Source organism: Roseovarius dicentrarchi, assembly GCF_003316635.1.
GTDB lineage: Bacteria > Pseudomonadota > Alphaproteobacteria > Rhodobacterales > Rhodobacteraceae > Roseovarius > Roseovarius dicentrarchi.
The window spans coordinates 1-56827 of the sequence record NZ_QNQP01000015.1 but is presented as its reverse complement, the minus strand read 5'-3'; the positions used below and the strand labels follow the sequence as shown (position 1 = coordinate 56827).

Sequence of the window (56827 nt, the reverse complement as noted above, 5' to 3'; positions counted from 1 at the left end):
CGCCTGTGCCCGTGTGCCGGAAGACCTGAAGGCCGATATCCGTTTTGCGCAGGCCAATATCAAGCGCTTTGCCGAGGCGCAGAAGGCGACGATGGGCGAATGCGAGATCGAGGTGATACCCGGCCTCATTGCCAGGCAAAAGCAGATCCCCGTCTCCAGCGCGGGCTGCTATGTGCCGGGCGGGCGTTACAGCCATATCGCCAGCGCGCTGATGACCATCACCACGGCCAAGGTCGCGGGCGTGCCGCATATCACTGCCGTGTCGCCCACAAGGCCGGGTATCGGCATCCCCGATGCCATCGTTTTTGCGATGGATCTGTGCGGCGCTGACCTGATCCTCAACCTTGGCGGCGTGCAGGGGATCGCCGCCATGGCCAAGGGGCTTTTTGGCGGCAAACCCGCCGATATCCTAGTCGGCCCCGGCAACAGCTATGTCGCAGAGGCCAAGCGGATGCTGTTCGGCGAGGTCGGCATCGACATGTTCGCCGGTCCGACCGATAGCCTCGTCATCGCCGATCGTACCGCCTCGGTTGAGACTGTCGCGTGGGATCTGGTCAGCCAGGCTGAACATGGCACCGACAGCCCCGTCTGGCTGGTCAGCACCGACCGGGCGCTGGCGACGGGCGTGATCGCCCGCGCACCCGCCATTATCGACAGCCTGCCGGAACCGAACAGGTCCGCCGCCCGCACCGCATGGGCGGACCGCGCCGAGGTGATCCTGTGCGCCACCCGCGAAGAGGCCGCCGAAGTGTCGGACCGCTACGCGCCCGAGCATCTGCAAGTGCAGGCCGAAAATCTGGATTGGTGGCTGGACCGCCTCACGGCCTATGGCTCGCTGTTTCTGGGCAAGCAGACCACCGTTGCCTTTGGCGACAAGACGTCCGGCCCCAACCATGTGCTGCCAACCAGCGGCGCGGCGCGCTATACCGGGGGGCTGTCGGTGCATAAATTCACCAAAACCGTGACATGGCAGCGCTGCAACGCCGCCGCCTCGCACGAGCTGGCCTTGCGCACGGCGCGGATCAGCCGGGTCGAGGGGATGGAAGGCCATGCGCGGGCCGCCGAATTACGGCTGCTGCCTCAACCCGCCTGACCCGCACCGCTCTGCCGATCCACCGCATCGCCCCGCCGCAGAGGGGCGGATGAAACTTGCCGACCCACCTCACTTCGGGAGCCACGCCATCGTCACCCTCATGAAATCCCGGATCGAGCCCTATTTCGGGGGGCTGCTGCTGGCCACGGTCATCGCGGGCTCTGCCACCTTCATGTCCGAGCATTACGGCGCGCCCGTGATGCTGTTTGCCCTGCTGATCGGCATCGCGTTTCACTTCCTGTCAGAACACGAGAGCTGCGTCGCGGGAATCGACTTTGCGGCAAAAACCTTGCTGCGCTTTGGTGTCGGGCTGCTGGGGCTGCGCCTTGGCTTCGCTGAGGTGACCAGCCTCGGGATCGCACCCGTCGCGGCAATCGTCGCGTTCGTGCTGGCAACGCTCGCCTGCGGCGCGGCGATGTCGTATCTCTTTGGCCGTCGCCTGGCCTTTGGCATGCTGGCCGGCGGATCCGTTGCGATCTGCGGTGCGTCTGCGGCGCTGGCGATTGCCTCGGTTCTGCCGCCGCACAAGGACCGCGAGCAGGACACGCTTTTCGTGGTGATCGCCGTCACGGCCCTGTCGACCATCGCGATGGTGACATACCCGATCCTGTTTCAATCGCTCGGGCTCAGCGCCGTCCAGAGCGGTTTTCTGGTCGGCGCGACGATCCACGATGTCGCGCAGGTCGTCGGCGCCGGCTACTCGATCAGCGACGAGGCCGGCGTGATCGCCACCTATGTCAAGATCCTGCGCGTTGCGCTGCTGCCCGTGGTCGTGCTGGTCGTCATGTTCAGTTTCCGCGGCGCGCAGCAACAACGCGTCAGCGTGCCATGGTTTCTGGTGATGTTTGCAATCTGTGCCATCGTGGCGAATCTGGGGGTCGTGCCGACAGCCCCGATGGCGCTGCTAAGCGAGGTATCGCGCTGGTGCCTTGTCATCGCGATCTCCGCCCTTGGCGTGAAAACCAGCCTTGGCCGGATCGTCAAAGTCAAGGCAAGCTATAGTATCATATTGATTGTCGAAACGCTTTTCCTGCTGACGATAGCACTGATTTACACACTGTATACAGCAACTTAGACCTATCATTCAGGTATTCCTGAACGAGTCGGTGGAGTTGTCCACACGTAGGTGGATTTGCCAGCCTTCGCCGACAACCCTGCAAACCCGGCGACATGCTCTTCAATGATTGGCCCGGATTGCTGCGGAAGGAACGCGCTTCTGTGCTGTCGCAAGGTGATCTTCGCCAGACATAACGAGCGCGCCGACGTCCAGATTGTCGTGCCAAAGCGCGCATCTGTCCCAAAAAAGCAGGGCAACAGACACCTCCGGCATCCACGTCTGGATCAGACAGGATCTGTCGCTGAAGGCAAAGACCTGAAACGCCGATACAGACTGTCTACCGCGATCCGCTTTGTCGGCCTCCCGCGTGATCCGGCAACGTCTGATCTAAAAACACTCCGCGATTTTCCGCACCTATAAACAGGATTAAATGACATGCGCGAACGGCAAAGACATGCGGCGTGTCAAAATTGGAAAAGTGGCGCGGTTGACGGGACTCGAACCCGCGACCCCCGGCGTGACAGGCCGGTACTCTAACCGACTGAGCTACAACCGCGCATGAGGGATGGATTAGTTGAGGTGGCCGTGGGCGTCAATGATGAAATGCACCGATTTCAGGCCGCCTGCCAAATTCTTGTACTGGAAATGACATGCGAAAGAGTGGCCCGGTCTGGGGCACTCTTTTGCGCGGTATCATGGAGAAAATGCAGTGATGGCGCGGTTGACGGGACTCGAACCCGCGACCCCCGGCGTGACAGGCCGGTACTCTAACCAACTGAGCTACAACCGCCCACTGCGCGCCTTCGGGGCTGTTGCCCGCCTAGCGTTGCATGTCTTTAGTCGGCCAGATCAGGGGCGTCAAGCGTGAGTTCGCGCAAAATGCATCAATCGGACGCGGCGCGTGACGGGTCCAGCGTGTGGCCCATCTGGTGCATCCATTCGCGCACCCCCGCACGCACGGCGTCATAGACCGCCCGGCCCGCCACCTCGCCCAGTTCGGTGTGCATTCCGGCGTATGCAACATCGCCCGCACGCGCGGCCACGGCAATGCAATCGGTGCCGGTGCCTGTGGCGCGGCCCATGGGCAGATCGAATCCCCCCTCCATCACCGCCGCCGTGCGCGCGGAGGCCGCGATGCTGAGCGCCTCGATCAGTGCGGCATCGGTCAGGCCGGCGCCCGCCCCAGTATCCAGATTCAGCGCGATGTTGATCGTGCCCCAATCCTGCCCTGTGCGGTCCATGCGCCTTCCGATCCGCTCGGCATTCGAGAGCCCGACAGTGGCGACGGCTGTGGCGCGTACACTGCCTGCCGCCGCGCGCGCCATGTGGTGGTAACAAATGTCGCGCGATGTCAGGAATGTCACCGCGTCCAGCGCGCCGCGCGCGGCAAGCTGTCCGTGCAACCACGCGCCCACGTCCAGATCCTGCGGCAGATCCGCGTTGCGCACCCCGCGCCACAAAATGCGCCGCGCCGTGACCAATCCGGGGCGGTTGATGGCCCAGCTCAGCACGCGCATGTCGCCGCCCAGGTCAAATTCCAGCCACGGCGCATCAAATGTCAGGCAGCTTTCGGCGCCGCTCACCGCGCCGCCTCGATCCGGCGGCGGGCCTCGGCCATCTGGGCAACGGCGCGCAGCACAAAGGGCGTGCCGCACACCCAATCGTGATCGCTGATCGCGGCGCGCGCCGCCTGCCTGCTGAGCTGCCGCACAACAGGATGATCCATGATTTCCTCGGCGCGCGATCCACCGGGATAGCGCCGCGCGGTAATCACCAGATCCGGCTGAAGCATCGCCAGCACCTCAAGCGGCAGCTTGCCCCAGCCATATCCCGCCTCAGCCGGTGCATTGCGCAGCCCGGCAGCGGACAGGATTTCGCCCGACAGCGACGCGTTGCCCGATGTATACCCATTGGCCGAATAAAGCGCCGCACGCGGCGCCTCCGGGCCGGGCGGGCCAGTCTGCCCATCGCGCAGCCGGGCCAGATCCGCATCGAACCGGGCAATCATCGCATCGGCCGCCGCCTCGCGCCCGAGTGCGGCGCCCATCTGCGCGATGCGCGCGCGCACGTCGTCAAACGAATTTGCGATGCCGAACTGAATCACCTCGATCCCCAGCTTGCGCAGCAGCGCAACCGTGTCGCGGCTGGTATATTCGCCGGCAACGACCAGACCCGGCGCCATGGCATGCACCTCTTCGGCGCGCCCGGTATTGATGTGATACTGCCCCGCCTGCCCGGCCATAGCCGACACGCGCGTATCCAGCGCGATGCGGCTGACGGACAGTAATTGCTCTGGCGCGGCCAGCAGCATCGCCAACTGATCGGTACACAGGTTGATCGACACCACACGCTGCGGCGCGGCGGCGACCGGCACAGCGGGCAGCAATATTGCGGCGCACAGCGCCGCGCCTGCCGCACCTGTTTTCAGGCGCCTGACGACAGCGCGAACAGGTCTTGCAAAGGCGGGGGCGTGATCATCTGGCACGGTGATACCTACGGGCGGTGATGCGTTTTGCCTGCACCGGGGCACGCGGCGCGGGTTCAATTTCTTGACGATCCTATACCTTGCCCAATCGCGTCGAAATGTCCACGCCCGGTACGCGCGCAGCCATCCGGTTCGACGCGTCACGCGCTGGAAGGGTCATTCCCGTCCGGCAGCGCCTCATCGCCCGGCCCGGAGGGGGTGTTGGGATGGGGCTTTGTATCCTGGACCAGATTGGTGGCGTCTGTACTCCACCGGCACGCGATTGCCTGATAGTTCTCGAACAGGACAGCGTGATATTCCCACGCGCGCGTGCCATCGTCCCACTTCCAACGCTCTCGCTGGATAAAGCCGGCGGCGGCGTTCCAGTCGCGCACGAAGGGGCCGCGCATCCAGGATTTATAGATTTGCTCATCCAGTATCTTCTTGGAAATACCGATCGCTATCAGCTCGTAATGGTTCAGATAATTCAGGACGGCCTGACGCTCGTCCTTGTCCTTCGTTTCCTTTGGATCATGCAGCTTGGCAAAGCTGTCCTGGCGGCGATGATAGCTGAACGCCGCGTGCAGATTCTGATAATGCGGCGTCGATTCGACCTTTTCGATCATGTCCAGCGTTGCGCACTGCCGGGCCGATGATCGCGCGGTTTTCACGCCGAAAAACGCCACGACAACCGAAATTGCAATCACCGCAGGCCCGACAAGGGCGGTCCACTGAAAACCGGAAGCGACGCAAACCACCAAGGTCTGCGTCGCTTCTGCGGCTATTACATCTGAACAGGAGACTTAATCCCGGGCACCTTCTCTAGGTAGCATGTTCGCTCTCCTCCTGATGGTCATATCATTGAAGGGACTGTTCCGCAGAACATTGCCACTGTTAACGTCGCTATAACGGGCAAGCGCACCCTTTGTTTCATACAAAGTGTTAACATCACCTCAATTTATCAACCCAAAGAGGCAACTGACGCACGAATATCTTCGATACACTACCATAATGGTCAATATTATCGACAGATATCTGCGATTCCGGCGGCATCACGCCACGTATCAGCCACCAAGATCAAAAACCGAGACTTCGTGGCCGTCGAATATGCAGACGAATGGTGGGTGATGAGGGACTCGAACCCCCGACATTTTCGGTGTAAACGAAACGCTCTACCAACTGAGCTAATCACCCGCTGGCCACCCTCTAGCGTCATGCGTGGCCTCTGGCAAGGGTGGTTTACGCGGCGCGCGGCAAAATTCGGCGCCGCGCGGGTTATGCCCCAGAAGCGTCGATCCCGCGTGCATCACCGGCAGTCAGCCGCGTCTCGCGGCCTTGGCTCAGATGGTAGATGCAGCCTTGGGCATTCTCTTGCATGCCCATTTCCTCCGGGCTCAGCCCCTTGACCAGGCCGCGCAGAACCTGCCCCCAAAGGCCATGGCCAACAACGATGGCAGGCGCATCAAGGCTGTTTGCGAAATCCTCAACGCGGGCGATCAACTGCTCAAGCGTTTCGCCATCCGGCGCGGATGTGTAAGTCAGCAGATCCGTCTTGCGCTGCGGCAAATCGGCCTTCAGCTGCCCCTCCCACGCGCCGGCGGCGACTTCGGACAGGCGCGCGTCGATCGTGATGGGCTGCCCCGGCAGCGCAATTTCGGCCGTCTGCCGCGCGCGGCCCAGAGGGGAGACATGGATGCCACCACCGCCTGCCGCGATTTCGTTCAAAACGCCAGCGGCATTCCCCGCCTGCATCCGGGCCTGCCGCTGCCCAAGCGCCGTCAGGGGCGAATCAAGATGCCCCTGAATGCGGCCCTGCGCGTTCCATTCTGTCTGTCCGTGCCGCAAAAACCAGATATCCGGCCACCCGGATCGCGCAGATGCAGTCATGTCAGACGCCCCTCATTTCGCAAAAACTTCAAGAGCATCGGAATTACAAAGGAAAAATGGTGGGTGATAAGAGATTTGAACTCCTGACATCTTCGATGTGAACGAAGCGCTCTACCACTGAGCTAATCACCCCTGAGGCGGTTTTTAGCGTCACTCGGCGACGTCTGCAACCGCTTCTTTGTCCCAAATATCGCCGGGATCCTTGTGGCCCGGCGCGCCGGCCGTGGCGCCGTCCCCTGCCCCGGTTTTCTGGCGGATGCTGGCGACGATTACGCGCGCCTTGCCGGTTTCCTTTTTGCGTTTCTGGGTGAGCTTGCCCAGCGGCTGCAGGTTCAGGTCGCGCCCCTCGGCCAGAGTGTCGCCCAGAACGGCCAGCATCGCCTCGATCACGGGTTTGGCATGTTTTTTCTGAACGCCCGACCGCTCGACCACCTTGGCGATCAGTTGCTGCCTTTTCATCGGCGCGTCGGCGTCTTCGGTCACGTCGACCTTGGGCGCGCGGACGGGTTTGCCGACCTGCGGTTGCTTGGGCATCGCCTGCGGGGCTGCCATTTTCGGGCGCACGGCGGCGGGGGTTATCGGGGCCTCTGTGCTGGGGCTGGGGCTGGCTGGTTTTTGCCCCTTGGATTTCGCCTTGTTGCCCGCTTTTTTATGGTTCGCCATGGTGGCGGCCTCCTGATTGTTTCTTGTTTGGTAACAGATTACCTGCACGGCATGGATTGTGCCAGTGATCTGTAATGCGCAGCACAGCCGTCTCAGCGTCCCTTGAACAACCCGCCGAGGATGCCGCGCACGATGCGCCGTCCGGTGGTGCCCTTCATTTCGCGCAGGACCGCATCCCCGAAGGCGCGGCCCAACTCGCTGCCCATGCTGCCCCGCTGCGGCTGCGCGGTGGAGCGGTCGACGCGCGCGCCGGTATAGCGGCGCCCGGCGTTGAATTCGCGCTGCGCGGCGGATTGATCCTCGGCGATCTGCTCGGCCTTGGCGGCGTCCTGTGCGGCGCTTTCGGCGCGGGCCTTGAGGATTTCATAGGCTGATTTGCGGTCGATCAACGTCTCGTACTTGCCCGCCACGGGCGAGGCTTGCATTGCGGCGTGGCGTCCTGCGTCATCAATGGGGCCAAGTCTGGACGATGGCGGGCGGATCAGGGTCCGCTCGACAATGCCCGGCACACCCTTGTCCTGAAGCATGGAAGTGACCGCCTCGCCCACGCCGACATCGCGGATGGCGTCGACGGTCGAGAACCGCGCGTTCGGGCGGTAGGTTTCGGCCGCCCGGCTCAGCGCCTTGCGGTCGCGCGCGGTAAAGGCGCGCAGCGCATGCTGCACCCGATTGCCCAGCTGGCCAAGGATATCCTCGGGCACATCGTCGGGGTTCTGGGTGATGAAATAAACGCCGACCCCCTTGGAGCGGATCAGGCGCGCGACCTGCTCCACCTTGTCGACCAGCGCCTTGGGCGCGTCGTCGAACAGCAGATGCGCCTCGTCAAAGAAGAACACCAGCTTCGGTTTGTCCGGATCGCCCACCTCGGGCAGCGTCTCGAACAGGTCCGACAACAGCCAGAGAAGGAAGGTCGCATAAAGCCGCGGCGATCCCATCAGCTTGTCCGCGGCCAGAATGTTGATCTGCCCGCGCCCGTCCGCGCCGACATGCATCAGATCGGCCAGATCCAGCGCCGGCTCGCCGAACAGCTGCGTGCCGCCCTGATTTTCCAGCACCATCAACTGCCGCTGGATCGCCCCGACCGAGGCTGTGGAAACGTTGCCATAGCGCAGCGACAGCGCGGCGCGGTTTTCGCCCACCCAGACCAGCAGCGCCTGCAAATCCTTCAGATCCAGTAGCGGCATCCCCTCTTCGTCCGCGACGCGAAAGGCGATGTTCATGATCCCCTCCTGCGCCGCGCTCAGATCCATCAGCCGGCTCAGCAGCAGCGGGCCCATATCGGCCAGCGTGGTGCGGACCGGATGCCCCTGCTGGCCAAACAGATCCCAGAATGTGACCGGAAACGCGCTATATCGGTAATCGGTCAGGCCGATCGTGGCGGCGCGGCTGCTGAACGCCTCGTGCAGTTTGAAATCCGCGCTGCCTGCGGCGGCAAGGCCGGACAGATCGCCCTTCACGTCCGACAGGAACACCGGCACACCGGCGGCCGAGAATCCTTCGGCCAGGATTTGCAGCGTCACCGTCTTGCCCGTGCCGGTCGCGCCCGCGATCAGGCCATGCCGGTTGGCATACTTCAATGGCAGTGTTTGTGCCTGCGAATAGTCCGGTCCGCCGCCGCCGATAAAGATGCCGTTGCTCAAAATTTCGCCTCCCGCTGGCGCCCACTGTTATTTACGTCCGGCGCGACCATACATTCTTAACTTCTGCGTGACAGTATCAAATCCATTCCGATGCTCGTGTGTCCTTGGCATTGGGGTGATTTCCTCCCTGTCAGACTGGCCGCGCCTTCGGGTGCGGTCTTTTTTTGTGGCGGGAACAAGGTTCATTTTGACTGTTGACGGGGATTTGATGCTGACGTAGCGTCGGCAGCAATTATTAAGTCGGCCAAGTCCGGCAGGGAGAAATGAGAGGGGGCCGCATGGCCCCTTTTCTACGTCCTGCGGTTGGTCTGTGGCCACATCCGCGCCGCGCGGAAATTCGCCATCGGGCGCGGCGGGCGACGCGATTTGACCCTGACAGGCGCGGCGGGCCATGTTAGATCGCGATGTAACTTACACTGACGACGGGGAAATCATGCAAAATTCACTTTCCATTCTGTCCTTTGCTGCCGCGCTTGGCCTGGCCGGCGCCGCATTTGCACAAGATACCGGCGCGGCCGATTCAGCCCCGGCAGAGGAGCCGGCTGCCGGCGCCGCCACTGACGCACCCGCAGACGCGCCTGCGGCGGATACTGCCACGGCAGACACGGCAGACGCGCCCGCCGCAGATGCACCGGCTGAAAACGGCAACGCCTTTTCGACCGGAACGGAGGTGGCCGATGCGGAACCTGCCGTCTACATCAAGGAAAAGTTCGGCGATTGGAATCTGCGCTGCTTCCGCAATGACGACGGCGAGGATCCTTGCCAGCTGTACCAACTGCTGCGTGAAAAAGGCGGCAACCCGGTTGCTGAATTCAGCATTTTCCGCATCGAAGGTCAGGCGCCCGCCGTTGCCGGCGCCACTGCGATCGTTCCGCTGGTCACGCTGCTGACCGAAGAGCTGAAGCTGTCCGTCGATGGCGGCACCGCCAAAAGCTATCCCTACCGCGTCTGCACCGAAGCAGGCTGTGTGGCGCAGATCGGTCTGACGCAGCAGGACGTCGACGTGTTCAAGAAGGGCGCGAAGGCGCAGATGGTACTGGTCCCCGCACAGGCCCCCGACCAGAAAGTGGTAATCGACGTTTCGCTGAGCGGCTTCACCGCCGGGTTTGAAGCCGTGGGTAAATTCGTCGAATAAACACCGCATCACGCATGTAATGATGAGGGGGCGGGCCGACTGGGCCTGCCCCCTTTCACGTCGCGGCGATGGGTCTGTCTGATATGGCGCGCATCGCCGCCTACTCCGCCCGGCGCAGCGCCAGGACGGCATTCAGACCGCCAAAGGCAAACGCATTGCTCAGCGCGACGTCAACATGGGTCTCGCGCGCCGCGTTCGGCACCACGTCCAGCGCGCATTCGGGATCCGGCTCGTCATAATTGATCGTGGGGGCGACGATCCCGTCGCGCACCGCCATGATGCAGGCCAGCAGTTCGACCGCGCCGGTGCCGCCGATCAGATGGCCGTGCATCGACTTGGTCGAGGACATCATCAGCCGGTCGGCATGGCGCCCGAATACATCGGCCACGGCGGCACATTCCGTTTTGTCATTGGCAGCGGTGCCGGTGCCATGCGCATTGATATAGCCCACATCCTCGGGGTTCAGCCCCGCATCGCGCAGCGCGCCGGATATGGTGCGGGCCGCGCCATCCTTGGACGGCATGACAATGTCGCAGGCGTCCGACGTCATCGCGGCGCCAACCACCTCTGCCAAAATTTCGGCCCCGCGCGCACGGGCACGCTCGTACTCTTCAAAGACGAAAACGCCGGCGCCCTCGCCCTGCACCATGCCGTTTCTGTTGGCGCTGAACGGGCGGCAGGTATCCTTGGACATGACGCGCAGCCCCTCCCACGCCTTGACCCCGCCAAAGCACAGCATGGACTCCGATCCGCCGGTCAGCATCACGGGCGACTGGCCGCAGCGCACCATCTGAAACGCCTGCGCCATCGCGTGGTTCGAGGACGCGCAGGCGGTCGAAACGGTGTAGGACGGCCCATGCAGCCCCCACGTCATCGACACATGACTGGCCGCGGCATTGTTCATCAACTTCGGCACGACAAAGGGATGAACGCGGTTCTTGCCCTCCTCGTAGACGCTGCGGTAATTTTCATCCAGCGTGGTCATGCCGCCGCCGGAATTGCCCAGAATGACACCCGCCCGCAGGGCCAGCGCATCGTCAAACGCGATGCCTGACTGCGCCACCGCCTGCCGCGCGGCGATCAAAGTGAACTGGGTAAACCTGTCATAAAGCGCCAGTTGCTGACGGGTAAAGGCCGCCTCGGGATCATATCCCTTGACCTGCCCGCCAATGCGGATCGACAGGCGGTCGACATCGCGAAACTCCAGCGGGCCGATGCCGCAGCGCCCCTCGCGCATCGCCTCAAGCGTGGTGGCAACATCCGTGCCAAGCGCATTGATCGTGCCCGCGCCGGTGATGACGACGCGTTTCACGATTGCTCGGCGATCAGCCGCTGTACGCTGGCCACGATGGCCCCAACGGTGGAGATGTCGAAATCACCCGCCGAAGGCTCGTTCGCATTGAAGGGGACGGTGATATCAAACGCCTCCTCAATCGCGAATATGCTTTCGACAAGGCCCAGCGAATCCACGCCCAGATCCTCCAGGCTGCTGTCCAGCGTCACGTCGGACGGCTCCAGCATGGCCTGCTCGGCGATGATGGCAATCACGCGGTCGGATATGCTCATGACGGGTCTCCTTGGGCCGGTTGAACCAGTGCCGGGCGTTCCGGATGCTGCCCGAAACCTGCGCCAGACCGATGCACGGGGCCGGTGCAGGCAGTGCGCTGCGCTCCGGCTGGATATGAAAACGCTTTAGTCACTCTGGCCGACCTTGAAAACAGCTTTCTTCAGGGCTGCGACATCAAGGGCCATCCGGCCCAGACGGCGCATATGTTTGTACATGTCGATATGGCTGTCCATCTTCATCGCCGGATAGCCCAGAATGACGCGCCCGGCCGGCACATTGCTCAGGATCTTGGTGCCGCCGCCGGCGATCACGTTATCCCCGACGAACAGGTTGTCCCCAACACCGACCTGCCCCGCCAGCACCACGTTGTTGCCGATGCGCGACGATCCGGCAATGCCGACCAGTCCGCACAGCAGCGTATCGGTGCCGACCACCACGTTATGGGCCACCATCACCAGCGTGTCGATCTTGGTCCGGTCGCCGATCACCGTATCGCGCACCGTGCCGCGGTCGATCGCGGCATTGGCGCCCACTTCGACATCATCGCCCAGCCGGACAGAGCCAAGGCTGTGAATCCGCACGTAAGATTGCGCCGCCGCGCCGCCCTGATCGCCCAGCGTCTCGCGGACGGATTCAACGCCTGACTTTTCTGGCGTGACAAAGCTGAACCCGTCGCCGCCCAGCACCGCGCCCGGATTCAGAATGACCCGCGCGCCGATCCGCACCCGCGCCGCAATGCGCACGCCCTCGCGGATCAGGCCATTTTCGCCAATCACGGCGTCGGCCCCGATAAACGCCTGCGGGCCAATCCTGCATCCGGCGCCGATCTGCGCGCGCGGTCCGATCACCGCCAGCGGCCCCACATGCACGCCCGCACCCAGAACGGCGCTGTCGTCTATCACGGCGGAGGGGTGAATGCCGTCGCCCCAGCCTTCGCCAAGATCCATCATCGCGGTCAGCCCCGACATGGCATAGCGCGGGCGCGGCGCGATGATCGCGGCCTCCAGCTCCAGCGCCTGCCAGTCGGCGCCCTCCCACAGCAGGGCCGCGCGGGCGCGCCCTTGCGGCAGAGCGGCGGCATATTCAGGCTTGGTCGCCAGCGCCAGTTGGTCCGCCGCTGCATCCGCCGGCTCGGCCAGTGCGGACACACGGATATCGGTCGCACCAAAGGCAGGCGCCCCCAGTGCCGTCGCAATCTGCTCAATCGTATAGGACATGGCTACCCCCTTCTGACGGGGCGATATCTAGCCCTGTTGCGCGGGCAGTGAAACCCCTGCCTTTTGCAATGCCTCCCAGACCTTGGCATCGCGGCCATAGACATCCTCGCGGTACTGCACCGGACCCTTGGCCGGAACGGTGGCTGTGCGGTAGATGATATGCACCGGCACCTTTTGCTCCAGCGTGACGCGGGTCTGCTGGCCCGTATCCAGAATACGGTGAAAGTATGCCTTGGGGTCTGCGGCCTGCGGCGACAGGATTTCATACGCGAAATCAAAGGGTTTTTGCAGGCGGATACAGCCATGGCTGAACGCGCGCACGTTGCGGTCGAACAGGCTTTTTGAGGGCGTATCATGCAGATAGATGTTGTATTTGTTCGGGAACATGAACTTGACCAGCCCCAGCGCGTTGCGCGGCGACGGCGGCTGTTTCAGATCGAACGGGAATGTGCGCGCGCTATAGGCGTTAAAGTTGACGTTGGCGCGATTCACCTGCTGGCCGCGTGAATTATACAATCGCAGATGGCCCGCCGCACCACGGTTGCGCTGCATCTGCGGCAGATATTCGCTGACGGTGATCGAGCGCGGGACGTTCCAGACCGGGTTGATCTCCAGATATTCCATCTCGTCCGAGAATTCGGGGCTTTGATGGGTTCTGATATTCTTGCCGATGACCGCGCGCGTCTCGAACGTCAGGCTGTCATCATCCATGATACGGGCGCTGAAATCCGTCAGGTTGACCAGAACATGCCGCGCCCCGCGCGGACCGCTCAGCCAGCGCTCGCGCTCCATCGCGACCAGGATCATCGGAAGCCGCCGCGCGATAGGGGTGTTTATCGCCGCCATGGTGGCGCCGCCTGCGGTTCCGTCCGGCACCAGACCATGCGCCTGCTGAAACAGTTGCACCGCCTGCTGCATGGCGATGTCATAGCTGGCGGACGCTGTCCGCTCCAGATATCCCATGCGCATCAGGCGGTTGCGCAGCGCGACAACAGCAGGGCCGGTCTGGCCCGGTGCCAGCGACGCAGCGGGCACCGCAGGCCCCCAGCCGCCGGTTTCCAGCATCGCCTCCAGCCGGTTTTTCTCGCGCATCAGGCGGGCGTATTCACCCGATTTGGGCGCCAGTCCGCGAAAGAACCCCTGCGGATTGGCGGCGGCAAAGCTGCTCAGCAGATCCTCGGCCGACCTGACGGGAACGCTGCGCACCATGCCGCTGTCAATCTGGGCCGGGGTCAGCATGCCGGTCTGCATATCCTGCGCCAGGCGCAAGAAAACGCGCGACATCGCCACCTCAACCGCGCCCAGATCGCGCGGGGTGCGCGCATCTCGCATCATCCGCATCAATCCGTCGGCATCATAACGCGACGCGGGCAACCCATGCGCCCCTGCCGCATCAATCGCCTGCAACAGCGCCTGCCTGCGCGCCCTGTCCGCCTCGCCCGTGCCGGTCCACAGGGCGGCATAGCCACCCGCGCGGTAATGCGCCGCCAGATCCTCATCCTGTGCGGCCCCTTCGGCCACCGCCTGTTTGAACGCCGTCACCCCTGCCACGGCCCCTTGCGGCGCGCCCAGCAGCAGAATCGCAACGGCCGCCGGAAGCAGCATCCGACCCGCCCCGCCAAGCGTAGCGCGGATATGTTGACCGGACGTTAAAGTAGCAGCAAAATTCATCGGATCCCCCAGTAACCTGATCGCGCAGCGCGCAGCACGGCCCAGCATAGCGTCATTTCAGCCAGACAACCCAGCACAAAGCCTGTTGTCCATTCAATTTTATGCAGGCCGGCACCGGCGCGATCCTGCTGCGGCGGATGTGCATCAGGTCTTTGCAAAAATATCACAATCAGGGCGACCTGCGCGGATTCACGCCGAAATGACTTGATCAGTCCAGTTTTTGGGAACCCGTATCTTGGTTAGCTTTTTTTAATATGTCATAGCTACACCTGCATCCGGGGATGAGACCAAACGCCCGCCAAACGCGGGATGAAATTGAAGCGACGGACAGGCAAAAAACCTATGACCCAATCCAAATCGGCAAGCCTGTCGCGGCGTGCGCTGCTCGGCGCATTCGCGGCAACCGCAGTCGTAGCGGCCCCTTCATACGCCAACGCCTTTGGCCTATTGCGCGGCGCTGGCGATATACGCCGCCTGCGCATGATTTCACCCAGAACGGGTGAAAAAATGGACACGATCTACTGGATCGAAGGCGAATATATCGCTGAAGCGGTTCAGGAAATTTCGACATTCATGCGCGACTGGCGCAGCAATGACATCAAAAGCATCGACACCCGCACCGTCGATATCATGACGGCCGCGCATAACCTGATGGGCACGACAGAGCCTTATACGCTGCTGTCCGGCTATCGGTCACCAAAGACCAACGCGATGCTGCGCAGCCGGTCGTCCGGGGTGGCGAAACATTCGCTGCACCTGAACGGACAGGCCGCCGATCTGCGGCTGGGCTCCCGCTCTGTCGGGCAGATGAGCAAGGCCGCGATCGCCTGCCGTGCAGGCGGTGTGGGCCGGTATTCCCGCTCGAACTTCGTGCATATGGATTGCGGCGCTGTTCGCAGCTGGGGCGGCTGAATTCAGACCAGATGCTGCGCCTGCACGCCACTGACGGCGGCAGGCGCGCCTGAACTATTCCGAGGTGGTCCAATATCCGTTGGCCGCGGCAACAGTGGCGAAATGGGTTGCAACCACCGCGCTGACAGCGATCAGGGAATCGGCGTTTTCCGCATAATCGGGCCGCAGGCGGTCACGCACATCCGCATCGCCCTGAGTTATCTTGATCGTCATACGCGCCAGTTTGATCGCAAGGTCATAGCCTTCAGTCGGGTTCGCCGTTTTCAGACTGGGAAGCCAGTTTTCCATCTTTATCTCTCCTGTCACTGAATTTCATCACACGCGGCTGCGGCGCGGGGGCGATATGCGCCTGTTCCGTTTCGCAGCGCGTGAGGGCCGATAGTATATTGTGCATTTAGAATGCCTATTATGGCAAATGATGCAAGCCCGATCACGCAGTCCCGTATGCGTACCCATCCCATCCGTCACCAATCAGGCGAGTATGGTTGTGCCAAAACTACTTGGCCGTTATTGTCCTAGCGCAAAGACCTGTGCGCTGACATCGGGTTTACGGATATGATGACAACCGCGTTCGCACATTTCTGTCGCTTGATTATCGCCCTGTGCCTTGTCTGGTACAGCCCGGCTGCCATGGCTGGATCCGGCAACGCAGGCAGCGCGCAGATGATGGAAATCTGTGCAAATGGTGCGATCCAGACGATTCGCGTCGACGGCAATGGCGCGCCGTCAGCCCCCGATCTTGAGTGCTGCGATTGTACGGGCTGCGCATTGGTCGCGGCCGATGTACCGAACCCGCCGGAGACGGCGCAGTTGCGGCATACCCACATCCTCGCGCTCGACGCCACGCCGAGCGTGACATCCCTCACCCGGACTTCAAACATTCGCCCGATGCCGCGCGCACCCCCGGTGCTGCGCAATTCCGCTTTGAACATCTACGATATGATCCCCGCGGATCATTCCGTCCCAGGTCAAGGCATGCATCAAGACGGGCGACCTCTTACAAAGGACGCCGCCGCATGACGACCCTGCGCACCCTCCTCGCAAAAATGGCACTGATCGGTCTGATGTCCTGTTTCGGACTTCCGGCGATGGCGCAATCCGTCCTGTCGACCCTGATCGACGACGTTGACGTGACCCAGTTGGTCGAAGGCGCCGATGCATTTGGCGCTGTGCATCAGGACATGCCGGCGGTGCAGGTCTTGAAAGATGGCCAGCAGATTGGCTGGGCGTTCATTACCTCCGACTATGTTTCGACCACCGGCTATTCGGGCAAGCCCATCCACACCATGGTTGCCGTCGATGATGGCGCGCAGGTCATCGGGGTAGAGCTGGTCAAACACTCTGAACCCATTGTTCTGATTGGCATCCCCGACTCCAAGATCAAGGCGCTCGTCGCCGGGTATCGCGGCCTTGATCTGGTGGCCGAAGCCGCATCAGGCGGCACCTCGCACGATTTGGAGATCATTTCGGGCACCACCGTCACGATCATGGTGATCGACGATTCGATCATCCGCGCCGGTCTGAAAGTCGCGCGCGAGCTGGGTCTGGGCGGTCTGGCGGTCGAGGAAAAGGGCACCGGCCCGCAATTTGAGATTGATCCCGATGCGACGGCGGCAGACGACTGGATGACGCTGGAGGGCGACGGCACCCTGCGCCGCCTGTTGCTGGATGTCGGGCAGGTCAACGCGGCGTTTGCGGCCATGGAAGACCCGCGCGCCGCCCGGCGCGCGCTGACCGAGGCGCCGGAAACCACGTTTATCGAAATGCAGGCCGCGCTGGTATCGCATCCCGGTATCGCGCCTGCGATACTGGGCGAGGCCGAGGCAGCCAATCTGGCCGCCTGGCTGGACGCGGGCGATCACGCGGTCGCCATTTTCGGCCGGGGCCTTTATTCCTTCAAGGGGTCGGGGTATGTGCGCGGCGGCATCTTTGACCGTATCGTATTGATTCAGGATGATATTTCCGTGCGCTTCCGCGACCGGATGCACAAGCGGATCAACACCATCGCCGCCGACGGCGCGCCGGTTTTCGCCGAATCCGACATGTTCAAGATCCCCGCCGATAGTGGCTTTGATCCATCGCAGCCGTTCCGCATTCAGCTGCTGGTGCAGCGCGATGTTGCGGCGATCGAAAAGGTCTTTACCACCTTCGATCTGGGTTATGAGCTGCCCCGGCAATACCTGCGCTCGGTCGCGCCGCCGCCCGCTGCCGAAGTGCCGGAAGGCGTTGCGGAGGTGACCACGCAAACCGAGCGCGACGCGCATCAGGCGCTGTGGAAACGGATCTGGGCCGGCAAGACAACCGAGATCATCGTGCTGGGCGCGCTGCTGACCATCCTGACCGGCGTGTTTTTCTTCCAATCCTTCGCCACACGGAACGAGCGCGCGTTTTTCTGGTTCCGCATCGCATTCTTGTCGGTCGTGCTGGTCTATCTGGGCTGGTACGCCAACGCGCAGCTGTCCGTGGTCAACCTGATGGCGCTCTTTGGCTCGCTGGTGTCCGGCTTTAGCTGGCAGGCGTTCTTGCTGGACCCGATGACCTTCATCCTGTGGTTCGCGGTGGCCGCCGCGCTGCTGTTCTGGGGGCGGGGCGCCTATTGCGGCTGGCTGTGCCCGTTCGGCGCGCTGCAAGAGCTGCTGAACCGCATCGCCAAGGCGCTGCGCATCCCGCAATGGACCTTGCCCTGGGGCCTGAACGAGCGTTTGTGGCCGATCAAATACATGATCTTCCTCGGCCTCTTTGGCGTGTCGCTGACCAGCATCGAACAGGCCGAACGTCTGGCCGAGGTGGAGCCGTTCAAAACCGCGATCATCCTGAATTTCGTGCGCGCATGGCCCTTTGTCGCCTATGCTGTCGCGCTGCTGGTCGCGGGCCTGTTTGTCGAGCGGTTCTTCTGCCGCTACCTCTGCCCGCTGGGCGCGGCGCTGGCCATTCCGGCGCGGATGCGCATGTTTGACTGGCTCAAGCGCTATCACGAGTGCGGCAACCCGTGCCAGACCTGCGCCCACCAGTGCCCGGTGCAGGCAATCCACCCGACCGGGGAAATCAACCCGAACGAGTGCATCAACTGCCTGCATTGCCAAGTTCTGTACCAGTCGGAAACCACCTGCCCCGTCGTTATCAAGAAGCTGAAACGCCGCGAGAAAACCGGCGCTGTTCCCAATCTGGGAACCAAGCCCGGCCGCGACATTTCGGGGCACCCGAACCAACCCAAAACCCAACCTGCAACATAAAGGAACATATTATGTCCGAGGGGAAAAAACTGCCAATTTCGCGCCGGAGCCTTCTGGGCGCGACAGCCGGGGGCGCCGCGCTTGCCGGTGCGCTGGGAACCCGCGCGATGCTGACCGGCGGTGCCGTTGTCGGCGCGGCCACACTGGCCGGCACAACCAGCGCCCGCGCCGCTGCCGGCGCCGAAGTGGCACCCGGCCAGCTGGACGAATATTATGGCTTCTGGTCCTCGGGCCAGAGCGGCGAAATGCGCATCCTGGGCATCCCGTCCATGCGCGAGCTGATGCGCATTCCGGTGTTCAACACCTGCTCGGCCACCGGCTGGGGCATCACCAACGAATCCAAGAAGATCCTGACCGAGGGCCTGCTGCCCAAGACCAAGGAATATCTGGCCGCCAACGGCCACGAATTCCCGCCCAATGGCGACCTGCACCACCCGCACATGTCCTTCACCGAGGGCAAATACGACGGCCGCTATCTGTTCATGAACGACAAGGCCAACACCCGCGTTGCCCGCGTGCGCTGCGACGTGATGAAGTGCGACAAGATCATCGAGATCCCGAACGCCAAGGCGATCCACGGCCTGCGTCCGCAGCGCTGGCCCCGGACTGACTATATCTTCTGCAACGGCGAAGACGAAGTGCCGATGGTCAATGACGGCAAGATCCTGGACGAGCCGGAAAAGTACGTGAACTTCTACACTGCCGTAAATGCCGACGAGATGACCGTTGCATGGCAGGTGATGGTCACCGGCAACCTGGATAACACCGATTGCGACTATGAGGGCAAATACGCCTTCTCGACCTCGTACAACTCGGAAATGGGCATGAACCTGGCCGACATGACCGAGGCGGACATGGACCACGTCGTGGTCTTCAACATCAAGGAAATCGAAAAGGGCATCGAGGCCGGCGATTATCAGGAGCTGAACGGCGTCAAGGTTCTGGATGGCCGCAAGGGTCAGAACAAGAAATACACCCGCTACATCCCGATCCCGAACAACCCGCACGGCTGCAACATGGCCCCGGACAAGATCCACCTGTGCATCGCGGGCAAACTGTCGCCCACCGTGTCGGTGATCGACGTGCGCAAACTGGACGCCGTGTTCAACGAAGACGCCGACCCGCGCAGCGTTGTCGTGGCCGAGCCTCAGCTGGGTCTTGGACCGCTTCACACCTGCTTTGACGGCAAGGGCCGCGCCTATACCACGCTGTTCCTGGACAGCCAGGTTGTGGTCTGGGACATCGAAAAGGCGATCCAGCTGTACAATGGCGAGGATGTCGATCCGATCGTGACCAAATCGGACGTGCATTACCAGCCCGGCCACAACTCGACCGTCATGGGCGAGACGCTGGAGGCGAGCGACAAGTACTATCTGACCATGAACAAGTTCTCCAAGGACCGGTTCCTGAACGTCGGACCGCTCAAGCCCGAGAACGAGCAGCTGTTCGCCATCGACGGCGACACCCTGACGCTGATCCACGACGGCCCGACCTTTGCCGAGCCGCATGACGCGATCATGGTGGACCCCAGCAAGGTGAACCCGAAATCGGTCTGGGATCGCAACGATCCGATGTGGTCCGATGTCCGCGAGCAGGCGGAAAAGGACGGCGTCGACCTGGACGAATGGGCCGAGGAGATCATCCGCGACGGCAACAAGGTGCGTGTCTACATGACCAGCATCGCGCCCTCTTTCTCGCTGGAGAAGTTCACGGTGCAGCAGGGCGACGAGGTGACGATCATTGTCACCAACCTTGATGACATCGACGATCTGACCCACGGCTTTACCATGGGCAACCATGGCGTTGCGATGGAACTGGCACCGCAGGCCACCGCCTCGGTCACGTTCATCGCGGCGCAGCCGGGCGTGCATTGGTACTACTGCCAGTGGTTCTGCCACGCGCTCCACATGGAGATGCGCGGCCGGATGCTGGTCGAACCGAAGTCGGCCTGAGCCATGCTGCGTTCCCTGACCCTGGCGTTGCCGATGCTGATCGCCCTGCCCCTTTGGGCAGCCGATATACCTGTGCAGCCAGGGCCGGGGAGCCTTGCCAATGCCATCGCCGGGGCCAGCCCCGGCGATGTGCTGATCCTGTCACCCGGCCGTCACGAGGGCGCCGTAGTCATCGACCGTCCGCTGACTGTCACCGGCAGCGCGGATGCGATCATCGACGGCATGGGCAACGGCACAACCGTCACGATTGATGCCGCCGATGTCACTGTGTCCAATCTGACAATCACCGGATCGGGCATGAACAGCGCCGATCTGGATGCCGGCGTCAAGATCCTGAAAAAGGCCGACCGCGCCATCATCGAGGGCAACCGCGTGCTGGGCAATCTGCACGGCATCGACGTGCATGGCGGCCACGACGCCCAAGTGCGCGGCAACACGATCGAGGGCACCCGCCAAAGGCGCCTGAATGATCGTGGCAACGGGATTTATGTCTGGAATTCGCCCGGTACACTGGTCGAGGGCAACACTGTCCGCTGGGGCCGCGACGGGATATTCTCGAACGCCTCGCGCACCGGCACCTACCGAAACAACCTGTTCCGCGACCTGCGTTTTGCGGTGCATTACATGTACACCAACGATTCCGAAGTGTCGGGCAACGTGTCCATCGGCAACCATCTGGGCTATGCCATCATGTTCTCGAACAAGGCAATCGTAAAGGATAACCTGAGCCTTTCGGACCTTAGCCACGGCGTCATGCTGAACTATGCCAACAATGCCGATGTGTCCGGCAACGTGGTGCGCGGCGGGCCGGATCGCTGCACGTTCATCTACAACGCGCACAAGAATCTGATCTATGACAACCATTTCGAGGGCTGCAATATCGGCATCCACTTCACCGCCGGGTCCGAGCGTAACGTGCTGACAGGCAACGCCTTTGTCGACAACCGCACGCAGGTGAAATATGTCGGCACCCGCGACATCGAATGGAGCTTTGAGGGCCGCGGCAATTACTGGTCCGACCACCCCGGTTTCGATCTGGGCGGTGACGGCATCGCCGACAGTGTTTTCCGCCCCAACGATCTGATGGACCATATCCTGTGGTCCCAGCCCGCCGCTTCCCTGCTGACAGGCGCGCCCGCCGTGCAACTGATCCGCTGGGCGCAATCCAGTTTTCCCGCGACGCTGCCGGGCGGGGTGGTCGACAGCCACCCGCTGATGCGGGCGCCCGCATTTGACGTATCCCCCGAATACACCCAGATGGAGGCGGACGCCGTCGCCAACCGGGATGAAAGTGACAGCTATGACTTCGACGTTAACGATCTCGCAACTCACTAAGGCGTTCGGCGGCACCAAGGCGCTGACCGACGTCTCGCTGGCCGTTCAGGCGGGCGAGCGTGTGGCGCTGCTCGGCCATAATGGCGCGGGCAAATCAACGCTGATGAAAATCATCCTGGGCCTGATTGCGCCCGATTCAGGCCAGATTTCCGTCTGCGGCGCCGCGCCCGGTCATGCCAGCGCGCGCGCCAAGGTGGCGTATCTGCCCGAAAACGCCACTTTCCACCCGGCCCTGACCGGGCTGGAGCAGATCACGCATTACATGCGCCTGCGCGGCGAGGATACGTCCGGCGCGATGGAGCTTCTGGGCCGTGTCGGGCTGGCCTTTGCGGCCAAGCGGCGGATCGGCACCTATTCCAAGGGAATGCGCCAGCGTGTCGGGCTGGCGCAGGCGCTGATCGGGCGCCCCAGCCTTCTGGTGCTGGACGAGCCGACCAGCGGGCTGGACCCGGTGTCGCGCCGCGATTTTTACGAGCTGCTTGACGCGCTGGCCGCCGAGGGCGCGTCGATCCTTCTGTCCAGCCACGCCCTGACCGAGGTCGAGGCGCGCACCGACCGGCTGCTGATCCTGTCGGGCGGCAAGATGGTCGCCGAAGGCACGCTAAGCGACCTGCGGCGCGAGGCTGCCCTGCCCGTCGCGATGCACGTCACCGCGCATAATGGCTATGCGTCCGACATCGCCAAGGCGCTGCCCGGCGCGATAGATGTTCACGGCGCCCTGCACCTGACCTGCACCCAGGACGAAAAGCTGGCGACGCTTGGCCGGATCACGGCGCTGGAGGGCAAGGTCGCGGATCTGGAGGTGATTCCGCCCAGCCTTGAGGATATCTATAGCCATTTCAGCCGGAGGGACGGCCAATGATCGCCCGCATCCTTGCCACCGCCACGACGGAAATCCACATTGCCCGGCGCAACCGCTGGGTGCTGATCGCGGTGCTGCTGATGGTGGTCTTCTCGCTGGTGCTGTCGGCGGCCGGATCGGCGCCCACCGGCGCGCTGGGGGCCGACCGGCTGTCGGTGGTGGTTGCTTCGCTCACGTCACTGTCGGTCTATCTGGTGCCGCTGGTGGCGCTGCTGATGTCGTTCGATGCCGTCGCTGGCGAGGTGGAGCGCGGCACGCTGCCCCTATTGCTGACCTACCCCGTCGCCCGCTGGGAAATTCTGGCGGGCAAGCTGGTGGCCCACACTGCCATCCTGATCGTCGCCATTGTCGCGGGCTACGGCGCGGCGGCGGCTGTGACCATTGCCGCCGATCCGGCGGCGCTGTCGGGGCTTGGGGCGCTGTGGCGGCTGACATGGACCTCGGTGCTGCTGGGGGCCACCTTCCTCGGGATCGGCTATGCGCTGTCGTCCATGGCGCGGCGGGTGTCGGGTGCGGCGGGGCTGGCGATCGGGCTGTGGCTGGGTCTGGTCGTGCTGTATGATCTGGGCCTGCTGGCCGCAGTGGTGGCCGATGATGGTGGCACCTTCACCACCAGCATTTTCCCCGGTCTGCTGCTGGCCAATCCCGCCGATGCGTTCCGCCTGTTCAACCTGAGCGCCGCGCAGGCCACCGCCGCCGCGTCGGGCGTGGGCGGCGCAGCAAACGCCATTCCGGTGTGGCAATCACTGATCTCAATCGCTGCCTGGCCACTGATTTCACTGATGCTGGCCGCGCTGACCTTCCGAAAGGTCGAGCCATGAGAGCATTGGCCCTCATCGCCCTGCTGGCCCTCGCCGCCTGCAAGGAGGAGACCGCGCAGGACATCGCCCCCCTGCCGCTGACCCCGGCAGCCGTGGGGCATTACTGTCAGATGAACCTGCTGGAGCATGACGGCCCCAAGGCGCAGGCCCATCTGGCCGGCCTGCCCGGCGCGCCGCTGTTCTTCAGCCAGGTGCGCGATGTCATCGCCTATCTGCGCATGCCCGAGCAAAGCCACGACGTGCTGGCCGTCTGGGTCAGCGACATGGGCGCGCCCGGCGCCACATGGGACGCCCCCGGCGAGGCAAACTGGATCGAGGCGGATAGTGCGCATTTCGTCGTGGGCGGGGGCGCCATCGGCGGTATGGGCGCGCCCGAGATCGTGCCGTTTTCGGATCTGGACGCCGCCGCCGCCTTTGCCGCCCAAAATGGCGGCCGGATCATGCGGCTGGACGACATCCCCGATACCGCCGTTCTGGCCCCCGTCGATCTGGACGGCGACACGTCAGATACCGAATTTCAAGATCGCCTGCGCAACCTGTCGCGCACAGTGGGAGAGTGACACCATGACAACCCGCCGCCGTTTTCTGGCCATCAGCGCCGCCGCCATCGCCCTGCCCGGCGCCATTTCCGCACAGCCCGTCCACATCTGGCAAGGCACCGCGCTGGGAACCCATGCCACGGTACGGCTGGCCCATCCGGACGCCGAGGCAATCAGCGCGCGGGTCGCTGCCGAAATCTCGCGGCTGGAGGATGTGTTCAGCCTCTACCGCCCCGAAAGCGCGCTGTCGCAGCTGAACCGCGCGGGCCGGTTGCAGGCACCGCCGTTTGAGCTGCTGGAATGTCTGTCACTGGCGGGCGCTGTTCACAGCGCAACGGCGGGCCGGTTCGACCCGACGATTCAACCGCTCTGGGCCAGCTATGCCGAGGCGTCCGCGCTGGGGCAGATGCCGGGCGAGGCACGCCTGAAGGCTGCCCGCGCGCTGGTTGGCTGGGACCAGATCAGCCTTGATCCGTCGCAGATTTCGATGGCCCCCGGCATGGCGCTGACGCTGAACGGGATCGCGCAGGGCTATATCGCCGATCGCGTCGCGTCGCTCTTGGCCGATGAGGGGCTGACAAATATCCTGATCGACACCGGCGAATTCCGCGCGCTTGGCGGGCATCCCGGTGGGGGCGCGTGGCCGGTCAAACTGGCCGCAGGCGGCGCCGTTGCGCTGACCGCGCGGGCGCTGGCCACCTCGGCGCCGCTGGGAACCACCTTTGACGAGGGCGCGCAGGTGGGGCATATTCTGGACCCGGTCAGCGGCCTGCCTGCCCGGTCAAACTGGCGTGAAATCACCATATCGGCCCGCTCTGCCGCGCTGGCGGACGCGCTGTCGACCGCGGCGTGCCTGTTCCCGTCAAAGGCTGAAATCAATGCCTGCCTTGCGTCCTTTGCCGGCGCGGTACTGGAGGCGATCACACCCGCCTGAGATCAGCGCGGCGTCACGCGTCAGACGATAGCGTCATCAGGACGATTCCGCCGACGATCATCGCCGCCGCGATCAGGCGCATGGCCGATAACTGCTCGCCCAGAACGGCGATGCCGATGGTGAATGCGCCCACCGCGCCAATGCCCGTCCATATCGTGTAGGACGTCCCCAGTGGCAGCGACCGCATGGCAATCGACAAAAGGCCGAAACTGCCAAACATGAAAACGATGGTCCCCACGCTGGGCCACAGCCGGGTAAATCCCAGCGATTGCTTCATCAGCAAGGCCCAGACGACCTCAAGCAAACCTGCGATGAAAAGAATTGCCCACGCCATGCCGCACCCTGCCCAACTGGTTCAAACCCCCAGCCTGAGACGAGGAATTCTGCCTGTAAAAGACGATGGTTAGGCGAACGCGGCGCCGGTCTCAATACCTGATTGATGCCGGCCCCGCGCAAGCGCCGCGCAGCAAGACTATGCGGCGGCCAGCCTAGGCCGTGGCAAGCCGCGCCAGACGGGCGGCGCGCAGGCGGGCAAAATCATCGCCCGCATGGTACGACGACCGCGTGAGCGGCGTGGCCGACACCATCAGGAACCCCTTGCCGAACGCGGCCTTTTCGTAGGCGGCAAATTCTTCGGGCGTCACGAACCGGTCCAGCACGTGATGCTTGGGCGTGGGTTGCAGATACTGGCCGATGGTCAGAAAATCGATGTCGGCGGCGCGCATGTCGTCCATCACCTGATGCACTGCCTGCCGCTCTTCGCCGAGGCCCACCATGATGCCGGATTTGGTGAAAATCGTCGGGTCCATCTCCTTGACCCGCTGAAGCAGGCGCAGGCTGTGGAAATAGCGCGCGCCGGGGCGCACGGATGGATAGAGGCCCGGCACGGTTTCCAGATTGTGGTTGAAGACGTCCGGTTTGGCATCGACGACAACCTGCAACACCGATGGATCGCAATGCAGGAAATCGGGCGTCAAAATCTCGATCGTGGTGCCGGGGCTGCGGTGCCGGATCGCGCGGATCGTCTGCGCAAAATGTTCAGCGCCGCCATCCGCGATATCGTCGCGGTCCACGGATGTGATGACGACGTGGTTCAGGCCCAGCTTCTTGACCGCCTCCGCCACGCGGCCCGGCTCGAACGCGTCCAGATCCTCGGGCGGCTTGCCGGTGGCGATGTTGCAGAACGTGCAGGCGCGCGTGCACACCTCGCCCATGATCATCATGGTGGCGTGGCCCTGGGACCAACATTCGCCCACATTCGGGCAGCCCGCCTCCTCGCAGACGGTGGTCAGCTTGTTGTCGCGCATGATGCGGGCGGTTTCGGCATAGCCTTCGCCGCCCGGCGCCTTGACCCGGATCCAGCTGGGTTTCTTGGGCTGGGCATTATCGGGGCGCCGTGCCTTTTCGGGATGGCGCTGCGCCGGAATTTTCAGATCACGCACGAATTTTTCCCCGCGAATGGTTTGGTAACTCAAATATGTGTATAAGGACTTGCGGGGGAAGTTGCCAGTAACGCAGTGCCGCACCCTTGGGCGCGGCACTGTTTTTTTTGATGAGTGCCCCCCCGCACCCTTATATCAACCACGCCCCTTCGAGACATATCGCGCCCGCTTGCGCGCTGATGCGCCGCACCTGGCGACACATCGCCGCGTAAAAAGCGGCAAGATGCCGCAAAGCAGCATCGGGGTGGTTGCGAACAGTCTGGAGTCATTCTAAGTCATCACGGAACCATTAAGAATGACATCCAACTAAAGAGGGTCAAACATGAAAACCGGCCTCCGCCTTCCTGACGTAACCTTCCGTACCCGCGTTCGCGATGACAGCATCGGCGGCGATAACCCCTATTGCTGGGTAGACCGGACAACCGGCGATTACTTTGCCGGCAAGCGCGTGATTCTGTTCTCGCTGCCCGGCGCATTCACGCCCACATGCTCCACCTACCAGCTGCCCGGATTCGAAAAAAACGCAGCGGCGTTTCGCGAGCTGGGAATCGATGACATCTATTGCCTGTCCGTCAATGACAGCTTTGTCATGAACAAATGGGCGCAGAGCCAGAACCTTGAGAACGTCAAGGTCATCCCCGACGGATCGGGCGAATTCACCGACAAGATCGGCATGCTGGTCGCCAAGGATAACCTTGGCTTTGGCAAGCGCAGCTGGCGCTATGCCGCGATCATCAATGACGGTGTCATCGAGGCATGGTTTGAAGAGCCGGGCCGCTGCGACAACCACGGCGAAGATCCCTACGGCGAATCCAGCCCCGAAAACCTGCTCAGCTGGTTGCGCGGCGAGGCGGCCCGCTCCGCCGCCGAATAAGACCCTGCCGTCAGGTATCGCGGCACAGGCCCGCCCCTCGCTCCGGCGGGCCTTTTGCCATGCAGGTGTTGCGAAAGCTTGATTGATTCTAAACGCCGCCTAATGTTCCCTGATGGAAAATAACATCACCAGCGGGAGAAGATAATGGACGGCAACCTGAAATGCCCTGTTTCCAACAAGACCAAGCGCACCAATCGCGACTGGTGGCCTGACGCGCTGAATGTCGGCGTGCTGCACCAGCATGGCCGCAGCCCCAGCCCGATGGAGCCCGATTTCAACTATGCCGAGGCGTTCAAGGCGCTGGATCTGGACGCGGTCAAGGCGGATCTGCACGCACTGATGACCGACAGTCAGGATTGGTGGCCCGCCGATTACGGCCATTACGGCCCGCTTTTCATCCGCATGGCATGGCATAGCGCGGGCACCTACCGCACCGCCGACGGGCGCGGCGGCGCCAATACCGGCAACCAGCGGTTCGCGCCGCTGAACAGCTGGCCCGACAACGGCAATCTGGACAAGGCGCGCCGCCTGCTATGGCCGGTCAAGAAGAAATACGGTGACAGCCTCAGCTGGGCCGATCTGCTGATTCTGGCGGGCAATGTCGCCATCGAATCGATGGGCGGACCGATCTTTGGCTTTGGTGGCGGGCGCACCGATATCTATGCGCCCGAGGAGGACGTGCATTGGGGCGCGGAGGCCGAGTGGCTGGCCGATTCCAAGGCTGAAAACAGCCGCTATTCGGGCGAGCGCGAGCTGGACAACCCGCTGGCCGCTGTCCAGATGGGTCTGATCTACGTCAACCCCGAGGGGCCGGACGGCAACCCCGATCCCGCCGGGTCCGGCCATGACATCCGCGAGACATTCACCCGCATGGGCGTCAATGACGAGGAAACCGTCGCGCTGATCGCGGGCGGTCACACTTTCGGCAAATGCCACGGCGCCAACGATCCGATCTATATGGGCCCCGAGCCGGAGGCCGGCGGGCTGGAGCAGATGGGCCTTGGCTGGAAGAACAGCCACGAGACGGGGCTTGGCATCCACGCCCTGACCTCGGGGATCGAAGGCGCGTGGAAGCCGCGCCCGACGACATGGGACATGGGCTATTTCGACGTGCTGTTCGGCAACGAATGGGATCTGACCACCAGCCCCGCAGGCGCCAAGCAATGGACCCCGCGCGACCCGAAGCCCGAACAGATGGTCGTCGATGCCCATGACCCCGACAAGATGCATCCGCCGATGATGACCACCGCCGATCTGGCGCTGCGCGTCGATGACATTTACGAGCCGATTGCGCGCAAATTCCACAAGGACCCAGACGCCTTTGCCGAGGCATTCGCGCGCGCGTGGTTCAAACTGACCCACCGCGATATGGGTCCGAAAACGCGCTATCTGGGCAAGGATGTGCCGGCCGAAGACCTGATCTGGCAGGATCCGATCCCTGACGCAGATTACGAGTTGATCGACGCAGGCGACATCGCGGCACTCAAGGCGCAGATTTTGAACAGCGGCGTGCCGGCCCGCGATCTGGTGTTCGTCGCCTGGGCCTCGGCCTCGACGTTCCGCGGCTCGGACAATCGCGGCGGCGCCAATGGCGCGCGCATCCGCCTCGCCCCGCAAAAGGACTGGGAGGGGAACGATCCCGCGCGTCTGGCGGCGGTTCTGGACAAGTACGAGGCGATCAAGGCCGATTTCGACGCCAAGTCGGGCAGCAAGAAGGTGTCCATCGCCGATCTGATCGTTCTGGGCGGCGTTGCCGCGATCGAACAGGCCGCCGAGGCCGCTGGTCATTCTGTCGACATGCCCTTTCATCCGGGCCGCACCGATGCGCTGCCCGAGCAGACGGATGAGGACAGCTTTGCCGTGCTGGAGCCTGTCGTGGATGGTTTCCGCAACTATCAACAACAGAAGTTTTCAGTGCGCGCCGAGCAGCTGATGATCGACCGCGCGCAGCTTCTGGGCCTGTCGGCACCGGAAATGACGGTTCTGGTCGGCGGCCTGCGGGCGCTGGATGCCAACCATGGCGGCAGCCAGCACGGCGTTCTGACGGATCGTCCGGGCCAGTTGACCAATGATTTCTTCGTCAACCTCCTGGGCATGGATATCGAATGGAAATCCACCGACGAGGGGCAGGACACGTTCGAGGCGACCGACCGCAAGACGGGCGAGCGGCGCTGGACCGGCACGCGCGCCGATCTGGTGTTCGGCTCCAACTCGCAACTGCGCAGCGTGGCCGAAGTCTATGCGCAGGATGATGCCGGACCGCGTTTCGTCCGCGACTTTGCCCGCGCATGGACCAAGGTGATGGAGGCGGACCGCTTTGATCTGAAGTGATCCGGCACAACAACCAACGCGATGGGCGGGCCAGCCAAGGCCCGCCCTTTGCCGTTTGCGGGCAATATCGCGCCCCTGTGGCAGTGACCGTCTGGCAAAGCGATGCGCACATCGTTAAGCGTCATGCGCAGCGCCGCATCGCCCCGAAAGGTCAGCACCATGAACAGCATCGACACAGCATCAAACCGGGACTGGCCCGGCGCAGGCGCGCCCGGCGAGGTTATCGCGGCCTTCATGGACACCGCACATGCCGTCGATCTGGCCGCGTGGCTGGAACAACTGCCGCAGTCTGAAGCATGGGATCATCTGGCCGCACTGGCGCCCGAACGGCGCGCGACCGTGTTTGCGAACATGTCGCTGGATGCCCAAAGCGATCTGGCCGGCGCGGTGCCGCAAGCCGAGCTTGCCGGTATCATCAGCCTGATGCGCGGCGACGACCGGGCGGACCTGTTCAATCACATGGAGCCGGACCAGCAGAGCCGCCTGATGCAGGGGCTTGGCGCAGAAGACCGCGACGACATCAGCCGCCTTGCCGCCTATGCCGAAGGGTCGGCGGGCGCAATGATGACTTCGGATTTTGCCACTCTGGCACCGCAAATGACCGCGCAGCAGGCGATTGACGCGCTGCGCCGCGCCGCCCCGCAAAGCGAGACGATCTATCGTTCTTACGTGCTGGACGAGGCCGGCCACCTGATCGGGTCGGTCCGGCTGAACGATCTGATATTGGCCGACAAGGATGCCCTGATTGCGACGTTCATGGACCGGGCCTTGATCTTTGCCGCGCCGGACACCGACCAGGAGGACGTCGCGCGCATGATCGAACGCTACGACCTGTTGGCGCTGCCGGTGATTGATGCAAATGGCGTGCTGGTCGGTATCATCACCCATGACGACGCCGCTGACGCGATGAAGGCGGAAATGACCGAAGATTTTCAGCGCATCTCGACCGTTTTGCCGTTTACGCAGAACATGCGCGAGGCGGGGATCGGCGTGCTGTATTCCCGGCGCATCGTCTGGCTGGCGCTGCTGGTGGTGGGCAACCTGTTTTCCGGCGCCGGCATCGCCTATTTCGAGGAAACCATTCTGGCCTACGTGTCGCTGGTATTCTTCCTGCCCCTGCTGATCGACAGCAGCGGCAACGCCGGATCGCAATCGGCCACGCTGATGGTGCGCGCCTTGGCAACCGGCGATGTCGCGCTGAGGGATTGGGGCAAGCTGATCGTGCGCGAGGTCGCGATAGCCGCCGCATTGGGCGGGACAATGGCGCTGGTGGTGCTGCCCTTGGGCGCGTGGCGCGGCGGGCCGGATATCGCCATTGTCGTCGGACTGACGATGTTTCTGGTGGTGATGGTCGGATCGCTGGTGGGCATGTCCCTGCCGTTTTTGCTGAGCCGGCTCAAGCTGGACCCGGCCACCGCCAGCGGCCCGCTGGTGACAACGATATCGGACGGCGTCGGCGTGATCGTCTATTTCACAATCGCAACGCTAGTCTTGCAGTTATGACGCTTCGGCGGCGGGGTAGCAAACCAGCACATCGCAGGCCGCATCCCGCAGCAGGCGCCGCGTAACGCTACCGGTAAAGGCGCGCCGGATCAGCCCGGCCCGGCCCGGTCCGACGGCAATCAGGTCAACCGACGCAATGCGCGTTGCACGGGCCAGCGCGGTGGCCGGATCGCCCCGCAGCACCGATACCTTGATGCGCCGGGGCGCCCCGGCGGCCAGTTCGGCCAGATGCGACCGCGCCGCGCGTATCAGCCCGGCGCGATGCGCCTCCAGCGCGGCGCGGTCGGTGCCCGAACGCAGCATCGCCTCTTTCAACTGGGGGGTGATCTGGACCGCCTGCACGGCGCGTATGTCCGCACCCGGCAGCAACTGCGCGGTGAACGCCAGCGCCTGGCCCGCGCCATCCTCGCCATTCGTGGCAACCAGCGCCTGCGCATAGGGATCGCCGCCAGCGCGGCGCACGACCAGAACGGGCGCCACGGCAGCCGCAACCATCCGGTCGCTGACAGATCCCAAAATCGCCTCGCACAGACCGTCGCGCTGATGCGCGCGCATGACGACCAGATCGGGCGCAGCCGCGCGGCACAGATCAATCAGTGCCAAGGCGGGCGATCCGGCGAGGATGGTGACCTCGGTGCAGGGATGCGGCGGTCCAAGCCGCGCCAGTGCCGCGCCGATCCTGTCGCGCGCGGCCAGCGCGGCCTGCCCGATCACTGTATCCGGCTGCTCCAGCTCGTCCGGCTCGGCGGTCATTTCGACCACGTGGACCACATGCAGCAGCGCGTCATGCGCGCGGGCAAGGGCGTGGGCGCGCGCCAGAACGTCATCGCTGACCGGAAACCGGTCCACCGCGGCAAGTATCGTCTTGATCGTCATCGCCCTGCCCTTTGCTGCCCAACCGCCGCTTGGGGCCCTGCGCTGCAACACGCGCCGCGGGTCAGGTCTGTGGCTGCGCGCCAAAGACCTGCATCATCGCGGCCATAGCCCCAAAGGGGGACATCATCGCCAACTTCGCCGCGTCCTGCAATGGGTCATGGCGCGGCTGCGGTGCATCATCCTCCAATCCCGGATCAAGGGCCACAGCCTTGGCCGGGTTCAGGGTGGAGTCCTCGAAAAACAGCTCTTCGAAATCGGCGTCCGAGATCATCATGGCGTAGGCTCCTCTCTAACGTGGGCTGCCGGAGCATGGCGCCCCGGCACAGGTAAACCACCGGCTGCGGTCAGGCCGCCCGGCCGGTTCTGATGTCTGCGCGCGTCATGGCCCGGTCAGGGGTCCGGCCCGTCATGCGCATTTCGTCAAAGCCATAGACCGTGCGCACGATATCTTCGCGGCGCAGCCCAATATCATTGAGCATCCAGTCGTCCATGGCATCAAACGTGGCGATCATCTTGCGGCGCTGCCAAGTGCGCATTGCAGCGCTCAGCAGGCGGGTCAAAGGATTGCTGCGCGGCGCCATGCCGGATGCAGCAGGAAAAAGAGGCGAGCGGGAGGAGATATCAGAATGCATGTCATGCTCCGTCAAAACAAAAATCGAAACTGGGCGGCGAAGGCGGATGCCCCTGCCGTTACGGGTGTGGTGTCCGGTCATGGAATGGCCGTCTGTCCGGTCCGTTCAGGACCGGCGGAAACCCCAGCGCAGGATCGGGCAAAATCGCCCGCCCCGCCCGGGGCCTAGAAGCGGTTCAGCAAAATTCCTGCGCCCGGCAGGAACCTCTTATGCGCGATAGGGTGTGTCATGCACCTCAGATGGGCCTTGGGCTGCCGGGTTGCAATCCTTGGCGGCGCGCGGGCTGAAATATAGGCACAAAAGCGCCAAAAGGGGCACAGTCACGCGCCAATTCCACCTGCCGATTGACAGAACGCCATCGCGTGCATAATTTAAAGGCATGACACTGTATGCAGATCATCTCGGGTATCCCCTGCTGAACCGCCTGCCGCCCCGGGCGGCATAGGCGTACGCGCATCTGCGCGCCTCCCGGGCTTTGCTAGAACTCCAGAATTTACAATCTTTTAAGTGAACACCCATTACCTTGGGCCAGGATGCTGCGGAAATACGTCCGCATGTTTTTGAAACGCATCCAGCCCGGTCCGCCAGACGACCCTGATACGATCACATCGCGCCTTATTGCCACCGCCTCTGACAGGAGCCAGACCATGACAGCCCAGACGACGGAAACCGCCCGCAAGCCGCGCCTGCGCGCGCCCAAGCTGGTCATCAACGAAGACGAGTTGACCCATATCGAGGCGCTGGCAGAAGGCGCCTATCAGCGCAATCCTGTGCTGGCTGACCGTCTGCTGGACGAGCTGGGCCGCGCGCGCATCGTAAAGGCCAGCAAGATGCCGTCGGATGTCGTGTCAATCGGCAGCAGCGTCGTCTACCGCGACGAGACGACCGGTCAGGAGAAAACCGTGACCTTGGTCTACCCTGAAAACGCCGATATTTCGCGCAACATGGTTTCGCTGATGACGCCGATTGGCGTGTCGCTGCTGGGCCTGGCCGAAGGCGCCGCGTTCTATTGGGACACGCGCGACGACCAGCGCCGGATGCTGACCGTCATCAGCGTCACGCAGCCCGATGTCGCCCCCATCCCGGCCAGTATCGCGGGCGCATCGGACACGGCGTAACGCATCGGTCCTTGACCTCAACATCTCTGCTCCGCCATCATTTGCGGGGCAGCGATCCTGCCTTTTTCGCCCGCCCTTTCTTTAGTCAGAGCCTTTCCGATGTCCCCGCGTCCCGCCAGATCCATCTGTGCCACCTGCAATCAGAGTTTGCCACATGCGGCGTCCATGCGATGCCCGTTTTGCCGGGCCCCGATACAGCGCAGCGCGGGCGCGGCTGATGCCACCTGCGACAGGTGCGACCGTCCCATCCCCCGCGCCCATAGGGGCCGGTGCCCTTGCATCGCAGGCCGCCCCCCTGCGCGCCGCACGGCCAGTTTGCCGCGCAGGTACGCGCGATGAGCTTCAGGCGCAGTGCGCGGCGGCTGCTTTGGCCTGCCCTGACGGTTATCTTCAGTCTGGGAATGGCGTTTGGCCTGCTTCAGTATGACCTGTCCCATATCGTAGGCGACGGCGAAGCGGTGACAATGGCAGTCACCACCGCCGTCTATTTCTCGCTTGCGTGGCTGGCCAGTCGCCTGCTGGCAACGGCGCTGGATCAGGCAGCCACCCGGCGCCGCCCATATCCCCGCCTGCTCAAGGACATGATCGCCGCGGTCCTGTTCCTGCTGGCATTCGCCGCATCTGTGGCGCTGTTCATGGGTCAGGGCGCGGTCGGCGCGCTGGCGGGGTCGGGTCTGGTGCTGGCGATGCTGGGCTTTGCGATCCGCAACGTGGTGGCCGACACGCTGTCGGGGATCGCGCTGGGGGTCGAGGGGCCGTTTCGCATCGGCGACTGGATCGATATCGACGGGCTGGCCCGTGGCAAGGTGATCGAAATCGGCTGGCGCACCACCCGCGTTCTGACCCGCGATTCCACCTATCTGATCCTGCCCAACAGCCAGATCGCGCGCCAGCGCATCACCAACTATTCCGCCCCAAGGGCGCAATATCGCGCGCAGGTCACCATCGTGCTGGATCATTCCATCCCGATTGATGTCGCCCGCAAGACGATGCTTGCCGCCATCGCAGAGGCCAAGCTGATCCAGCAGGATCCGCCGCCCGACATTCGCGTGACCTCGTACGAAGAGGGCGGCATTGGCTACGCCTTGCGCTACTGGCTGACCCGGTTCGACCGCGACGTGGATTGCCGCGACGAGGTGTATAGCCTGCTGGACGAGGCATTGCGCAAGCTTGGCCCCGTTGCCCCGCGCAGCCGGGTCGAACTGGTCCGCGCCGCCACCCTGGACGACGCATGAAAAAGGCCCCGGCGCACAATGCTGCCGGGGCCCGGTAGGCGCGTATCTAGTCCAAGCGCTTACATTCCCAGCGCCGAGCGGGCCTGCTCAATCGCCGCTTTCAGCAGATCGGGGTTATCCTCGGCCTGCTTGAGCGTCGCTTTCAGCAGGGTCTTCTGCATGTCGGCGATGTCGGAATTGTCGATCATGTCGGCAGCAGCCTGCATATCAAAGTTCTGCACCGTCAGCGGACCAGCGGCCCCTGTCGCATCAGCTTCGGCATCGACAGCTGCATCAGTCGAGGTTGCAGGCGCAGTGTCCGCTGTTGCGCCAGTTTCAACATCGGCCTCGGGCGCTGCATCCGTCGCTGTGTCCTCCACGCTTTGGGCTGCATCATCAGCGGCCTGGCCGGTCGCTGCCTGCGCGTCCTCTGCCGCATCGGCGGCCTCTGATGCTGCATCTTGCGCCGCATCGTCGACAACCTGCATTGCATCGCTGCCCTCCTGGGCCATGGCGTCAACCGCGGCAGCCGCACCCTCGGCGGCGTTCTCGGCCGCATCGCCCACGGCAGCGCCTGCATCTTCTGCCGCCCCTTCAACCGCGTTCATCGCGTCACCGGCACTTTCGATGACCTCGTCCGACGCTGTTTCAATCGCATCGCCCGTCTCAGCGGCAGCCGCGTCTGCCTCTGCCGCCGCCTCATCGGCTGCCGCGCCCAGCTCTTCGGCGGCTTCCTCGGCAGCGGCGCCGACGTCCTCGGTGGTTGTTTCGGCGGTGTCAGCGGCGTCGCTGGCCGTTTCGTCAACCGGGTCGGGCGCCGTGATGGCATCCTCGGTCGTCTCGATAATGTCGGCCGGCGTCTTGCCGGTGACCAGAACATACCCGCCAATCAATACGATAGCAGCGAGTGCAATCCAAAGCAGATTTTTCATTTTGTGATCCCTAATATTCCATGCGTGCGGCGCCCTAAAACGTACCAGAGCCGTCCCGCGTTCCATTTGATGTCATGCCCGCCGCACCCGCAAGGCGCAAGGTCGATTCCCGCCGGATCGGCACGGATCAGCCCAATTTGCAGCTTGAAACATCACCATGGGACGACTACGTTGCTGTTCCGAAAGACATACCCACAATCTAAGGATCAAAGCCATAGCCCGCAGACCGCATAACGCGCCCCCCACGCGCGACACTGGACCCCGAGTAAACGACCGCATCCGTGATCCCGAAATTCGGCTGATTGGCGCCGATGGCGAAAATGTTGGTGTCGTGTCAGGTGCGCGCGCATTGGAAATGGCGATCGAGGCGGGCCTTGATCTGGTCGAGATTTCACCCAACGCCAAGCCGCCCGTATGCAAGATCATGGATTTCGGCAAGTACAAGTACGAGACGCAAAAGCGCGAAGCCGAAGCCCGCAAAAAGCAGAAGATCATCGAGGTGAAAGAGGTCAAATTCCGGCCCAACACCGATACGCATGACTACGACGTCAAAATGCGCAACGTCTTCAAATTTCTCGAAGGCGGCGACAAGGTCAAGATCACGTTGCGTTTCCGCGGCCGTGAAATGGCGCACCAGGATCTGGGCCGCGCCTTGCTGCAACGCATCGCAGCGGATGTCGACGGTCATGGCAAGGTCGAAAGCATGCCGAAGATGGAAGGCCGTCAGATGATCATGATCATCGGCCCCCTGCCGCGCTAGGTCGGCCCGCCGAAAGATATTTCAACCAAACGGCCCGAGTAACTCCGGGCCGTTTGCATGTGCAGGAGCAGCAGAATGTGGGAAGACCGTTTCAATACCGAAGAATACGTTTTCGGCACCGCCCCGGCGCAATTCATGCTGGACCACCAAGCCCTGCTGTCACCCGGCCAGCGCGCGCTGAGCGTGGCCGACGGCGAGGGGCGCAATTCGATCTTCATGGCGGAGTGCGGGCTTGAGGTGACGGCACTGGAATTTGCCCCGTCGGCGATTGCAAAGGCACGCAAACTGGCCACCAAACGGGGCGTAAATGTCGATTTTCAGAACGTCGATGTGACGGCACATGACTGGCCCCGGACCTATGATCTGGTCGTCGGCATATTCATTCAGTTCCTCGGCCCTGACGCACGCGCCGAGTTGATGCAGAACATGAAACGCAGCGTTGCACCCGGCGGGCTGATGCTGCTGCACGGCTATACGCCCGAGCAGGTCGGGCGCGGGACAGGCGGGCCGCCCCGCGCCGAGAACATGTATACCGAGGATCTGCTGAAGGACAGTTTCACCGGCTGGAACATCCTGGAGAACCGCGCCTATGAGCGTGAAATCAACGAAGGTCGGGGCCATTCCGGCATGTCCGCGCTGATCGATTTCATCGCGCGAAAACCGGCCTAAGCCGCGGCAGTGACCGCCCGGCGCGTCATGATTGCAACCAGATGCGCGCGGTATTCCGGGGTTCCGTGCAGATCGCCAATCATGTCGCCGGACGGCACGCTCACCCCCTCCAGCGCGGACGCGGTGAAATCCCGGCTCAGCGCCTCTTCGGCCTCCGCCCAGCGGAAAACGCCGCCTTCGGACGCGCCGGTGATAGCCACGCGCACCCCGCCCGGAAATCTTGCGACAAACGCACCGACCAGCGCAAAGCGTGATGCGGGCTGCTCGAACTTGGCATATGCCGACGCCGCTGGCACAGGAAATCTGACCTCTGTGATGATCTCGCCCTCATCCAGTGCCGTGTCAAACATGCCTTGAAAGAAATCGTCGGCTGCAATTTCGCGCCGGTCGGTCACGATGGTCGCGCCCGCGCCCAGTGCCGCTGCGGGGTAGCAGGCGGACGGGTCGTTATTGGCCAACGAGCCGCCCATCGTTCCGCGATTGCGCACCGCCGGATCGCCAATTCGGCCCGCCATCGTGGCAAGGCCCGGAAAAACGCCCGCCCCTGCCGCCACTTCGGCATGTGTTGTCGAGGCGCCAATGCACAGTTGCCCGCCCTCGTCGGTGCGGATGCCGCGCAGCCCGGAAATGCCCGTCAGACTGACCAGCACAGACGGCATCGCAAGGCGCTGTTTCAACGTCGGAATCAGCGTCTGGCCCCCGGCCAGCGGCTGCGCCTCCTCCGCGCTCAACGCCCTGACCGCCTCCTCGATGGTGGCAGGCCGCTCGATCTCAAATGCATACATCCCGACATCTCCATTTTCCGGCCAGCTTGTGTTTTCGCCTGAAACATCCCGCGGCCATCCCTACGACGCCCTCGGTCCGAGCAAATATGGACACGCCGCGCCCTAACCCTTAGCCCTGCTGCATCGCGGACCAGACGCGCAGCGGCGTTAGCGGCATATCCACATGATCCACCTTGTGCCCCGCCGATTGCAGCGCATCGACCACTGCATTCACCACCGTTGCGGGCGATCCGATCGTGCCCGCCTCGCCGCAGCCTTTGACGCCCAGCGGGTTGTGCGTGCAGGGCGTGCCGTTGCTGTGATCCACCACAAAGAACGGCATATCGTCTGCGCGCGGCATGCAGTAATCCATGTAACTGGCCGAAAGAAGCTGACCGTCCGCGTCATAGATGCAATTCTCCATCAGCGCCTGGCCGATCCCCTGCGCCAGACCGCCATGCACCTGTCCGTCCACGATCATCGGGTTGACCACCGTTCCAAAATCATCCGCCGTGGTAAATTTCTGGATCGTCACCTTGCCGGTTTCGGGGTCCACCTCCACCTCGCAGGCATAGGCGCCGGCCGGGTAGGTAAAGTTGTTCGGATCGTAGAACGCCGTTTCCTCCAGCCCCGGCTCGACCTCGTCCAGCGGGTAATTGTGCGGCACATAGGCGGCAAGCGTGACGTCGCCCCAGGCCAGCGATTTGTCGGTGCCGGCCACGGTGAACTTGCCATCCTTCAGCTCGATATCCTCGTCCGAGGCTTCCATGATATGCGCCGCGATCTTCTTGGCCTTGGCGATGATTTTCTCGGTGGCGCGCACCATGGCGCTGCCCCCGACAGCGATGGAGCGCGAGCCATAGGTGCCCATGCCCATCGGCGTGTTGGCGGTGTCGCCATGGACGATTTCGATCATGTTCGCGTCAATCCCGATCATGTCCGCCACCACCTGCGGGAAGGCCGTCTCGTGCCCCTGCCCGTGGCTGTGGCTACCGGTCATCACGGTGATGCCGCCCGTCGCATTGACGCGCACTGTCGCGCTTTCATACAGGCCCGCGCGCGCGCCCAACTGGCCGACCAGATTGGAGGGCGCGATGCCGCACGCCTCGATAAAGCAGTTCACGCCAAGGCCGCGCAGCTTGCCGCGCGCCTCGCTTTGCTGGCGGCGGGCGGCGAAGCCCTCCAGATCGGCCTTGGCCTCCAGCTTGTCGGCCAGTCTGTGAAAATCGCCCGCATCGTATTCCACCGCCACCGGTGTCTGATAGGGAAACTCGGTCACGAAATTCTGCCGCCGCAGCGCGATAGGATCCACGCCCAGCTCGCGCGCGGCCTTGTCGATGACACGTTCCAGCTGATACGTTGCCTCGGGGCGGCCGGCGCCGCGATAGGCGTCGACGGGGATGGTATTGGTAAACACCGCGCGCACATTCAGATAGACCAGCGGCGTCTTGTAATTGCCGGCCATCAGCGTGCCGTGCAGCCATGTGGGGATCGACGGCGCAAATGTGGACAGATACGCGCCCATATTGGCCAGCGTATCGGTGCGCACGGCGGTAAAGTTGTTATCCTTGTCCAGCGCCAGCTCGATCTTGGTGACGTGGTCGCGGCCCTGCGCATCGCTCAGGAACGCCTCGGACCGGGTGCAGGTCCATTTGACGGGCCGGTTCAAGGCCTTGGCGGCAAAGGTGCAGAACGCCTCTTCGGCGTAGTGGAAGATTTTCGAGCCGAACCCGCCGCCCACGTCGGGCGCCACGACGCGCAGCTTGTGTTCGGGGATGTTCAGCACGAACGCGCCCATCAGCAGGCGGATCACATGCGGATTCTGCGACGTGGTGTAGAGCGTGGAGTCGCCTGTACCACGGTTGTAATCGCCGATGGCAACGCGCGGTTCCATCGCGTTGGGCACCATGCGGTTGTTGACCAACTCAACGGTTGTGACATGCGCGGCAGAGCTGATCGCGTCATCCACCGCCTGTCTGTTTTCCTCGACAAAGCCCCAGTCAAAACACAGGTTGCTGGCCAGATCGTCATGCACCTTGGTCGCGCCATCCTCCAGCGCGGCGCGCATATCGATGACGGCTGGCAGCTCTTCTATATCAAGGCCAATCGCCTCGGCGGCGTCGCGGGCCTGATGAAGCGTTTCGGCAACGATGGCCGCGATGGGATCGCCGACATGGCGCACATGGGTTTCGCATAAAATCGGGTGACGGGGTTCCTGCATCGGCTGGCCGAACCGGTCGGTGATCTGCCAGCCGCACGGGATGGAGCCCGCGGTCTTGAAATCCTCCCCTGTGAAAATGCGCAGCACGCCGGGCATTTGCTCGGCCTCCGACAGGTCGAGCCCGTTGATTTTGCCGTGGGCAATGTCCGAGCGCAGGAAATGCACATATGCCTGTCCGCGCAGGTTGATATCATCGGTATAATTGCCCGTACCAGAGAGAAAGCGGACATCCTCGCGCCGTTTGGGGCTGGCGCCGATGCCGCCATGAACGGGTGCGTTATCCTTTGGCATGTCGGGTCTCCCTGATGTGGCGGTTTGCGGGCTGGTTTATTCGGCGGCGATTTCGCCCGGAATGCCGGTCACATCCTGACCGCTGGCCGCAAGGATCGCCTTGACGATGTTGTGATAGCCGGTGCAGCGGCAGATATTGCCCTGAAGATACCGGCGCACTTCGATTTCGGTGGGCTTTGGGGTGTCTTTCAACAAAGCCGCCGCGCTCATCACCATGCCGGGGGTGCAGAACCCGCATTGCAGGCCGTGGTAGTCCTGAAACGCCTGCTGAATGGTGTTCAGCGTGCCATCGGGGGCCGCCTGCCCTTCGATTGTGTCGACGGTTGCGCCGTCGGCCTCGGCGGCGAACATGGTGCAGGATTTCACCGCCTTGCCATCCACATGCACGGTGCAGGCGCCGCATTGGCTGGTATCGCAGCCGACATGCGTTCCGGTCAGGCCCAGCGTGTCACGCAGGAATTCCACCAGCAGGGTGCGGCCCTCGATGGTGCCGCGCGCGGGTTTGCCATTCACTGTCATGGTGACTTCGGACATGGGCGCCTCCCTTGCATGTCTAGGTATCGCTGTCTGGGAGGGAGTTAAGCACGGCTTTGTTTACTTGAGAAGCCTGTTTTTACGTCAAATTCTTGCTGCGGCGCGGCATCGGGCGGCTGGGAATCTCCTTCAGCAGGCCGCCCACGCCCATGGCGGCGATGTCTGCGGGCGTGACCGGAATGCCGCAAATCACCCGCTCCAGCACCCAGTCGGCACCGTTCAATGCAGGCGACCGGGCGCAGCCCGGCAGGCCGATCACCGGGCGCGCGCCCAAGCGCCCCAGAAACAGCAGATTGCCCGGATCAACCGGCATCCCGTAATGGTCCACCTGCCCGCCCGCCAGCCGCAGCCCTTCGGGTGCGACATCGCCGATGTCGGATGTTGCCGACCCCGTAAGGATCAGCAGCACATCGCCCGGCGCCTGCGACAGCGCCGCCGCAATCGCGCCGGCCTGATGCGGAACCACCAAGCGCGGCGTCAGGGCGGCGCCGAAATTGGCGGCGCGCGCCGCCATGGCGCGGCGGCCCTTTATCGCCGGCGCGTCCGGGCCGATGCGCGTTTCAATCAGGCTGAGCGTCGCGGCCTGCGCGCCATGCAGATCAATCGCGCCGCGCGCCGCAGCGCAGGCTTCTGCCAGGCGGTCACCGGGAACGGCGTAGGGGATGATCTTGATCGTTGCGACCAGCCCGCCTGCGGCGATCCTGTGCCAGACCGGGACCGTGGCGATTGTGATGCCGGGGTCCACCATATTGGCTGCCAGAATGGCCGCCGCGTTGATGGATACCGCCCCCGCATGGTGTGCCACCAGATTGACGCGGCCCGTCCTTGCGCTGCGCGCGCGCAGTCCGCTGCTGCCTGTCAGGATGGCATCCGCCAGATGTTCGGCGGCGGTGTTTTCATGCACATCCCCCGGCTCCAGCCGGGCGGCGATGACATGCGCGATCGATGCCTTTGCCAGATCGCGCAGGTGCTGCGCCTCCAGGGTGGTGCCTTTGGCGATCCTGTAGGGCGCGGCGCCGGGGCCAATCGCCCGCATCGAATGGGCCAGAATGGCACCGCCTGCCTCGGCCAGTGGAACGGGGCCGAATTTCATGCCCCGTGCCTCAGCACTTCGGTCATCTGTGCCAGAATGCTGAGGGCGATTTCCGCCGGGCCGACCGCGCCTATATTCAGCCCGACCGGGCCATGGATGCGCGCCAGATCCTGGTGGGCAAAGCCGACCTCGCGCATCCGCTCCAGCCGCCGGGCGTGGGTGCGGGTCGAGCCAAGCACGCCGATATAGAATGCGCCGCTGCGCAGCCCCTCGGTCAGCGCGGGATCGTCCAGCTTGGGGTCATGCGTCAGCAGCACCAGCGCCGTGCGGGCATCGAGGCCCAGCGCGCGCACCGCATCATCGGGCCAGTCGTCCAGCAACGTCTCGCCCGGAAACCGCGCGTCGGTGGCAAAGGCCGCGCGCGGATCAATGATGACCGGGTCATACCCCACGATCCGCGCCATCGGCACCAGCGCCTGAGCAATATGCACGGCCCCTACCACGATCAGCCGCAGGGGCGGGTTGTGAATGGCGATGAACGTCTGGCCATCCTCGGCAAAGCCCGAGCGATCCGCGCGAAACCGGTCTTCGTGCCCGGCCGTCTCCAGCACCGGCACAGCGCCGGGCGCGGTGATCAGCGCGGCGGGCTGGCGCGCCGCGCGGGCGGTGACCAGCGCGGCCAGCACAGGCTCGGGCAGCGCGGCACCGATGGGTTGCACCAGCACCCGGATCGTGCCGCCGCAGGCCAGCCCGACGGCAAAGGCATCGCCGTCGCTGACGCCATATTCCAGCATCCGGGGCGCACCATCGGCGATAGCCTCCAACGCTTCGGCCACCACGGCCCCCTCAACGCAACCGCCCGAGACTGACCCCGCCATGTCGCCATGCCCGGAGACGGCCAGCATCGCGCCCACCCGGCGCGGCGCGCTGCCCCATGTCTGCACCACGGTTGCCAGCGCGGCGCCCTGACCGGCCCGGTGCCAGCCCAGCGCGATGTGCGGTATATCGTCGACCTCGGACATGCAAAAAACCCTCCGCCATCAGTATGAGGCGGAGGGCCGTGACACTCAATCGTAATAACGCGGCGGTCGCGCCGCGCGCGGCCTACCGACCGCCGCGCAGCAGCGGCGTGATGTTGCGCACCGCGCCCCGGCGGTTGCCGCGAATATCGCCAGCCTGCTTGATCCGCAGATCGGCCTCGCCGTAACCTTGGACGATCATGTTCGACGGTGGCACGTCGAAATATTCCGTCAGAGCCAGCGCGACAGATTCCGCCCGCCGGTCCGACAGGGCCAGATTATAACTGGCATCGCCGACCGTATCGGTATGCCCTTCGATCAGGAACACCTGCGACGGATCCTTCCGGATTGCCGCCAGCATCTCGTTGCCCAGCGCCGACAGCGATTCCGCCTCCTGCGCCTCGATCACGGCCGAGCCGGTGCGGAAGTTGATCGCGTCCAGCGCAATCACCGGCACCAGTTTGCGCACGGCGTCGATCCGGCGGATCTGGTTCAGCGAATAGCTGCGATCCGGCAGCGCCTGATTCTTGGCGTTGAGGGCTGCGCGCAAGCCTTCGGCGTCGGCGGTGCTGTAGTCGTAATCGCTCTGCGCGGCGGGGCGCAGATTGCTGACGTCGACCCGCTCGAAATTGCGCGTATCGTCAAACAGCTCAATCTCCTGACCATCGGGCAGGATGCGCGTGCGGCGCAGCACGCGGCCATCGGCGGCGCGGATCGTCACGGTCGAGGAATTGTCGCGCGCGACAACCTCGGTCCGGGTGGAGCCGTCGCTGTAGGTTTGCGTCGCCACGTTGCTGCCGGGCTGGCGCAGCAGCGTATCGTCGTCCTTGATGATGCGGTACGTGCCGTTGGGATCGCGCACAACCGCACGGTCACCGGTGTTCGACACAACCTCGCCGCCATTGTCCAGCATCTTGCCGATCGCATAGGCGCCCAGACCCGCCGCAGCGGCGATTCCGACCGCTTTCAGCAGGTCGTTATCCTTCTTCTTGGCGGCAGGGGCGGCTGTTTGCTGACCGCTCGCCGTGGTCTCAAACTCCTCGTTCGAGGCGCGCGCCTGATCTTCGGTTACGGTGCCTTCCTGAGTATCGACCACCTCGCCCTCGCCGCTGGCAGCGGCGGCGGCAGGTGCGTCGACGGTTTCATCGGCCAAGGCGTCGGCCTGCGCCTCGGCGCTGACCTCCGGCACTTCGGCGGTGTCGGGGGCCGGTGCATCAGCCGTGTCCGCCTGCTCGGGGGCAGTGGTTTCAACCGGCGCGTCGGAGGTATCCTGCGGCGCGGTCGTTCCCTCTGCTGTGTCGGGATCAACTTGCGTCTCGGGCGCCGCGGCATCGTCTCCGCTTGCTGTGGCGTCTGGCGCGTCGGTTACAGTTTCAGCGTCTGTTGCGGCGGGAGCGTCAGCCGGGGCTTCGGTGGGTGCGCCGGTTGCCTGCTCTTCCGCTTCCTGTTTTTCCGCAGCCGCCTGTGCTTCGGCTTCGGCAGCGGCAGCGGCCGCTGCTGCCTCCTCGTTGGCGATTGCAGCAGCCTCGGCGGCGGCGTCATCGGCCGCAGCGGCTGCTTCGGCCTCTGCGGCGGCAGCTTCGGCTTCGGCGGCAGCTTCGGCGGCTTCGGCGTCCTGTGCCGTTGCTGCATCTGCGGCGGCGGCGGCATCGGCCTCGGCGGCGGCCCGCTCGGCGTCAGCTTCGGCCTGGATGGCGGCCTCGTCCGCGGCGGCGGCTTCTGCGGCGGTTGCGTCCGCTTCGGCGGCAATCTCGGCCGCCTGCTGCTCCGCCTCGGCGGCGGCTGTCGCCGCGGCATCCTCGGCGGCTTGCTGCGCGGCCTCAGCCTCGCTCGCGGCGCTGTCCCCGGCGCTGTCCAGCGCATCCTCGAGCGCGTCTGTCACCGCGTTCTCGCTTGCCAAGTCCGCATCGTTCTGCGCCAGGCGCACCACCTGGGGGGGGGCGCCCGTGGCCCCATCCGCATTCAGCGATGCAGTCGCGTGCGCGGCGCCCGGCAGGGGCGCGGCGGCGTTCAGGACCAAAGCCAGTGCTGTTGTCGATGTAAGCCAGTTGCGGCGCATAAGTCTCTCCTGTTTTCAAATCACGCCGGGTCGCACGGCAAATGTGCGGCATGCTGCACGACCCGGATTATTGGCGCCACAACGCCCCTTGTCGCAGATTGTTCCGCGCAAGCGCGCTAGATGGGCGGAGTTCCGCGCGCGGCCATCAGCCGGGTCTTTTCCCCCGCATGCGGCCCGGCAGCGAACGCGGCTGCCAGATCCTCGATCGACGCGACGGAATGACAGGCAAGCAGGCTGTCCACATGCGGCAGCATCGCAGCGATGCCTTGGGCCCTGGGGGCGAACCCATCCCAGCGCAGCAGCGGGTTCAGCCAGATCAGCCGCCGCGCCGTCAGATGCAGGCGCTGCATCTGCGCCGCCAGGTCGCCCGGCGCGCCCCGGTCCAGACCGTCGGTGATCAGCAGCACCACCGCGCCCTGCCCCAGCACCCGGCGCGACCAGTCATGATTGAACGCGGCAAGACTGCCGCCGATACGCGTGCCGCCCTCCCAATCGGGCACCTCGCGCCCGGCCGCCGCCAGCGCGGCATCGACATCGCGCGTGTCCAGATGCCGGGTGATATTGCTCAGCCGGGTGCCAAAGGTGAAGGCATGTACCCGGCCCCAGCCGCCGCTGCGATCCGCGCCGCGAGTATTGGCAACGGCGTGGACGAAATGCAGCACCATGCGGCTATATTGGCTCATCGAGCCGGAAATATCGCATAGCACCACCAGATCCGGCGCGCGGCGGCGATGCGCGCGGCGGGCCAGCTGCGTGATCTCGCCGCCCCGGCGCATGGCAAGGCGCATCGTGGCGCGCGCATCCATCAGCCGCCCGCGCGCGTCCGGGGTCATGCGGCGCGACAGCATCGGCGGCACAGGCAGCGTCAGGCGGGCCAGCATCCGCTTGGCCTGCGCGATCTCATCCGCTCCCATCTGCTCAAAATCAAGACTGCGCAGGCGTTCGCGCGCCGAGGCGGTGGCGCTGGCGTCAAACTCCAGCAGGCTATCGTCGTCATTCGCCTCGGGCAGGTCAGGCATCGGCGCCTGCGCCCCGTCCAGCAGCGCCTCTGCCGCGCGTTTCTCGGCGGGTTTGGCGGGCGGGCTTTCATTCAGGCCGCGCATCGCGGGCAGAAGCATCGCCATCATATGTTCCAAAAAGCGCGGATCGCGCCAGTAAAGCCGGAATATCTGCGCGAACACCGCCCGGTGTTCCGGGCGGGTGACGCACAGCGCGTGCAGCGTCCAGTAAAAGTCGCTTTTGGAGGTAAAACCGGCGGCCGACACGGCGCGCACCGCGTCAATGACGCGGCCGGGCCCCACAGGCAGGCCGGCACGCCTCAGGGCGCGGATGAAATGGGTGATGTTCTGCGCCAGCCTGGGGTTGTCCGGCAGATCGAGGTCAGGATAATCTTGCATATGTCGCGCCGGGGGTTCTACCCCCGGACCCCCGGAGTATTTGCGCCAAGATGAAGGATCATGCCGGTGGCAGCGCCGCGCGGACCTGATCAAGCAGACGCGCCGCCTCGCTGCCCTGCAATTTTGCGATGTCATCCTGATATTTCAGCAAGGCGCCCAGCGTATCGGCCACCACCTGCGGGCTGAGCGCGACGGCGTCCAGGGCCAGCAGGCATTTGGCCCAGTCGATGGTTTCGGCAACGCCGGGTTTCTTGAACAGATCTTCGGTGCGCAGGGCCTGCACGAAGGCCACCACCTCGCGGCTGAGCGATGCGGACAGCGCGGGCGCGCGGGCGGCGAGGATTTCGGCTTCGCGCTCGAAATCGGGGTAGTCGACCCACGCATAGAGGCAGCGGCGCTTGAGCGCGTCATGCACTTCGCGGGTGCGGTTGGAGGTCAGGATGACGATTGGCGGCGCGGGCGCGCGGATGGTGCCCAGTTCGGGGATGGTCACCTGAAAATCGCTGAGCGCCTCCAGCAGGAACGCCTCGAACGGGGCGTCCGTGCGGTCGATCTCGTCGATCAGCAGCACGGGCGCGCCGCCGGGTTGCGGGCGCATGGCCTGAAGCAGGGGGCGTTCGATCAGGAACTTTTCGGTGAAAAGCTGATCGGTCAATGCGGCGCTATCGGCGTTGCCGCCCGCCTCGGCCGCGCGCAGGGCGATCATCTGCGCCGCAAAGTTCCATTCGTAAACGGCGCTGGAGGCATCCAGCCCCTCGTAGCATTGCAGCCGGATCAACCGGCGGCCCAGCGCGGCGGCAATCGCCTTGGCGATCTCGGTCTTGCCGGTGCCGGCCTCGCCTTCCAGAAACAGGGGCCGGCCCAGCCGCAGCGACAGGAATACCGCCGTGGCCAGCGCGCGCCCGCAAACGTATCCCTCGTGCGCAAGCGCCTGCTGCACGTCGTCAATGCTGGCTATATCGGTCATCTGGCCGTCCGCTATCGTTGCCTGTCAGCGGCTATCCTGCTGCGCCTTGCGCATCCTGTCCAGCAAACCCCACGAATTTACCAAAGTTTTGCCAGAATTGCCGCCTATCACCGTGATGTCGCGGCCCGTATTTTTCCGCGCGTTACAGTCGAGGACCACGCCCATGCAAGACGCCCCAAAACCCATCGACGCACCGCTGTCACACCTGTCCGGGCGCGAGGCGTGGCTGAATACGGTGGAGGAGATCACAGGCGAGGACGGGTATGTCCAGCGTCTGGGCGCGCGTCACGCTGCCGTCTTTATCGAGGATAAGCCGACGCTGCTGGTCACCTTCGAGACGCATCAGCGTATCGAGGCGCGGTCGCCGCGTGGCCATCCGCTGGGCTGGGAGATGGCGCGGGCACTGGGCTGGTCGCATCTGTGCATCGTGTCGGACGGCGACACGTGGTTTCGTGACCCCAATGTCTACGGCTATTTTGACCGCTTGATTGACGACGGGTTTTTCGAGGATTTCGATCAGGTGATCTTCTACGGCGCCGGTCCTTGCGGCTATGCGGCGGCGGCGTTTTCCGTTGCTGCCCCCGGCGCCAAAGTGGTGGCGCTGTCACCGCAGGCCAGCCTCGATCCGCGCGTATCTGAATGGGATGACCGATATCGCCACATGCGGCGCACGTCCTTTTCGGATCGCTACGGATATGCGCCCGATATGCTGGATGCAGCCGCCGAGGCCTTCATCCTCTACGATCCCGAAAGCGATCTGGACGCGATGCATGCCGCCTTGTTCACGCGTCCCAACGTCACGCTGTTTCGCATGCGGTTCATGGGGCCGCAGCTGGAGGCGGGGCTGATCCGGCTTCAGATCCTGTTCCGGATCCTTGCCCAGATCAGCGCAGGCAAGCTGGACCGCGCCGCCTTGGCCGCGCTCTATCGCGCGCGGCGCCATGACGGCGGCTACCAGTTCACCTTGCTGCAAAAACTCAAGGCCGAGGCGCGCCCTTACCTGACAGTCCTGCTGGCGCGCAATGTACTGGAGCAGCGCAACGCCCGCCCGTTTCGCAAGGCGCTGGAGGCGGCCTACAAGACAGCAAAGGCGGATGGCACCCCACTGCCACCGCAAACGACTGAGGGCACCGACGATTAAGCCGACACCACTGGCGCGGCTCACGGTAATTGTGTAAAGCGCAGGCATGACCCATCTGACCATCCGCACCCCCGATGACTGGCACCTGCATCTGCGCGACGGCGCCATGCTGCGCGCCGTTCTGCCGTGGACCGCGGCGCATTTTGCCCGCGCGATCATCATGCCCAACCTGGTGCCGCCCGTCGTGACCGGCGCCGATGCCGCCGCCTACCGCGACCGGATCCTCGCCGCCCTGCCGGAGGGCGCGGATTTCACCCCGCTGATGACCCTCTACCTGACCGAAGATACAGATGCAGATGACGTTGCAGCCGCGCATGCGTCAAACCTGATCCGCGCCGTCAAACTCTACCCGGCAGGCGCCACCACCAATTCCGCCAGCGGTGTTGCCGATTTCACCCGCGTGCAGGGCGTGCTGGAGCGGATGGCAGATATCGGCCTGCCGCTTTGCGTCCATGGCGAGGTCACTGAGCCCGCCGTCGATATCTTTGACCGCGAGGCGGTGTTCATCGACCGCGTGCTTGATCCGCTGCGCCGCCGCGTGCCGGGCCTGAAGGTGGTGATGGAGCATATCACAACGTCCCAAGGGGTCGATTACGTCACGGCGCATGGCAGCGATCTGGCCGCCACCATCACGACCCATCACTTGGTGATCAACCGCAACCACATCCTGGCCGGCGGCATCCGCCCGCATTACTACTGCCTGCCGGTGGCCAAACGCGAACAGCATCGCCTCGCCCTGCGCGCTGCCGCCACATCGGGCGACGCGCGCTTCTTCCTTGGCACTGACAGCGCGCCACACACGGACCCGGCCAAGCTTCAGCCTTGCGGCTGCGCCGGATGCTTTACCGCGCCGAACACGATGCCAATCCTTGCGCATGTGTTTGAGCAAGAGGGCGCGCTGCACACTCTCGAAGCCTTCGCATCGCTCAACGGCCCCGCCTTCTACGGGCTTGAACCCAACAGCGGCACCCTCACCCTCGCCAAGGGTGCCCCCGATCTGCCCGCGCATATCGACACAAAGGATGGCCCCGTCACCCTCTTCGATCCGGGCTTTACCCCCGAATGGCACGTGACCGCCCGTTCTTCTTGCTGAAAATATCCTCGCCGAAGGCGAAACATACCCATCCACAAGGACCGCCCGCATGATACCCAGCTCCTACCCCCCCGCCGACGAAATCGCCCGCCTCACGGCGCGCATGCTGCTGGAAATCGGTGCCGTTCATTTCAACGCCGAAACGCCCTATATCTACTCCTCCGGCCTGCCCGGTCCGACCTATATCGACTGCCGCAAGTTGATCTCCTACCCGCGCATCCGCAGCACGCTGATGGATTTTCTGGCCGTCACCGTCATGCGCAATGCCGGGCTTGAAGCGTTCGACAATATCGCAGGCGGCGAGACGGCCGGCATCCCCTTCGCCGCTCTCATCGCCGAGCGGATGGCCCTGCCCATGACCTACGTGCGCAAAAAACCCAAAGGCCACGGCCGCGGCGCGCGGATCGAGGGCACGATGCTCGAGGGCCAGCGCGTGCTGCTGGTGGAGGATCTGACCACCGATGGCGGGTCGAAAATCGGGTTTGTCGATGCGATCCGCGAAACCGGCGCGAGCTGCGCACATACGGCCGTAATCTTCTACTACGGCATTTTCCCGGACACGATCAAAACGCTGGACGATCACGGCGTCGCCCTCCACCACCTTTGCACATGGTGGGACGTTCTGGCCGAGGCGCGCGCCCAAGGCACGTTCGATGACGCCACCCTGCGCGAGGTCGAGGCGTTTTTGAAGGCGCCCCGCGCATGGCAGGACGCCCGCGCCTGACCTTGGGTCATTTGCGGGCGGCAATCCGCCCGCAACATCCCCCAGATGTTGACGGATCCTGCCTTCTGACCGCAATATAGCGGCAGCGCGGGATGCCCCGAAACCACCCACAGGTTTATACAGTTTGCACCCGCACGGCGCATCCGTCTATGACGGCATCGCAGGGCAGCCGGAGAGTGACATGAACGAGATCATCAAATTCAACGCCAGCGGCAGCGCCGCGGGGACCGAAATTCAGGCCGCTGACACCATGCCCCACTCGATCGAGGCCGAGCAGCAGCTCTTGGGCGCGATCCTGACCAACAACGACGTATTCGACCGCATCGCCAGCATCATCGGCCCGCAACATTTCTACGATCCGGTCCACGCCCGCATTTTCGAAACTTCAGCCGCGCGTATCGCGAAAAACAACCTCGCCTCACCCGTCACCATCAAGGCATTTCTGGAAGACGACGAGGGGCTCAAGGAACTGGGCGGCCCCGCCTATCTGGTTAACCTCGCCGGCGCCGCGATCAGCACCTATGCGGTGCGCGATTACGCGCAGATGATCTATGATCTGGCCATTCGCCGCCAGTTGATCGCGCTTGGCCACGACATCGCCGGCAAGGCCGCCCACATGAACGTGGACTCCGAGCCAAAGGACCAGATCGTCGAGGCCGAACAACAACTTTACAAACTCAGCGAGCAAGGCCAGACCGACAGCGGATTTCAGAGCTTTCTCAGGGCGGTAACGGACGCTGTTAATGTGGCCAATGCCGCCTATCAGCGCGAGGGCGGCATGGCCGGCATCTCCACCGGGCTGATCGACATGGACAAGAAACTGGGCGGCCTGCACAAATCCGACCTGCTGATCCTCGCCGGGCGCCCGTCGATGGGCAAGACGTCGCTGGCCACGAACCTCGCGTTCAACATCGCCAAGGCCTACAAGCGCGGCACCCTGCCCGACGGCACCGAGGGCGCGGTCGAGGGCGGCGTGGTGGGGTTCTACTCGCTCGAGATGAGCGCCGAGCAGCTGGCCGCGCGGGTATTGTCCGAAGCGTCCGAAGTGCCCAGCGAACAGATCCGCCGCGGCGATATGACCGAGGGCGAATTCCGCCGCTTTGTCGATGCGGCCAAGCAGCTGGAATCCTGCCCGCTTTACATCGACGACACGCCCGCCCTGCCGATCAGCCAGTTGGCCGCACGCGCCCGGCGGCTGAAACGAACCCATGGGCTGGACGTGCTGATGGTCGATTACCTCCAGCTGGTGCGCGGCACCGGGCGCAGCGAGAACCGCGTGAACGAGATTTCCGAAATCACCATGGGCCTCAAAGCCATCGCCAAAGAGCTGGACATTCCGGTGATCGCCCTGTCGCAGCTGTCGCGTCAGGTGGAAAACCGCGAGGACAAACGGCCCCAGCTGTCGGACCTGCGCGAATCCGGCTCGATCGAACAGGACGCGGACGTGGTCATGTTCGTTTTCCGCGAGGAATATTACGTCGAGCGCGAGAAACCATCGGACGACCGGCTGGACGAAATGGCCGCCTGGCAAGAACGCATGGAGCGCCTGCACGGCAAGGCCGAAGTCATCATCGGCAAACAGCGCCACGGCCCTATTGGCTCAATCGAGCTTAGCTTCGAGGGGCGCTTTACCCGGTTCGGCAACCTTGTGCAGCCGTGGCAAAATGGCGGCGGCAGCGAGCAGGAATTCTAATGCGGCGCCATTTGCGAAACACCGGCGGGCTGCGCCAGAAAATTCGGCGAATTTTCTTCGCCCAGCCGCACCGTGGCGGATCCGGGCAAAAAGGCTCTTTGGCCTTGACGCGGCGCGCACTCGTGTCAAAACCCTCGACATGAGCACAGCAACCCTGACCATCGACCTGCCCGCGCTGACCGCCAACTGGACCGCCCTTGCAAACATGGGCCGGGCCGAGCCGGGCGCCGTGGTCAAGGCCAACGCCTATGGCCTTGGCGCGGGCCGCGTGGGCCGGGCATTGGCCAAGGCCGGCGCGCGCACATTTTTCGTGGCCGTGGCCGAAGAAGGCGCCGCGCTGCGCCAGGCACTCGGTCCCGGCCCGGTGATCTACATCCTGTCGGGCCATATGGCCGGCGACGCGGATATGCTGGGCGATATGGACCTGACGCCGATCCTGAATTCGCTCGATCAGATGATCCGCCATCTTGAGGCGCTGCCGGGCCATCCCTTTGGGCTGCAACTGGATACCGGCATGAACCGGCTGGGCATGGAGCCCAGTGAATGGGCAGCCGTGCGCGACATCGCCCTTGCGCAGGATCCGCAGCTGATCATCAGCCATCTGGCCTGCGCGGACGAGCCGGATGCCCCGATGAACACCGATCAGCTCGCCCGGTTCCGCCAGATGACCAGTGGCCTTGATTGCCCGCTGAGCCTGGCCAATACCGGCGGCATATTGCTGAACCGGGCCTATCACTTTGACGTCACCCGTCCGGGCATTGGCATGTATGGCGGGCTGCCCTTTGACAATGCCCGCCCGGTTGTGACGCTGGATATTCCCGTGATCCAATGCCGCGATGTCGCGCCGGGCGACGCGGTGGGATATGGGCGTGCATGGATCGCGCAGCGTCCCAGCCGCATCGCCACGCTCAGCACCGGGTATGCCGATGGAATTCTGCGCTGCCTTGGTGACCGTATTTCTGTCTGGGCCGATGATGTGCGTTGCCCTGTCGTGGGGCGTATTTCAATGGACCTGATTGGCGTTGATGTGACCGATACGGCCAGCGACCCCAAATCCGTTTCGCTGCTCGGGCCGCAGCAAGGGGTGGACACATTGGCCGATGCCGCTGGCACCATCGGCTACGAGATCCTGACATCACTGGGCGAGCGCTATACGCGGCGGTATCTGGGCGGATGAGCGTGATTACAACCTTGCTGGCCGCCATCGGGCGGCATGTTTTTGCGGCACTGGCGGGGGTTGGCCGGGTGACATTGTTTGCCGGCGAAACGGTGTCGCATTTGTTCAGGCCCCCCTTCTACACACGCGAATTTGGTCACGCACTGATCCAGATCGGCTGGCTGTCGCTGCCGGTTGTCGGGCTGACCGCGCTGTTCACCGGCGGCGCGCTGGCGCTGCAAATCTACGCAGGTGGCGCGCGGTTCAACGCTGAAACGGTCGTTCCCTCCATCGTCGCAATCGGCCTGACGCGCGAGCTTGGTCCGGTATTGGGCGGGCTTATGGTGGCCGCGCGCGTGGCCTCCTCCATTGCTGCCGAAATCGGCACGATGAAGGTGACGGAGCAGATCGACGCGCTGACGACCCTCAGCACCAGCCCGATGAAATACCTGACGCTGCCCCGCGTTCTGGCCGCGACGCTGGCGGTCCCGCTGCTGGTGGGCGTGGGCGATGTGATCGGCATCATGGGCGGGTTTCTGGTGGGGGTTGGCCGCCTTGATTTCAACGCGGCGTCCTATATGCATAACACGCTGAATTTCCTCGAATTCTGGGACGTTCTAAGCGGCATGATCAAGGGCGCGGTCTTTGGCTTCATCGTGGCACTTATGGGCTGTTATTACGGTATGAACTCAGGCCGCGGCGCCCAGGGCGTAGGCCGCGCCACCAAGGCGGCAGTGGTCACCTCATCGGTGCTGATTCTGGCCAGCAACTACATCCTGACGGAAGTGTTTTTCACGGCATGATCACCCTCACCGATGTTCGAAAATCCTTTGGCCGCAATCATGTTCTGCGCGGTGTCAATCTGACGCTGGATAGCGGGTCGTCCATGGTCATCATTGGCGGGTCCGGCACGGGCAAGTCAATTTTGCTGAAATCCATCCTCGGGCTGGTGAAACCCGACAGCGGGACAATCACGCTGGACGGTCATGATGTCACACGCGGTGACAGGGATGCCTTTCTGGCGCGGTTTGGCATGCTGTTTCAAGGTGCTGCGCTGTTTGATTCGCTGCCTGTGTGGCAGAATGTTGCCTTTCGCCTGCAGCGCGGCGCAACCAAGCGCCCCCCCCATGAAGCGCGGGAAATCGCGATCGAAAAATTGCGCCGCGTTGGCCTGACGCCAGATGCTGCGGACAAATTTCCCGCCGAATTGTCAGGCGGCATGCAAAAGCGTGTCGGGCTTGCCCGCGCTATTGCCGCCGAGCCCGAGATCATCTTCTTCGACGAACCGACCACAGGGCTGGATCCGATCATGTCGGGCGTCATCAATGAGTTGATCCGCGAGATTGTCGTGGAAATGGGTGCCACAGCGATGACAATCACCCATGACATGATGTCTGTTCGTGCCATCGCGGACAATGTCGCCATGCTGCATGACGGTGTAATCCAGTGGACCGGGCCGGTTGCGGATATGGATACATCTAACGATCCATATTTGGATCAGTTCATCCATGGCCGTGCAACTGGCCCCATCGAGGCGGTCAGATAGCAATCAATCCGGCCGACGCCCTTGGACGGCGCTGACTGTTCGCAGTGAAATTCTATTGCGCGTCACTCATCTGGCTCTGGACGACTTCGGTCAATTCGGTCAGCGAAAATGGCTTGGGCAGGAAAACCGAATTGGGGATGCGCGATTGTGTGTCGCCAAAATCCTCTTCCGCGTATCCCGAGACGAACACAACCCGCACGTCAGGCCGCGCTTTGAGCGCTTGCTGAACCCAGCTGGGTCCATCCATACCGGGCATCACAACGTCTGTCACGAAAACATCAATGACAATCGATGGATCTTCGAGAATGTCGAGCGCATCTTCCGCCGACTCCGCTTCCAGCACGGTGAATCCGCGCATTTGCAGCGCCCGCGATGCGAAGGCACGCACCGGCGCCTCATCTTCGACCAACAGAACAAGGCCCTCCGTCGGCGTTGTCTCGATCTGGGGTTTCTTTGCAGGCTCGACGACCGCCGCCACTGCCTCGTGGGCCGGGAACATCAAGAAGAACGTCGTGCCCTCGCCTTCCTTGCTGTCAACAAAGATGAAGCCGCCGGTTTGTTTGACAATTCCATACGCCGTGGACAGGCCAAGGCCGGTTCCCTCCCCGGTGCGTTTGGTCGTGAAAAATGGCTCGAACACTTTGTGCAGGCGGTCCTGCGGTATGCCGACGCCCGCATCCTTGACGCTGATCCTGACCCACTGACCGGCCGCGACCACCGCCCTGTCACGCTGTAGCGGCGCCTCCAATGTCACATTCTGCGTTTCGATCCGAATATCACCGCCATCGGGCATGGCATCGCGCGCATTGACCACGAGGTTCATTATGACCTGCTCAAACTGGCGCTTGTCGGCGCGGATCGACCACAGGGATGGATCATGATTAAGCGATAGCACGACCTTTTCCCCGACAAGCCTGTTCAGCAAATGCGTCAGGTCCGACATGGCGTCCCGCAGATCCATGATTTCCGGTCGCAGGGTCTGCTTGCGCGAATAGGCCAACAACTGGTTCACCAGGGATGCCGCGCGATTTGCGTTCTGGTTGATTTGCAGCAGATCGCCATAATCCGAATCGCCTTGGTCATGGCGCAGAAGCAGAAGATCGCAGTGGCCGGAAATCGCCGTCAGAAGATTGTTGAAATCATGCGCAACGCCGCCCGCCAGCTGGCCGATGGCCTGCATCTTTTGTGATTGAACGAACTGAGCCTCAAGCGATTTCAATTCTGTCGCATCGTTCAGAACCGCGATCAGGATCGGCTCGCCGTTTTCAATCGCGCGATTCAGGGTGACCTGTATGAAGACTTCGCGATCCGACCGTCTTACGCGCAAAAACTCGGAATGAAGCGCGCCGCGCGACAGCGCCGCGTCCTCAAGCCAATCCGGAATCGAGCGGCCCAACCCCTCCAGCAGATCGGTGATCTGCCGGCCCGCCGCCCCTTCGCATCCAAGAAGATCGGCGGCGGGGCGATTGCAAAGCTCGATAATGCCGCTGCGCGCCAGTTTGAGCAACGGCACCGGCAATTCTTCGAAGAACGTCCAGCCATCAACCGTTCCCTCCGGCTTTGCCAGGCTGGGCATCAGAAAAATCTCGCGCCTGCCGGCGATACCTTCCAATTCGATCACAAGGCATTGCTGTACGCCCGACTGGGTACTGATGTCATTCATCTGGCCCGACCGCAAAGGCAGCGTAGGGCAAATCCGGTCGAGCATGCGCGCACGCTCCCCGATCAGTGCGGGTTTCGCTAATTCCCGGACACGGATTTCAGTAATTCCCGGACACGCGTTTCGGTAAATCCCGGACAGGGATTTCGGTAATTCCCGGACAGCTCCGGGGGCCTTGGGTACGGTTGGTCATCGC

51 protein-coding genes, 4 tRNA genes and 1 pseudogene (1 of these 56 cut by a window edge) are annotated in these 56827 nt (G+C 63.6%); 26 read left to right on the top strand and 30 right to left on the bottom strand.

What is annotated here, in order from left to right:
* On the top strand, positions 1–1093 hold the 3' portion of the coding sequence (gene hisD / locus DQ230_RS11735) for a histidinol dehydrogenase (protein WP_113912813.1). It extends 185 nt beyond the left edge of the window; only the last 1093 of its 1278 coding nucleotides appear in the window; its start codon lies beyond the left edge, outside the window; its stop codon occupies positions 1091–1093.
* A gap of 49 nt (positions 1094–1142) precedes the next feature.
* On the top strand, positions 1143–2168 hold the full coding sequence (locus tag DQ230_RS11730; RefSeq protein ID WP_238987505.1) for a YeiH family protein: 1026 nt from the start codon (positions 1143–1145) through the stop codon (positions 2166–2168).
* A 461-nt stretch (positions 2169–2629) separates the two neighbouring features.
* On the opposite strand, the gene DQ230_RS11725 is transcribed toward DQ230_RS11730, so the two are convergent.
* The 10 genes from DQ230_RS11725 to DQ230_RS11680 form a co-directional block, all read right to left on the bottom strand.
* Positions 2630–2706: transfer RNA gene (locus DQ230_RS11725), tRNA-Asp, on the bottom strand.
* 157 nt (positions 2707–2863) lie between these two features.
* Positions 2864–2940: transfer RNA gene (locus DQ230_RS11720), tRNA-Asp, on the bottom strand.
* Between the two features lie 94 nt (positions 2941–3034).
* Positions 3035–3733 carry an adenosylcobinamide amidohydrolase gene (locus tag DQ230_RS11715; protein WP_338050515.1) on the bottom strand — a complete coding sequence of 233 codons (699 nt, stop codon included), beginning with the start codon at positions 3731–3733 and terminating at the stop codon, positions 3035–3037.
* Positions 3730–4635 (bottom strand): ABC transporter substrate-binding protein, encoded by a 906-nt coding sequence (locus tag DQ230_RS11710; RefSeq protein ID WP_338050514.1) that lies wholly within the window; start codon positions 4633–4635, stop codon positions 3730–3732. The genes DQ230_RS11715 and DQ230_RS11710 overlap by 4 nt, the downstream gene beginning before the upstream one ends.
* A 140-nt stretch (positions 4636–4775) precedes the next feature.
* On the bottom strand, positions 4776–5372 hold the full coding sequence (locus tag DQ230_RS11705; protein ID WP_162497433.1) for a DUF4760 domain-containing protein: 597 nt from the start codon (positions 5370–5372) through the stop codon (positions 4776–4778).
* Positions 5373–5732: 360 nt separating this feature from the next.
* Positions 5733–5808 (bottom strand) — tRNA-Val (locus DQ230_RS11700).
* Between the two features lie 81 nt (positions 5809–5889).
* Entirely contained in the window at positions 5890–6501 is a 612-nt protein-coding gene (locus DQ230_RS11695; protein WP_113912810.1) for a histidine phosphatase family protein, read from the bottom strand.
* Positions 6502–6558: 57 nt separating this feature from the next.
* Positions 6559–6633, bottom strand: a tRNA-Val gene (locus tag DQ230_RS11690).
* An 18-nt stretch (positions 6634–6651) separates the two neighbouring features.
* Positions 6652–7164, bottom strand: a complete 513-nt coding sequence (locus DQ230_RS17375; RefSeq protein WP_238987504.1) for an HU family DNA-binding protein — start codon at positions 7162–7164, stop codon at positions 6652–6654.
* A gap of 92 nt (positions 7165–7256) precedes the next feature.
* Complete coding sequence (locus DQ230_RS11680) at positions 7257–8804, bottom strand: helicase HerA-like domain-containing protein (protein ID WP_113912809.1); 1548 nt, start codon at positions 8802–8804, stop codon at positions 7257–7259.
* Positions 8805–9237: 433 nt separating this feature from the next.
* On the opposite strand from DQ230_RS11680, the gene DQ230_RS11675 reads away from it, so the two are divergent.
* On the top strand, positions 9238–9939 hold the full coding sequence (locus tag DQ230_RS11675; protein WP_113912833.1) for an invasion associated locus B family protein: 702 nt from the start codon (positions 9238–9240) through the stop codon (positions 9937–9939).
* A 100-nt stretch (positions 9940–10039) separates the two neighbouring features.
* Here the strand turns inward: DQ230_RS11675 and DQ230_RS11670 are convergent, their stop codons facing one another.
* From DQ230_RS11670 to DQ230_RS11655, 4 genes are all read right to left on the bottom strand, one after another.
* Positions 10040–11251 (bottom strand): beta-ketoacyl-[acyl-carrier-protein] synthase family protein, encoded by a 1212-nt coding sequence (locus tag DQ230_RS11670; RefSeq protein WP_113912808.1) that lies wholly within the window; start codon positions 11249–11251, stop codon positions 10040–10042.
* Positions 11248–11505 (bottom strand): acyl carrier protein, encoded by a 258-nt coding sequence (locus DQ230_RS11665; protein WP_113912807.1) that lies wholly within the window; start codon positions 11503–11505, stop codon positions 11248–11250. Before DQ230_RS11665 ends, DQ230_RS11670 begins: the two co-directional genes overlap by 4 nt.
* Before the next feature lie 126 nt (positions 11506–11631).
* Positions 11632–12723 carry a UDP-3-O-(3-hydroxymyristoyl)glucosamine N-acyltransferase gene (gene lpxD / locus DQ230_RS11660; RefSeq protein WP_113912806.1) on the bottom strand — a complete coding sequence of 364 codons (1092 nt, stop codon included), beginning with the start codon at positions 12721–12723 and terminating at the stop codon, positions 11632–11634.
* A gap of 27 nt (positions 12724–12750) precedes the next feature.
* Positions 12751–14328 carry a L,D-transpeptidase family protein gene (locus DQ230_RS11655; protein WP_113912805.1) on the bottom strand — a complete coding sequence of 526 codons (1578 nt, stop codon included), beginning with the start codon at positions 14326–14328 and terminating at the stop codon, positions 12751–12753.
* Between the two features lie 408 nt (positions 14329–14736).
* Between DQ230_RS11655 and mepK the strand changes: the two genes are divergently transcribed.
* Positions 14737–15306 (top strand): peptidoglycan L,D-endopeptidase MepK, encoded by a 570-nt coding sequence (gene mepK / locus DQ230_RS11650; RefSeq protein ID WP_113912804.1) that lies wholly within the window; start codon positions 14737–14739, stop codon positions 15304–15306.
* Between the two features lie 54 nt (positions 15307–15360).
* Here the strand turns inward: mepK and DQ230_RS11645 are convergent, their stop codons facing one another.
* Positions 15361–15594, bottom strand: a complete 234-nt coding sequence (locus DQ230_RS11645) for a hexameric tyrosine-coordinated heme protein (RefSeq protein WP_113912803.1) — start codon at positions 15592–15594, stop codon at positions 15361–15363.
* 267 nt (positions 15595–15861) lie between these two features.
* Here DQ230_RS11645 and DQ230_RS11640 point away from each other — a divergent pair, with 267 nt between their 5' ends.
* Genes DQ230_RS11640 through DQ230_RS11605 form a run of 8 tightly spaced genes read left to right on the top strand, consistent with a single transcriptional unit; the run spans position 15862 to position 24982 of the window.
* Positions 15862–16326 carry a DUF2946 family protein gene (locus DQ230_RS11640; protein WP_113912802.1) on the top strand — a complete coding sequence of 155 codons (465 nt, stop codon included), beginning with the start codon at positions 15862–15864 and terminating at the stop codon, positions 16324–16326.
* The gene (locus DQ230_RS11635) at positions 16323–18539 is read left to right on the top strand and encodes a NosR/NirI family protein (RefSeq protein WP_113912801.1); all 2217 of its coding nucleotides are present in this window, start codon (positions 16323–16325) and stop codon (positions 18537–18539) included. Before DQ230_RS11640 ends, DQ230_RS11635 begins: the two co-directional genes overlap by 4 nt.
* 11 nt (positions 18540–18550) lie before the next feature.
* Positions 18551–20491 (top strand): TAT-dependent nitrous-oxide reductase, encoded by a 1941-nt coding sequence (gene nosZ, locus DQ230_RS11630; RefSeq protein ID WP_113912800.1) that lies wholly within the window; start codon positions 18551–18553, stop codon positions 20489–20491.
* 3 nt (positions 20492–20494) lie between these two features.
* The gene (locus tag DQ230_RS11625) at positions 20495–21826 is read left to right on the top strand and encodes a nitrous oxide reductase family maturation protein NosD (RefSeq protein WP_113912799.1); all 1332 of its coding nucleotides are present in this window, start codon (positions 20495–20497) and stop codon (positions 21824–21826) included.
* Complete coding sequence (locus DQ230_RS11620) at positions 21792–22688, top strand: ABC transporter ATP-binding protein (RefSeq protein WP_113912798.1); 897 nt, start codon at positions 21792–21794, stop codon at positions 22686–22688. The genes DQ230_RS11625 and DQ230_RS11620 overlap by 35 nt, the downstream gene beginning before the upstream one ends.
* Positions 22685–23509 (top strand): ABC transporter permease, encoded by an 825-nt coding sequence (locus tag DQ230_RS11615; RefSeq protein WP_113912797.1) that lies wholly within the window; start codon positions 22685–22687, stop codon positions 23507–23509. The genes DQ230_RS11620 and DQ230_RS11615 overlap by 4 nt, the downstream gene beginning before the upstream one ends.
* Positions 23506–24069 carry a nitrous oxide reductase accessory protein NosL gene (locus DQ230_RS11610; protein ID WP_113912796.1) on the top strand — a complete coding sequence of 188 codons (564 nt, stop codon included), beginning with the start codon at positions 23506–23508 and terminating at the stop codon, positions 24067–24069. Before DQ230_RS11615 ends, DQ230_RS11610 begins: the two co-directional genes overlap by 4 nt.
* 4 nt (positions 24070–24073) lie before the next feature.
* Positions 24074–24982: an FAD:protein FMN transferase gene (locus DQ230_RS11605; RefSeq protein ID WP_113912795.1), complete on the top strand. Its 909-nt coding sequence runs from the start codon at positions 24074–24076 to the stop codon at positions 24980–24982.
* Between the two features lie 13 nt (positions 24983–24995).
* On the opposite strand, the gene DQ230_RS11600 is transcribed toward DQ230_RS11605, so the two are convergent.
* Together DQ230_RS11600 and lipA are read right to left on the bottom strand one after the other, a co-directional pair.
* Positions 24996–25316: a DMT family transporter gene (locus DQ230_RS11600; protein ID WP_113912794.1), complete on the bottom strand. Its 321-nt coding sequence runs from the start codon at positions 25314–25316 to the stop codon at positions 24996–24998.
* A gap of 154 nt (positions 25317–25470) precedes the next feature.
* Complete coding sequence (gene lipA / locus DQ230_RS11595) at positions 25471–26424, bottom strand: lipoyl synthase (RefSeq protein WP_113912832.1); 954 nt, start codon at positions 26422–26424, stop codon at positions 25471–25473.
* 322 nt (positions 26425–26746) lie between these two features.
* Here lipA and DQ230_RS11590 point away from each other — a divergent pair, with 322 nt between their 5' ends.
* The 3 genes from DQ230_RS11590 to mgtE all read left to right on the top strand — a co-directional run bounded on the left by DQ230_RS11590 (position 26747) and on the right by mgtE (position 31132).
* Positions 26747–27298: a peroxiredoxin gene (locus tag DQ230_RS11590; protein ID WP_113912793.1), complete on the top strand. Its 552-nt coding sequence runs from the start codon at positions 26747–26749 to the stop codon at positions 27296–27298.
* 144 nt (positions 27299–27442) lie between these two features.
* Positions 27443–29629 (top strand): catalase/peroxidase HPI, encoded by a 2187-nt coding sequence (gene katG, locus DQ230_RS11585; RefSeq protein ID WP_113912792.1) that lies wholly within the window; start codon positions 27443–27445, stop codon positions 29627–29629.
* Between the two features lie 159 nt (positions 29630–29788).
* Positions 29789–31132 (top strand): magnesium transporter, encoded by a 1344-nt coding sequence (mgtE, locus tag DQ230_RS11580; protein WP_113912831.1) that lies wholly within the window; start codon positions 29789–29791, stop codon positions 31130–31132.
* Here the strand turns inward: mgtE and DQ230_RS11575 are convergent.
* The 3 genes from DQ230_RS11575 to DQ230_RS11565 form a co-directional block, all read right to left on the bottom strand.
* The gene (locus tag DQ230_RS11575) at positions 31127–32008 is read right to left on the bottom strand and encodes a universal stress protein (RefSeq protein WP_113912791.1); all 882 of its coding nucleotides are present in this window, start codon (positions 32006–32008) and stop codon (positions 31127–31129) included. The genes mgtE and DQ230_RS11575 overlap by 6 nt on opposite strands.
* A gap of 61 nt (positions 32009–32069) precedes the next feature.
* Positions 32070–32282 (bottom strand): hypothetical protein, encoded by a 213-nt coding sequence (locus DQ230_RS11570; protein WP_113912790.1) that lies wholly within the window; start codon positions 32280–32282, stop codon positions 32070–32072.
* Positions 32283–32352: 70 nt separating this feature from the next.
* Positions 32353–32640: a DUF1127 domain-containing protein gene (locus DQ230_RS11565; RefSeq protein WP_162497431.1), complete on the bottom strand. Its 288-nt coding sequence runs from the start codon at positions 32638–32640 to the stop codon at positions 32353–32355.
* A 647-nt stretch (positions 32641–33287) separates the two neighbouring features.
* Between DQ230_RS11565 and rnk the strand changes: the two genes are divergently transcribed.
* Complete coding sequence (rnk, locus tag DQ230_RS11560) at positions 33288–33758, top strand: nucleoside diphosphate kinase regulator (RefSeq protein ID WP_113912788.1); 471 nt, start codon at positions 33288–33290, stop codon at positions 33756–33758.
* 335 nt (positions 33759–34093) lie between these two features.
* A complete protein-coding gene (locus DQ230_RS11555) occupies positions 34094–34993 on the top strand; it encodes a mechanosensitive ion channel family protein (protein WP_113912787.1) in 900 nt (299 codons plus the stop codon).
* 59 nt (positions 34994–35052) lie between these two features.
* Here DQ230_RS11555 and DQ230_RS11550 read toward each other — a convergent pair whose 3' ends face one another.
* Positions 35053–35904 (bottom strand): translation initiation factor 3, encoded by an 852-nt coding sequence (locus DQ230_RS11550; RefSeq protein WP_113912786.1) that lies wholly within the window; start codon positions 35902–35904, stop codon positions 35053–35055.
* 157 nt (positions 35905–36061) lie between these two features.
* On the opposite strand from DQ230_RS11550, the gene infC reads away from it, so the two are divergent.
* Entirely contained in the window at positions 36062–36664 is a 603-nt protein-coding gene (gene infC, locus DQ230_RS11545) for a translation initiation factor IF-3 (RefSeq protein WP_113912785.1), read from the top strand.
* Between the two features lie 75 nt (positions 36665–36739).
* The gene (locus DQ230_RS11540; RefSeq protein ID WP_113912784.1) at positions 36740–37333 is read left to right on the top strand and encodes an SAM-dependent methyltransferase; all 594 of its coding nucleotides are present in this window, start codon (positions 36740–36742) and stop codon (positions 37331–37333) included.
* Here DQ230_RS11540 and DQ230_RS11535 read toward each other — a convergent pair.
* The 8 genes from DQ230_RS11535 to DQ230_RS11500 all read right to left on the bottom strand — a co-directional run bounded on the left by DQ230_RS11535 (position 37330) and on the right by DQ230_RS11500 (position 47618).
* Complete coding sequence (locus DQ230_RS11535; RefSeq protein WP_113912783.1) at positions 37330–38118, bottom strand: FAD binding domain-containing protein; 789 nt, start codon at positions 38116–38118, stop codon at positions 37330–37332. The two genes, DQ230_RS11540 and DQ230_RS11535, sit on opposite strands and share 4 nt — an antisense overlap.
* A gap of 109 nt (positions 38119–38227) precedes the next feature.
* Positions 38228–40609 (bottom strand): xanthine dehydrogenase family protein molybdopterin-binding subunit, encoded by a 2382-nt coding sequence (locus tag DQ230_RS11530; protein WP_113912782.1) that lies wholly within the window; start codon positions 40607–40609, stop codon positions 38228–38230.
* Between the two features lie 36 nt (positions 40610–40645).
* Positions 40646–41143 (bottom strand): (2Fe-2S)-binding protein, encoded by a 498-nt coding sequence (locus tag DQ230_RS11525; RefSeq protein ID WP_113912781.1) that lies wholly within the window; start codon positions 41141–41143, stop codon positions 40646–40648.
* A 79-nt stretch (positions 41144–41222) separates the two neighbouring features.
* On the bottom strand, positions 41223–42236 hold the full coding sequence (locus DQ230_RS11520) for a molybdopterin-binding protein (RefSeq protein WP_113912780.1): 1014 nt from the start codon (positions 42234–42236) through the stop codon (positions 41223–41225).
* Positions 42233–43198 carry an XdhC family protein gene (locus tag DQ230_RS11515; RefSeq protein WP_113912779.1) on the bottom strand — a complete coding sequence of 322 codons (966 nt, stop codon included), beginning with the start codon at positions 43196–43198 and terminating at the stop codon, positions 42233–42235. Before DQ230_RS11515 ends, DQ230_RS11520 begins: the two co-directional genes overlap by 4 nt.
* 82 nt (positions 43199–43280) lie before the next feature.
* Positions 43281–45254, bottom strand: coding sequence for an OmpA family protein (locus DQ230_RS11510; RefSeq protein WP_113912778.1), 1974 nt, complete (start codon positions 45252–45254; stop codon positions 43281–43283).
* A gap of 116 nt (positions 45255–45370) precedes the next feature.
* Positions 45371–46651 carry a vWA domain-containing protein gene (locus DQ230_RS11505; protein ID WP_113912777.1) on the bottom strand — a complete coding sequence of 427 codons (1281 nt, stop codon included), beginning with the start codon at positions 46649–46651 and terminating at the stop codon, positions 45371–45373.
* Positions 46652–46709: 58 nt separating this feature from the next.
* Positions 46710–47618 carry an AAA family ATPase gene (locus DQ230_RS11500; protein ID WP_113912776.1) on the bottom strand — a complete coding sequence of 303 codons (909 nt, stop codon included), beginning with the start codon at positions 47616–47618 and terminating at the stop codon, positions 46710–46712.
* 163 nt (positions 47619–47781) lie between these two features.
* On the opposite strand from DQ230_RS11500, the gene DQ230_RS11495 reads away from it, so the two are divergent.
* The 7 genes from DQ230_RS11495 to DQ230_RS11465 all read left to right on the top strand — a co-directional run bounded on the left by DQ230_RS11495 (position 47782) and on the right by DQ230_RS11465 (position 54971).
* Positions 47782–48759, top strand: a complete 978-nt coding sequence (locus tag DQ230_RS11495; RefSeq protein WP_113912775.1) for a phosphoadenosine phosphosulfate reductase — start codon at positions 47782–47784, stop codon at positions 48757–48759.
* Positions 48760–48805: 46 nt separating this feature from the next.
* The gene (gene pyrC / locus DQ230_RS11490; RefSeq protein WP_113912774.1) at positions 48806–49852 is read left to right on the top strand and encodes a dihydroorotase; all 1047 of its coding nucleotides are present in this window, start codon (positions 48806–48808) and stop codon (positions 49850–49852) included.
* Between the two features lie 49 nt (positions 49853–49901).
* Positions 49902–50576, top strand: a complete 675-nt coding sequence (locus DQ230_RS11485; RefSeq protein WP_113912773.1) for an orotate phosphoribosyltransferase — start codon at positions 49902–49904, stop codon at positions 50574–50576.
* A gap of 181 nt (positions 50577–50757) precedes the next feature.
* The gene (locus tag DQ230_RS11480) at positions 50758–52269 is read left to right on the top strand and encodes a replicative DNA helicase (protein ID WP_113912772.1); all 1512 of its coding nucleotides are present in this window, start codon (positions 50758–50760) and stop codon (positions 52267–52269) included.
* 139 nt (positions 52270–52408) lie between these two features.
* Positions 52409–53446 carry an alanine racemase gene (alr, locus tag DQ230_RS11475; protein ID WP_113912771.1) on the top strand — a complete coding sequence of 346 codons (1038 nt, stop codon included), beginning with the start codon at positions 52409–52411 and terminating at the stop codon, positions 53444–53446.
* On the top strand, positions 53443–54228 hold the full coding sequence (locus DQ230_RS11470; protein ID WP_113912770.1) for an MlaE family ABC transporter permease: 786 nt from the start codon (positions 53443–53445) through the stop codon (positions 54226–54228). Before alr ends, DQ230_RS11470 begins: the two co-directional genes overlap by 4 nt.
* Complete coding sequence (locus DQ230_RS11465) at positions 54225–54971, top strand: ABC transporter ATP-binding protein (RefSeq protein ID WP_113912769.1); 747 nt, start codon at positions 54225–54227, stop codon at positions 54969–54971. Before DQ230_RS11470 ends, DQ230_RS11465 begins: the two co-directional genes overlap by 4 nt.
* Before the next feature lie 52 nt (positions 54972–55023).
* Here the strand turns inward: DQ230_RS11465 and DQ230_RS11460 are convergent.
* Positions 55024–56700 (bottom strand): annotated as a pseudogene (locus DQ230_RS11460) (ATP-binding protein); the annotation flags it as partial.
* Positions 56701–56827: the final 127 nt, after the last annotated feature.

Bases quoted from the DNA above. Each gene is read 5' to 3' on its own strand.
- DQ230_RS11730 (WP_238987505.1), top strand. From the start codon at position 1,143: ATGAAACTTGCCGACCCACCTCACTTCGGGAGCCACGCCATCGTCACC.
- DQ230_RS11695 (WP_113912810.1), bottom strand. From the start codon at position 6,501: ATGACTGCATCTGCGCGATCCGGGTGGCCGGATATCTGGTTTTTGCGG.
- DQ230_RS17375 (WP_238987504.1), bottom strand. From the start codon at position 7,164: ATGGCGAACCATAAAAAAGCGGGCAACAAGGCGAAATCCAAGGGGCAA.
- DQ230_RS11675 (WP_113912833.1), top strand. From the start codon at position 9,238: ATGCAAAATTCACTTTCCATTCTGTCCTTTGCTGCCGCGCTTGGCCTG.
- DQ230_RS11665 (WP_113912807.1), bottom strand. From the start codon at position 11,505: ATGAGCATATCCGACCGCGTGATTGCCATCATCGCCGAGCAGGCCATG.
- lpxD (WP_113912806.1), bottom strand. From the start codon at position 12,723: ATGTCCTATACGATTGAGCAGATTGCGACGGCACTGGGGGCGCCTGCC.
- DQ230_RS11655 (WP_113912805.1), bottom strand. From the start codon at position 14,328: ATGCTGCTTCCGGCGGCCGTTGCGATTCTGCTGCTGGGCGCGCCGCAA.
- mepK (WP_113912804.1), top strand. From the start codon at position 14,737: ATGACCCAATCCAAATCGGCAAGCCTGTCGCGGCGTGCGCTGCTCGGC.
- DQ230_RS11645 (WP_113912803.1), bottom strand. From the start codon at position 15,594: ATGGAAAACTGGCTTCCCAGTCTGAAAACGGCGAACCCGACTGAAGGC.
- DQ230_RS11640 (WP_113912802.1), top strand. From the start codon at position 15,862: ATGATGACAACCGCGTTCGCACATTTCTGTCGCTTGATTATCGCCCTG.
- DQ230_RS11635 (WP_113912801.1), top strand. From the start codon at position 16,323: ATGACGACCCTGCGCACCCTCCTCGCAAAAATGGCACTGATCGGTCTG.
- nosZ (WP_113912800.1), top strand. From the start codon at position 18,551: ATGTCCGAGGGGAAAAAACTGCCAATTTCGCGCCGGAGCCTTCTGGGC.
- DQ230_RS11625 (WP_113912799.1), top strand. From the start codon at position 20,495: ATGCTGCGTTCCCTGACCCTGGCGTTGCCGATGCTGATCGCCCTGCCC.
- DQ230_RS11620 (WP_113912798.1), top strand. From the start codon at position 21,792: ATGACTTCGACGTTAACGATCTCGCAACTCACTAAGGCGTTCGGCGGC.
- DQ230_RS11615 (WP_113912797.1), top strand. From the start codon at position 22,685: ATGATCGCCCGCATCCTTGCCACCGCCACGACGGAAATCCACATTGCC.
- DQ230_RS11610 (WP_113912796.1), top strand. From the start codon at position 23,506: ATGAGAGCATTGGCCCTCATCGCCCTGCTGGCCCTCGCCGCCTGCAAG.
- DQ230_RS11605 (WP_113912795.1), top strand. From the start codon at position 24,074: ATGACAACCCGCCGCCGTTTTCTGGCCATCAGCGCCGCCGCCATCGCC.
- DQ230_RS11600 (WP_113912794.1), bottom strand. From the start codon at position 25,316: ATGGCGTGGGCAATTCTTTTCATCGCAGGTTTGCTTGAGGTCGTCTGG.
- DQ230_RS11590 (WP_113912793.1), top strand. From the start codon at position 26,747: ATGAAAACCGGCCTCCGCCTTCCTGACGTAACCTTCCGTACCCGCGTT.
- katG (WP_113912792.1), top strand. From the start codon at position 27,443: ATGGACGGCAACCTGAAATGCCCTGTTTCCAACAAGACCAAGCGCACC.
- mgtE (WP_113912831.1), top strand. From the start codon at position 29,789: ATGAACAGCATCGACACAGCATCAAACCGGGACTGGCCCGGCGCAGGC.
- DQ230_RS11575 (WP_113912791.1), bottom strand. From the start codon at position 32,008: ATGACGATCAAGACGATACTTGCCGCGGTGGACCGGTTTCCGGTCAGC.
- DQ230_RS11570 (WP_113912790.1), bottom strand. From the start codon at position 32,282: ATGATGATCTCGGACGCCGATTTCGAAGAGCTGTTTTTCGAGGACTCC.
- DQ230_RS11565 (WP_162497431.1), bottom strand. From the start codon at position 32,640: ATGCATTCTGATATCTCCTCCCGCTCGCCTCTTTTTCCTGCTGCATCC.
- rnk (WP_113912788.1), top strand. From the start codon at position 33,288: ATGACAGCCCAGACGACGGAAACCGCCCGCAAGCCGCGCCTGCGCGCG.
- DQ230_RS11555 (WP_113912787.1), top strand. From the start codon at position 34,094: ATGAGCTTCAGGCGCAGTGCGCGGCGGCTGCTTTGGCCTGCCCTGACG.
- DQ230_RS11550 (WP_113912786.1), bottom strand. From the start codon at position 35,904: ATGAAAAATCTGCTTTGGATTGCACTCGCTGCTATCGTATTGATTGGC.
- infC (WP_113912785.1), top strand. From the start codon at position 36,062: ATGGGACGACTACGTTGCTGTTCCGAAAGACATACCCACAATCTAAGG.
- DQ230_RS11540 (WP_113912784.1), top strand. From the start codon at position 36,740: ATGTGGGAAGACCGTTTCAATACCGAAGAATACGTTTTCGGCACCGCC.
- DQ230_RS11535 (WP_113912783.1), bottom strand. From the start codon at position 38,118: ATGTATGCATTTGAGATCGAGCGGCCTGCCACCATCGAGGAGGCGGTC.
- DQ230_RS11530 (WP_113912782.1), bottom strand. From the start codon at position 40,609: ATGCCAAAGGATAACGCACCCGTTCATGGCGGCATCGGCGCCAGCCCC.
- DQ230_RS11525 (WP_113912781.1), bottom strand. From the start codon at position 41,143: ATGTCCGAAGTCACCATGACAGTGAATGGCAAACCCGCGCGCGGCACC.
- DQ230_RS11520 (WP_113912780.1), bottom strand. From the start codon at position 42,236: ATGAAATTCGGCCCCGTTCCACTGGCCGAGGCAGGCGGTGCCATTCTG.
- DQ230_RS11515 (WP_113912779.1), bottom strand. From the start codon at position 43,198: ATGTCCGAGGTCGACGATATACCGCACATCGCGCTGGGCTGGCACCGG.
- DQ230_RS11510 (WP_113912778.1), bottom strand. From the start codon at position 45,254: ATGCGCCGCAACTGGCTTACATCGACAACAGCACTGGCTTTGGTCCTG.
- DQ230_RS11505 (WP_113912777.1), bottom strand. From the start codon at position 46,651: ATGCAAGATTATCCTGACCTCGATCTGCCGGACAACCCCAGGCTGGCG.
- DQ230_RS11500 (WP_113912776.1), bottom strand. From the start codon at position 47,618: ATGACCGATATAGCCAGCATTGACGACGTGCAGCAGGCGCTTGCGCAC.
- DQ230_RS11495 (WP_113912775.1), top strand. From the start codon at position 47,782: ATGCAAGACGCCCCAAAACCCATCGACGCACCGCTGTCACACCTGTCC.
- pyrC (WP_113912774.1), top strand. From the start codon at position 48,806: ATGACCCATCTGACCATCCGCACCCCCGATGACTGGCACCTGCATCTG.
- DQ230_RS11485 (WP_113912773.1), top strand. From the start codon at position 49,902: ATGATACCCAGCTCCTACCCCCCCGCCGACGAAATCGCCCGCCTCACG.
- DQ230_RS11480 (WP_113912772.1), top strand. From the start codon at position 50,758: ATGAACGAGATCATCAAATTCAACGCCAGCGGCAGCGCCGCGGGGACC.
- alr (WP_113912771.1), top strand. From the start codon at position 52,409: ATGAGCACAGCAACCCTGACCATCGACCTGCCCGCGCTGACCGCCAAC.
- DQ230_RS11470 (WP_113912770.1), top strand. From the start codon at position 53,443: ATGAGCGTGATTACAACCTTGCTGGCCGCCATCGGGCGGCATGTTTTT.
- DQ230_RS11465 (WP_113912769.1), top strand. From the start codon at position 54,225: ATGATCACCCTCACCGATGTTCGAAAATCCTTTGGCCGCAATCATGTT.